Consider the following 57,671-nt stretch of genomic DNA (forward strand, 5'->3'; position numbering starts at 1 on the left):
ACAACTCGTTTTCATTTAGTAGGATTAACGTATGATGAAATGAAAGAATATATAGAGCATCATTTGAAAGTTGCAGGCGAAGAAAGACAAATATTTACGGAAGCTGCCATGAAGAATATTTATACGTACACAAAAGGAATTTTACGATTAACAAATCGTTTATGTACAGAGTGTTTATTAGATTGCGTTGCGAGAAAAGATAAGTTAGTTGACGAAGATACCGTAGAAAGAGTAATCGCTGACCAGAGATATTAAATAAACAATTTGACTTCGGAAAGGGTTAATTTAATGGAGACCAAATTAAGTACCATTACCATAAAAAGCATGAGCATGGATGACAAGATGGAACTGCTTAAACAAATAGAAAAAGAAAATGAAGAATTAAAGAAGCAAAACAAAGAGTTAATCAAAGCAATTTAAAAGCATAGAGAGCATATAGAAATGAAATTATTATTATAATTATCTCCCTCGTCTTAAAGACGGGGATTTTTTATAGCTGACAAAAAAGTGGCGGTTAAAAGAAGGAAAACGAAATGGCGGTTCCGAAGGAAGTTAGTCAACGACAGTGACGTTTCCGAAAGAACCGTCATTTAATATGGCTTCTGACACTAAATGAATATGAATTTCCATTAAATCAGTTTAATGAATTGTCTCCATTCCAACTATATAAAAACCTTGAAGAGAATAACTTTTCCCTAACCCTTTTTGATGAAAATGAAGGAGATATTGTTATTCAAGCAGAAAGAATAGAATTTAGGGATTTATGTGATAACGAAGAAGAACTTTTAAAGTATATAAAATGGGATTTAGTTGATCATGTAGATGAATGCACATATCTTGAGGAAAATGATGAGGAAGAATATCAGGATTTCAAAGATGAATTGTTAGATGCTTCGACTAAAAAAGAAATACAAAATCTGTTAAATAACTACATAGTACTAAATGAAAAATATGATATTGAAGATAAAATCGAAGATTTCATCTTCCTTATTTAATTCATTGTTAGGTGACCGTATCGCAAATAGTGGTAAAACAGAGAGTAGAAATTGTTATAAAAAAAGAGTGGATAGAAAAAATCTAGTAATTTGTTATGGTAAAAGAGCGCACTCCTTGTATGGAATGTGCTCTTTGTAATTCTGAAAACTTAATATGTACTTTCTTCAAGTCTTTTAAGTGCCTTCTCATATGCAGTGTTTCTTTCTTTTTCCTCCCAATCTAGTCTTTGTAAAATTCGCTGCCAATATATATTTCCCTCTTCAGCATACGATTTTGCAGTTTCTCTCCACAGATATGCTTCGGCCTCTTCAAGGACAATAAAATGGCGAGTATGGATTTTAAAGTGAGGCATTCCGTCTTCTTTAATTAAACTATAAATAGTAGACGGGCTTGTCCGAAAATGATTTGCTGCTTCTTTTATAGTTAGAACAGTTCTGCCATAATACCTTTCTTTGTCTTTTTTTGTGAAGTTTTTTATTTCATTTGAAAAAATAGTTAATTCTTCTCTTATTATTTTCCTAATTATTTCATCGATCATTGTAGGCTCCCCCTTTGTTTTGTGGAAGTTATCAATTTCAGACTGAACGGAATTCACATCCCAATTATTATCGGGATCAGTCCAACCAAACTTTTTATAATTATCAATTGTATCTTTTATTTCGTTTTCATCTAGAATAATTCGAGATTTAACTTTTCGGTGAGGCATTGCTCTCGAAAATGTCAACTGACGTATTACGGAAGAGCCAATGCCGGTTAATGAGGATACCTCTTTGATAGTTAAATATTTTTTGGTGCAATACTCTTTATCCTTATACAGATTATTTAACGAAGCAGATATCTCATTTTTAATGATTGTCTCCAAAAGGTACTCAAATGAATTACTACTTAACAGGCTGTCCATTAACTCTCCTCCATTATTTACGTTGCCATCTTAAATTCCCAATTTTAAGACTGTCTTTATTATTGCTATCTAAGATTACCTCAAAATTGTGCTTCTTATAAAAGTGAATGGAACCTTCCAATTCTTTTTGCGAAAATACGTTCGCATTTCTTGTACTCTATTATACAATTTATGGTACAATATAACTACAGAATTTTACATTTTTTCGAAGGAGTTTATAAATTCTTAGTCAGCCTATAACAAGTAAAATCTTTCTATTAAACATACATTTTAGATAGTTATATGATTACCAGATTTTGTCGTATAATAATAGAAAATAAAACAATTTTGGGGGTTAAAAAATGGCAGATATTCAAAAACAATTTGAAGAGTTCCATGATGCAATTAAACTAAAACGTTTTAAGGAAAATAAAGAGTTACGGGAAAAAAGAGATATCATTACAGATAAAATAAAGAATGGTGTTAAGACCAAGTTTGAAGAAAAGGAAAAAGATGCTCCTAGTCTAGAGTTCATTGACCAAGGTAGTTATGCTGTAGATCTAGGGATTGTCCCTGAAGATAAAGATTATGATATAGACGAGGGTGTAATCTTTGATCTCTATAAAGAAGATTATACAGACAGTGTCGAACTTAAAAAGATGATTAGAGATATACTTGAAAACCACACTAATACGCCACCTAAGATAAAAAACCCCTGTGTAACTATAACCTATTCATTAGATGATGAACCAGCATATCATGTCGATTTAACAGTGTATTTAAAATCAAAGTACGATAACAATTTGTATCTTGCTTGGGGCAAGGAGTTTGCTAACAAAGACAATAAATATTGGGATCTTGCTGATCCAGAAGGTCTAAACGATCATATCATAAATTCGTTTGCAGATGACGCAAAAAAACAATTTAAGAGAGTTGTTAGATACATGAAGAAGTGGAAGGATATTTGCTTCAACTCTTCAGGGAATTCGCGTCCTCCTAGTATAGGAATAACTATTGCAGCAGTCGATTTATTTTCTTATAAGCAATCTTATAACTCCTTATCAGGAAAATTTAAAGATGATGATTTGGGTGCTCTAAAAGATTTTGTAAGTAAATTAAAGAATAGATTTATATTAAAGTGGGATACCGATTTGGAGAAAAGTTTTTATACTATTGAATACAATTTACCTGTACAACCATATAGTAATGTTTTCTCTAAGATGTCAAATAACCAAATGGATTCTTTTTATCAAAAACTAAATGAATTAGAAAATGCATTGACTGAAGCAGAAGGAAAAAGTGACCCACATGAAGCATGTAAAGTTCTGAGTCCAAAATATTTTGGCGACAAATTCCCAATACCTGAATCAAAAGAGGCAAGATATAAACAAGTTGCTTTATCTAGTGCGCCTTCTTCCAACTCTGCTATAGGGTATTAATAATGAACATTGATGTTCAAGAGTTACTACAAGAAAAAGAATATTTGGAGAAGGTTATAGCAGTTGAACCATATCATTATGAACTTTTTTTTGAATTGAGAAATGGTTATCAAATTCCACTAACGATAACTTTTAGTCCATTGTTTCCAACACAATTACCAATTGTTCATATTAATGAAAAGTACCATAATATTCCTGACATCCCACACGTTATGAGTAGTGGACTTGTTTGCTTTTTGGATAAAGAGGGTGTCATATGGAGCGATGTTCCGGAAAGAACACTTGATTTTGTTTTTGATAGAGTTGAACGGGTATTAATATCAAATTCGCCGCAAATAGAATATCATAGAGAATTTAGTTATTATTTTGGAACCTTAGAAAAGACAGAACCTGTTTTTTCAGTATACACTCCTGAAGATGAACCAAAGGAAATTTCTGTTTTGGCAATGGGAGGTAAACCGTTTGCCTTTCTAACAGACGATGCGGAGTCTAGGTCTTTATTAGGTAAGTTATTAAATGCGAATATCAATTCTCGTAATCTGGTAAAAGCAAATTATATTCCATTAGACTATACCTACAAGGGCAAGGTTCCCCAATTTGATCGATTTTGGAGTAATGAAGAAATAACAAATATTATTAGAAATCATATATCTGACGATACATTATTGAAGATAGCAAAGTTTTCAATGAATAAAAAAAGGTACTTTTATTTGCTAAGAATTCCATTATTGACAGGAGACCAAACAATTATTGGGTTATGGTACGAAAAGGTAAATCATTCTCTTTCAAAAAAAGTAATTCCGCTTATAGATGAGAGCATTAGTGATGATTTTAAAGTAACACCTTTGTTTGTCTTTAGAAATGATGATACCACATTAATAGAAAGAGGCGGTGGGGTAAGGAAGCCTCTTAACGCTTTATTAGTAGGCTGTGGATCTGTGGGTAGTGATTTATTATTTATGTTAGCACGGTCTGGAATAAAACATTTTACCTTGATAGACGATGATAAAATGAAAATCGAAAACTCATATCGACATTTTCTCGGTATGAATAAATCTATTGAGAGTAAACCAAAAGTTAAACTTTTAAAAGAAGAATTTGAAAACAGGTACCCTAATGTACACATTCAAACAATTGAAAATGAAGTACTAGATACAATTGAAAATGGAGAAATAGAACTAAATGATTTTGATTTGATATTAGTAGCAATTGGCGATCCAAATATAGAAAGAAGACTAAATAAACTTATTTTAAAGTCATCAACTCCTGCAATTTTCACTTGGGTCGAAGCATATGGAATAGGTGGACATGCACTTGTAGTTAACAACGGAGGAAAAGGCTGTTATGAATGTTTAATAGATACTGAATTAAGGTTGTATTCATCTTTTGCTGGTAAGAGTGATGTACCATTTATCAAAAATATGAATGGTTGTGCAGGTTCTTTTACACCTTACGGAAGTATTGATTCTATGGAAACAGCATTGCTTGCTTCGAGGTTAGTTTTTAGATTTTTAGAGAATGATATTAAAGGAAATCCTCTTGTTTCATGGAAGGGTTCCTCAAAATTATTTGAAGAGAGTGGTTTTATGACTTCGGAGCGATATAAGCAATCAAGAGATATTTTGAATCAGGATGACTATGAATATATTAATACTAGTTGTAAAGTCTGCTCGAAACTTAAGGATGAGGCTTATAAAGATGATAAGCGCTGAATATGAAAATGTTGCAATCGAAATCGAACAACAAGTTATTCAAGTAATTAAAGGAATGCGACAAGAAGGCCCGACTGATAAGGAATCAGGAGGAATGTTAATAGGTTCGATTTTAACAAACAGTAACGATATTATAATTAAAGACTACACTTTTCCTCAAAAAGGGGACTACCAATCAAGGTATAGGTTTATACGAAGGGAAAAGAGTCATAACGCCTTATTGCAACAGAAGTGGGAGGAAAGCAATAAAACTGTAATGTATATGGGGGAATGGCATACTCATCCTGAAATAGACCCTCACTATTCACGTCAGGATCTTAGAAATTGGAAAAAATTATTAAGCAAGTCAAAAACATTTTCTGATTATTTAGTGTTTATTATTGGTGGTATAAACACTTATAAGGTTTGGGTCGGCAGCCGTGAAAATGGAGACATAGTATTAGTATATAAAGGAGCATATAATGAAAGTAATAAATTCAATTAAAGAGTTATTTACACTTATACAAAATGACCCTATCACTTCGATAATAATGCTACTTATATTAATTTTTTCTAGTATAATCTTGTACAAAAAATGGGGTTGGCTACAAATCGCATATAACTGGGTTATTAATCATGTTTTGTGCTTTATGAAAAGGGAATTCATTATGTTGGCTACGTTTACGAAGAAAGAGGCCAACTTTACTAGTGTAAAGAGAGAGTATCAAGAACAGGGATGTTTATATATAACACATAACTTTCTAAAAAAGTTTAAAGTAGATGGAAGCATTAATGATGCAGAACTTCAGAAAATACTAAAAGAGAAAAAATCCAAAATGAAGACAGCAATAAAGCGTAGTAAAAACTCTAACTCACTTATATACCTAGGGTTTCCCCATGTACCACTTGCTTTTTTAGACGGATATCACTTTAAGAGCACGGATGACGCAATTCTTTACGAATATCAAGGAGAGGACTTTGAGTGTCTTGGAAAGGGATTTTATGAACTAAAAAGAAAGTATAACACTGATATGAAAATAGTTAGTAATTATAATTCACAAATTAAGTATGACAATGAGGTTGCACTAAAAATAGAACAATCATTTTCAATAATAGATGAAGGTATAAAAAATGTATCTGGTACCTCACAAGTGATATCATTAGGTCTAGAAAATCCTGACCGCTGGAATATTACTAATTATGCTCAAATTGATTTATATCAAAAAAAGTTTTTAGAATTGCTATCAAAATTAAAAGAGAATGGTGTTAATAAGGTTCATTTATTTGCTACAACACCTGTGTCACTAGGTTTTAGTTTAGGTAGAATAATAGAGCATTATCACCCTGAAATAATAGTGTATAACTACAATAACAATGCATATGACTGGGCAATTAATTTAAGAACAGAAGAGATTATAACTTTTGATTAGAATATATTGAAAAAAAGAAGAATAATAGGGATCCTATCATTCTTCTTTTTTTACATTAATATGCATAGCCAATCGGGATTGAGATAGCAGATTTTAAAATCGAGTATAGTTATTATTACTTTTACCGTAGGGATATCACCTAAAAATCAGGGGTAAACAGCCACTGGAAATCAACATTAGGCATGAAATAGTTACCTTAACCATTAAGTTCTATTCTTGAATTTCCGCCCCAAAAAATCAAGGTTTTTACTTCATTATCTTGAAGAGTCGTCATGTATAAATTTTCATAAGATAATGGAGGAGATACACTTGCAGCAAACAAATCACTCAAGAAAACTAATGGAGAATGAAATTGTTGAATTCCATCACGAAGATTATCAATTTATTATTACACGCTTTAAAAAAATCAACTGGAAGCAGTACAAGGGGATCGCTCAATATCAGTACTTTTTATTTGTGTTCGACAAAAGGCTAGCAAAGGTTAATAAAGAGAATTCTTTACCCGAAGTTTTCAATACAGAGATTAGAGACAATGTTTTTGAAACCTTTGAAAATCTTAAGCAAAATATAGATACTATTTTGAGCGAGTATATTCTAGTTGATGATGCGATTTTCGAGTGTTTAAAACTGGTTGAAAAATTGAATCCTATTTATTTGGAAAAAGACAAGGAGTGAAATCCTTGTCTTTTTAATTACTTGAATTTCCAAATATGTCGATAAAATTTTTGTTGAAAATGCAGTAATCATCGCTTCAATAAAGAAGTAAACGGTAAAGGGAGGTGGAAATATTGCTTAAATTAAGTGTAGAAGAATTAATCGAAATTAATGATTTTTATAATGGTGCAACTAGGGTAACGATAACCTATGCAACAGGCAATACGGTTCTATTAGAACTTTATGATGGTCGAGATATAGAAGAATTCATTCTTAGTAAGAGGGATTTGATAATGATCCTTAGAAACTTTTATGTTGAGGATATTTGTGACATTGTTCATTCGGGTGTTAACGGGATTATTGATGTTAAAGTGGACAAATCAACCGAACATTACCCAGTGCAGATTTCTGTAGAAGATGGACATAAATATTACTGCAATTTGGAAGAACTTAATTATATAAAGGAGATAATTGACTACCAAAAGAGAAAAGAATGTTAAGTAAATAAGAATTTTTTCGTAGATAGGCTGAACGAACAAATGACAGAACCAGATTAAGTTTAACAAGCGTATAGTTGTTTAACAGTTAGTAAATAAAAAGGTGAAATCAATAATCCGGTTTTAAATAATTTAGTCATATAAGAAAACGTCTTGACAATTGCCATATTATAGTCGTTATTTTATTTAAAACAAGTACATATAATGATTCCCTATGTTAAAATAGGAAAAAAGATGGATTTTATTTTCGTGGAGGTTTTCTTATGGATATAGTGGCTAATCAGGAGCAATTTTTAGACGATATCACTTTATTTAAACAAGATTTAATTAATATTGTAAAACAAACAAATATTGAAAAATATAGAGAAGAATTTAAGGGGCGCTATAGTCAAGAAAGGTTTAAGGAATTTTTTAATGAAAAAGCCGCTTTACATATAGTGTTTAAGTATTTCTTGATTCGTATGGTCGAAGAATCAATGGGGAGGGTAAAAGAAAAACTTAATAAACAGGGTTTAACGAAGTGGCATGAAATCAGTAAAAACTATAGAAAAGATTACGATTTATTATACGAAATTGCTGTGAATGATGTCAAAAGAGAAAAGGATTTGGGAGCGATATTTGAGGAGACAATTTATGATAGGGAAGTATTTAGTAGTAATGGTAGAAACATACTCACAAAATACATACCAAAATTAGCGAAGTATGATTTTAGTACTTTAGATGAAAGTACAACATTAACAGTTATTGACAAATTATATAATGTCGATAAAAGAAAAGATTTGAGTGGTTTTTTTCTGCCTTCTCCTATTATTAAATTTTTATTAAGTCAAGTTGGGTTAGAGGAATAGAGGTGTTTAGAAATGATAAATAAGGATCAGTTAATCAATGATTTAAAAACTTTACATAACGAAATTGTGTTTATCTATGAAAAAATATTTGAATATAAATACAGTAACGAAAATGAATTTAAAATTATGATAAATGAAGAATATGTCAGTAATAATATATCAAAGGATGGAGATAAAAAGTCGTGGAATAAACAATTTTTTCATAGGTCTGCTTATACGTTATTAAATAAGATATTATTTATACGAATTTGCGAAGATAAAGGATTCATGTTAAACGAAGAAGATAAAGTGATGGGAGAGAAGGTTAACCCAAATATAGGACAAAAATTGTCTATGCTTGGTTTGCAAAAATGGTCAAACCTTGTTTCGAATTATACCTTGTCGGAACTTGTTAAATTTGCTTTTAAAGATATGAATAGGTCTTATAATAATATTCAGTTATACAAAGAGGATAAGTATGATTGGTTAATTCCAAAAAGTCACGAGTTAGAACATTATTTCCTAAACCATAAGAAATATGAAGAATTACCTTATGATCTATTTGAAAAAGTGCTAAAGAAAATTATTGAAACCTTAGATACCTCTAGATACGATTTTGGTAAATCATCGGATAATGTTTTAGGTGATGTTTATGAGAAATTTATGGATAGAGAGACTAGGAAAGGTCTTGGTCAATTTTATACGCCTGATTATATTATCGAATATATATTGAATAATACGGTGTCTAAGGCAAACGTTTTGGATACCCCTTTCGTAAGCGTTTTAGATCCTTCATGTGGGTCGGGTCACTTTTTAATAATGGCTTATGATATTCTTCGGAAAAAGTTTGAAGAAAGTTTGGACGATCTACCAGTGAAATATAAGGATATCAAATATTATGTTAAATATGGCGTTGATACTAAAGTAGTAGTAGGCAAAGATTATTGGACAGAAAAGTACCTTCATTATCATATATTGAAACATTGTATATTTGGTTCAGATATTGACGCCTTTGCCTTACAATTGACAACTATTAATTTACTTCTTAAAGATTTAGATAACTTTATAACTGATGAACTAAATATTATTGAATGCGATAGTCTTATCATGTGGGAAGAAGATATTGAATGGCGTACATTAAAAAAGCAAATAGAACAAAGTGGTAGTATTTTAATTGAAAATACTTATACAAATATTAAAGGTGAAAATGTAGAAGAAGTAATTGGGTGGGAACGAGCAGAGGATTTAATTAAAATTTGTGAGTTCTGGGACAGGGATTACGATTATGTAGTAGGAAACCCACCGTATGGTTCTAAGATAACAATTGATCAAAAAAAATACTATATGAGGAAATATAATGATGTCCATATGAGAACACCCGATGTGTACAATTATTTTATTTCGAGGGCAACAAAAAAGAGTGGAAACTTTTTAAGTTTTATCGTCCCTGATTCGCTACTGGCACAGTATGAGTATACAAAATGTAGAACATATCTGTTAGACAATTTTAATTTAAAAACTGTAGTTTCTTTAGGCGAAAGGGTTTTTGATGATAATTCCTACCCTACGATTATTTTCCATGTGGAAAATTCAAAGGATAGAATAAGTACTCAAATGATAGATATTAGCCATTTAGAAGGCAATTCCAATAAAGAAGAGGCACTAAGAAACAAAAATTACAGTCAGTTGAATGTAGAACAAGGAAATTTCAAAAAAATCGACGGGAATAAACTGTTATTTTTAAATAATGATTTGATTGACTTAATACTGCATGTGAAAAATGGCAAGGAACCCTTGGGTGAAATTGTCGATTATTTATCGGTTGGGGTAGCAAGTGGAAACGATAAAGCATTTGTTGTAGATAATCAAGTTATTCAAAAGGAATGTATTGATAAGGAACTAATTAAACCAGTGATTGTGGGCGGTAATGTCCAACCATATTACCATACGAATAGCGGAAAATACCTTATTTATATAAATCGGTCAACTGATATGAGCGAGAAAGAAAACACGATAAAATATCTTGAAACTTTTAAAGAACAATTAAGTTCAAGAAGAGAAGCAAGAAATAACACAATACGCTGGTTTGAATTGCATTGGCCAAGAACTAAGGATCAATTTGAAAGGAAAAAAATTATAATGGAAAAAGTACCGAAAGGAGAAAAATTATATGTTATTTGTGCAAAGGGTAAATCTTCTTTAATGGCTGCAGAGAAAATCGTTCAAAAAGGATATGATAATATCTATTCGATTGAAGGTGGGATGAGGGCATGGAGTGAACATTTGGAGCCGATTAAAGTTGGAGAATTAAATAACGGTGGGGCTCTTTATCAATTTGTACGTATTGGAAAGGGGTGTCTTTCCTATCTTATTATTTCTGATGGAAAAGGTGCATTGGTTGATACTAATCGAATGACAGATACTTACGAAGAATTTCTAACGAATCATTCTATAGAACTAACACATGTTTTTGACACCCACCTTCATGCTGATCATATTTCAGGGGGAAGGCAGTTAGCAAATAAGTTAGGAGCAGCATACTATCTCCCCCCGAAGGATGCAGGGGAAGTAGTGTTTGAATTTAACCCAATCAATGATGGGGATGAAATAACAGTTGGTAACTCAAAAGTTAAGGCAGTATACTCTCCGGGGCATACAATTGGAAGTACCTCATTTATTATTGATAATGCATATTTATTGACCGGGGACATATTGTTTGTAGATTCTATTGGGCGTCCAGATTTAGCAGGTAAAGCAGAGGACTGGGTCGGTGACTTAAGAAATACCCTGTATGGTACTTATAAAGAATTAGCAGACGATTTAGTTGTTCTTCCTGCACATTATATGGGTATAAATGAAATGAACCAAGATGGAAGTATATCTGAAAGATTAGGTGTGTTATATAAAGAAAACCATGGATTAAAAATAACAGACGAAAGTGAGTTTAGGAGAGCAGTTACAGAGAATTTACCTCCACAACCAAACGCGTATGAAGAAATAAGGCAACTTAATATGGGGAATTTAAAACGTCAAGAAGAGGAACAGGGTGAAATGGAAATAGGGCCAAATCGCTGCGCAATTCGCTAGAGGGAGTTGATTCTTAAACAAAATAAATTGGAGAATAAATCAATGGATGTTCAGTTGATAATTACACTTTTTCTAATCGGGTTTACTGGTTCTTTTATATCTGGGGTGGCTGGTATTGGTGGGTCTATAATCAATTACCCAATGTTGTTATATATTCCTCCCTTAGTTGGCGTTGGTATGTTTAGTTCACATGAAGTAACAGGAATAACTGGAGTACAGGTATTGTTCGCTACCATTGGTGGTATTTTAGCCTATAGAAAAAGTGGGTATTTACATGTGTCACTAATCATTTATATGGGAGTCAGTGTACTAATAGGAAGTTTAATTGGTGGTTTTGGTTCGAGAATGATGGAAGAGCAAGCAATCAATATCATTTATGGGATTTTAGCACTCAGTGCAGTTGCTTTAATGTTTATTCCCACTAAAGGTAGAGAGGGAAAGGATGATGAAATTCCAATTAACAAGAGTTTAGCATCCTTATTGGCTTTTATTGTCGGAGTTGGAGCAGGAATAGTTGGGGCTGGTGGAGCATTTCTTCTTGTTCCAATCATGTTGGTCATTCTAAAAATACCTTCACGTGTAACAATTGCATCTTCATTAGCAATAACTTTTATTTCATCCATTGGGGCAACTATAGGGAAGGTTGCCACGGGACAGGTCTTATTTTTTCCTGCTTTAATAATGGTAATATCAAGTTTGGTTGCTGCGCCACTTGGTGCACAAGCAGGGAAAAAAGTAAATACCAAAGTCCTTAGATGGATTTTGGCATTACTAATTGGTGGTACTTCAATTAAAATTTGGACTGACATCCTATTTTAGGAAGCGTTATTACTTTCAATATATGTCTCCAAAGATGGATGATATTCTTTTTGGTAATGACCTTCCGAGCAGTATTTAATCACAGAAGCACTAAGTATGCTTGATTTTTTAGTGTTTAACGCCTTTTTGCAATTGGGGCATTTTTCAGTCAGAAAGACTTTTAGGAACTTCATTGGTTTATCACTCCATATGTTTAATCTTGTTAATACCTATTTGATTACTGTGAGTTATAGCGTAAAAAATTTTATTTTTATGTATAATCCTTTGTAATACTTCTTGGAAAGGTATGATGATATTGGCAGGACATCGGTTTAAACCTGATAAAGCAGATAAGTTATTAGATCCTAAACGTAGAGAATTGGTTTCACCTGAACAAGTCGTAAAAGAATTAAAGGTTAAAAAGGAAAATATAATTGCTGATTTAGGGGCAGGTAATGGTTTCTTTACCATTCCATTAGCAAAGGCAACTGAACAGGAAGTTTATGCTGTTGATATTGAGGAAAAAATGTTAAACCTCTTAAGGGAAAATGCTAATTCTGAAAAAATTGGCAATATCCAATGTGTAATTAGTGATCTAGAGGATATACGGTTGAATGACGACCTTGTAAATAAGGCCCTTGTCGCCTTCGTAGTACATGAAATTCCTAATTTAAAAAAGGCTCTTGGAGAATTCAAAAGGATACTAAGACCAAACGGAACTCTACTTATTCTTGAATGGGAAGCCATTGAAATGGAAATGGGACCACCATTACATGAAAGGATCTCCTCAGGTAAAATGAAAGAAATTTTAATTGAAAATGATGTTGAGCCTTCAATTATTCATTTTAGTGAAGCAGTTTATGGAGCCTTTATCAATGTATAAGGAGGAAAAGTCATGCAATTTGATTATACTGTTGAAACTAAGAATAATATCCAAACAGCCATATCTTCATTGGAGGAAACCTTAAAAGAAGAGAAGTTTGGTGTGCTATGGGAATTTGATATTAAAGGAAAGTTACAAGAAAAGGGATTAGAATTTAATCAGGATTATAAAGTCTTAGAAGTATGCAATCCACATGAAGCCCAACGAATACTTAGTGAAAATCAGATGGTTGGGTACTTTCTACCTTGTAAAATTGTTGTTTATTCTGATCAGGGTAAAACAAAAATTGGTATGCCGAGGCCTACAGCATTAGTGAGTATGGTGAATGACGATAAGATAAAGGAACTTGCCAAGGATATCGAGCACCGTTTAATTGGGTGCATTGATAAGAGTATCGTATGAAATAAATAAGAAATGAAGGAGATGTAAAACCAGTTTATATCTCCTTTTTAATTGACAATATACTATAGAGGGTATAAAATATGACTTGTTAATTGCTCCTTGTCAAATAAGGGAGAGTGTGAGTATCTTGATGAATTTTGTTTTTATATTATTAGGTATACCTATCTTGATAGGTTTATATAATAGATACATTCCTGTTCTGCGTATGTCATATCTTGAAATAAGTGATATTAGTAAGGATAGTAGTAGGATAATAATTGATATTAGGGATTATAACGTTACCTATAAACAACCAATAAAAGAAGCAATTTACATTCCAGTTGGTTATTTAAATAGATATTATGAGGATATTCCTTATCAAACGATCCACCTAATATCGTCAAATGCTCTGGAGAAAAATATTGGAACTCGTATATTACGCAAAAAAGGATTTAAAGTAGTCAGTTATTCGTTATGCGAAGAGATATGTGATAAGAGTTACAATCGTAATAACATAGAGCAGTTTTGTTAAGGTTTAGATGTTAGGTAGAAAAATAAACATTGTCTTGTTGACAATATACCTATCGGGGTATATAATGAGTTTATCGAATCACAAACCTAGTTTCTACAATGGCTAGAAACGTTGAATAAAAGGATTTTGCTTATATTATAAAGAAATGGAGGTGACACTATGGAATATGATGTTCAGACGAAGAATCGTTTAAAAAGAATTGAAGGTCAAATAAGAGGTATCTTACGGATGATGGAAGAACGCAAAGACTGCAAGGATATCATTACTCAGTTGTCTGCTAGTAGAACAGCAATTGACCGTACAATCGGAGTTTTAGTGAGTACCAATTTGATTGAGTGTGTTAGAAAAGCAGAAGAAAATGGGGAAAATAGTGATGATTTGGTAAAAGAGGCTGTTAACATGCTTGTAAAAAGCAGATAGTAAAAAGGTTGACATCCTTTTTTATTTAGAATACCATATACCTATACGGGTATATGTAATTGGATTTAAGGAGGAATATTAATGAGAGTAGAAAAAGTGTTAGACGCAAAAGGGTTAGCGTGTCCGATGCCTATTGTTAAGACAAAGAAGGCAATAAATGAAATTGAATCAGGTCAAGTGTTAGAAGTTCATACAACAGATAAAGGTGCTAAAAGTGACTTAACGGCTTGGGCAAAATCTACTGGACATGAATTACTTGATTATAGAGAAGAGAATGATGTACTTATCTTCTTGATCAAGAAAGGCTAAATTTTTTTATACAACAAAATATACCCATTTGGGTATTTTGAGTATAAACGAGGAGGAATTACAATGTCACATAAAAAGAAAACAACGATTGTTCTATTTAGTGGGGATTATGATAAAGCGATGGCAGCCTATATTATCGCCAATGGTGCAGCCGCTTATGATCATGAGGTAACCATTTTCCATACATTCTGGGGACTAAACGCACTTAGGAAAGATCAACAAGTACCTGTAAAAAAAGGATTTTTAGAAAAAATGTTTGGTAAAATGATGCCACGTGGTGCTGATAACATGGGACTTTCTAAAATGAACTTTGCGGGAATGGGTCCAAAAATGATAAAACATGTCATGAAAAAGCACAATGCTATGCCACTTCCACAACTAATTGAAATGGCACAGGAGCAAGATGTGAAGTTAATTGCATGTACTATGACAATGGATCTCCTTGGATTACAAAAGGATGAGTTAATTGATGGACTCGATTACGCAGGAGTTGCTGCTTACATTGGTGACGCAGAGGAAGGCAATATCAATCTATTTATCTAATAGACAATTAGACTTGGAGGAGTTCGATGGATTTCTTTAGTGTAGATGTCATCATTATATCTATGGTTGTTATATTCATCATTCTACGTTTTATCCCGGTTAAGGGGGTAAAACAAATTGATACAAATGAATTAAAAGAGTTATTGAAAAATAAGGATCCTCAATTCGTTGATGTGCGTACACAAGGAGAATTTAGTCGTTACCATATTCAAGGATTTAAAAATATTCCGTTACAACAACTCTCAAAGAAGGCAAATATGTTGAATAAAAACCATGAGGTTGTTGTCATTTGCCAAAGTGGAGTGAGGAGTAAAAAGGCTAGTAAAGTGTTAAAGAAGATGGGGTTTAAGAAAATAATAAATGTAAAAGGTGGAGTAAGTACTTGGAGAGGATAAGGAGGTTTTATTAATGAAAGAATATTCTACAACACAAGTTCAGGGTTTACTTAGTGAAGGTTTAAATCTAATTGATGTTCGTGAAACCCACGAAGTTGCACAAGGTATAATTCCCGGAGCAGTAAACATTCCGCTTGGATTATTGGAATTTCGTATGAATGAATTAGAAAAACCCAAAGAATATATTATTGTGTGGCGTTCTGGTGCTCGAAGTGCCCAAGCAACAGAGTTTCTTGAAAGTCACGGTTTTAATGTGATCAACATGTCTGGTGGAATGCTAACATGGGAAGGTCCAATAGAATAAATTTTTTTAAAGAAACTAATACCCTAATGGGTAAATTAAATCAGGAGGTTGTTTTAACATGGAAATGATAAAAACTGATTTTGTTTTAGATGCAAAGGGATTAGCGTGTCCAATGCCTATTGTAAAAACTAAAAAAGCAATAAATAATCTAGAGGCTGGTCAAGTACTAGAAGTTCAAGCAACGGATAAAGGTTCAAAGGCAGATATTAAAGCATGGTCAGAAAGTTCAGGTCATCAATATTTAGGGACAGTAGAAGAGGGTGATGTGTTGAAGCATTATCTTCGTAAAGAAAGTGGAGAAGAAAAGTTAGAAAAGAAACATCCACATGTCATTAGTAACGATGAATTAGATCAAAAACTTTCATCCAAAGAGGATTTGATTGTGCTAGATGTGAGGGAGCATGCTGAATACGTGTTTAGTCACATTCCGAAGGCAAAATCGATTCCACTTGGTGAATTAGAGAATCGATTAGATGAATTAAATCCTGAAACCCCAATTTATGTAGTGTGTCGAACTGGAAATCGAAGTGATCTAGCAGCACAAAAACTTACTGACAAAGGATTTAAGAAAGTAGTAAACGTTGTACCCGGTATGAGTAATTGGGAAGGTCAAACTAAAAAAGCAATAGATTAATTGTTTAAAGGGAGGAGAAGAATGAATGAAAAACAACGTTACCGTTTATACGACTTCAACTTGTCCTTACTGTGATATGATGAAGAATTTCCTGAAGGATAACAATATTCCATTTAATGAAGTGAATGTAGAGAAAAAACCTGCTGCTGCAAATAAATTAGTGGCAGCAACAGGTCAACTGGGAGTTCCACAAACGGAAGTCAACGGCAAATGGGTGTTAGGATTTGATCCAAATACTCTCATGAGTTTACTAAATTAACTTAAAAAGAATTAGGAGGAATTTTAGATGGCAAAAAAGGTAGCAATTATTGCAAGTAATGGTGGATTGTTTGATGCGTATAAAGTATTTAACATTGCGACTGCCGCTGCGGCAACAGATCAAGAAGTGGCAATTTTCTTTACCTTTGAAGGATTGAACCTCATTCATAAGGAAGGATATAAACAACTTCCAATGCCAGAGGGAAAAGAACATTTTGCAGAAGGTTTTTCTAAAGCAAATGTTCCTTCCATTCCAGAATTGGTGAACATGGCAAAAGAAATTGGTGTTATGTTCATTGGGTGTCAAATGACAATGGATGTAATGGGATTAGAGAAAGATGCATTTATTGATGGAATTGAGGTTGGTGGAGCCGTAACGTTCCTAGAATTTGCTAAAGATGCTGATGTAACATTAACATTTTAATTAATTTATATTTTTTTAGCCAAAACTATACTATAGGGGGTATTAAAGGTGACTTTAAGAGAAATGACTTCAAGAGAAGTGACACAAAAAGTAATCAATCAAGAAGAATTATTTATTTTAGATGTTCGGAATGAAAGTGATTTTAATGATTGGAAAATTGAAGGTGCAAAGTTTAATTACTTAAATGTACCATATTTTGAGTTATTAGATGGTGTAGAAGGTATTTTAGATAAACTTCCTTCAGACAAAGACATTTTAGTTGTATGTGCAAAAGAGGGTTCATCTATCATGATTGCTGATATGCTTTCTGAAGAAGGGTTAGATGTAGCCTACTTAAAAGGTGGTATGAAGGCATGGAGCGAACACTTAGAGCCTATTAAAGTGGGGAACTTAAAAGATGGCGGAGAGATGTATCAATTTGTTCGTATTGGAAAAGGTTGTCTATCATACATGGTCGTTTCAAATGGTGAGGCAGCAATTATCGATGCAACAAGAATGATTGATATCTATACTAAGTTTGCTGAAAACATTGGTGCAACGATTACACATGTATTTGATACACATTTACATGCAGATCACATTTCAGGCGGTAGAGCAATTGCAGAAAAAATAAACGCAACCTACTGGTTGCCTCCGAAGGATGCAACAGAAGTTACATTTGAGTATCAACCGTTAGAAGGTGGCACCGATGTAACTATCGGTAATACAACAATCAATATTCATGCTTTATATTCTCCGGGCCATACCATTGGATCAACGTCTTTTGTTGTCGATGAAAAGTATTTACTTTCAGGTGATATCTTATTCATTGATTCCATTGGTAGACCAGATTTGGCTGGTAAGGCAGAAGATTGGGTAGCCGATTTAAGAGAAAGTCTTTACACACGTTATAGAGAACTATCAGAAGAACTTGTTGTTCTTCCAGCCCATTTTATGATCATTGACGAACTAAATAAAGATGGTAGTGTTTCTGGAAAATTAGGCACTCTCTTTGAACAAAACCATGGTTTAAACATTGAAGACGAGAATGAATTTAGAAAATTAGTGACGGAAAACTTACCGCCACAACCAAATGCATACCAAGAAATCCGTGAAACAAACATGGGTATAATCAGTCCAGATGTTGAAAAACAACGTGAAATGGAAATCGGACCAAACCGTTGTGCCGTTCGATAGGAGAAAATAAGAATTTATTAGGAGGATTTTAACATGAAGATAGCAAAAGTACTAGACGCAAAAGGTTTAGCATGCCCAATGCCTATTGTAAAAACAAAAAAGGCGATCAATGAACTAGAGTTAGGCGAGATTTTAGAAATTCATGCAACAGATAAAGGGGCAAAAAGTGACCTTGCTGCATGGGCGAAGTCAGGTGGTCATGAATTACTAAAAGATTCAGAAGACGGTGATGTTCTAAAGTTCTGGATTAAAAAAGGTTAAATCATAAAAGAAAAGGGAACCAACTTGGTTCCCTTTTCTATAATAGGAGGAAAAAGTATGGACTTTATGTTTATCATAACTATCTTTCTAATAGGATTTATTGGATCATATATATCAGGGATGGTGGGCATAGGTGGGTCAATCATTAAATATCCAATGTTACTATATATCCCGCCTTTATTTGGTTTAGCCGCATTTAGTGCACATGAAGTTTCAGGGATAAGTGCAATACAAGTATTCTTCGCAACTATCGGTGGAGTTTGGGCCTATCGTAAAGGTGGGTATTTAAATAAGAACCTTATTATCTACATGGGTGTTAGTATTTTAATCGGAAGTTTTATTGGAAGTTATGGTTCAAGAATGATGTCTGGAGAAATTATTAACCTCGTTTATGGTGTTTTAGCATTACTTGCAGCCATTATGATGTTCCTTCCGAAAAAGGGGAGAGATGATATACCGCCCGACCAAGTTTCATTCAATAAATGGCTTGCAGCGTTTTTTGCTCTTATTGTTGGTGTTGGAGCAGGTATTGTTGGTGCGGCAGGAGCATTTCTATTAGTTCCAATTATGTTAGTCATTTTAAAATTACCGACACGTGTGACGATAGCATCATCTTTAGCGATTACGTTCATATCTTCAATAGGGGCTACAGTTGGAAAAATCTCAACTGGACAGGTAGAATTTGTTCCTGCGTTAATCATGGTTATAGCGAGTTTAATTGCCTCTCCATTAGGTGCGAGAATGGGTCAGAAGGTAAATACAAAACTTCTGCAATGGATACTATCCTTATTGATTTTTGGTACTTCAATTAAGATTTGGGTAGATATTCTGCTCTAGGATTTTGAATAAGTAGGTTACCCTTACATTTTTCTTATAGATGGGACATGTACGTCAAATAGATATTTATTTTAGAATGCGTAACAATTGTTATTATCTATGTTAAAACAAAATAAAGTTTGCCGAATGAGAAAAAAGTCTGCCTAAGAAGAAAAAAGTTTGCACAAAGCCCCGTGAGTATATCCAGTATATGGATGTATTAACGGGGCTTTTTAATGTGGAATTGTTGCCGTATAGGTGTCCTGTAGGGATTGAGGGTCCCCTTACGGGGAGAGTAATCCTTGAATAAGTATGGTAAAAGGGATGTCCGTATGTCTCTCTAAAGATATACAGACCCGAAAGCAATTCAATGAACAAGTGCCCACACCCTGTATCGTGTAAAAAGCGCTACAAGTGGTTTCCCCCAAGAAAATAAATATATATAAATAATTAGTAATTGGTCATGTAAGAGGAATCCATCAGATACCGGGGGTTTTGGTTTGTGCAGAGTATGGGATACTACTGTATGACAGCCATGTGCTATACGGGTATATAGTAAGGAAATGGGATGTATAGGTGAACCGTAAGGTGTCCTATTGTCTCCTCTATAACTTCTGTTTATAAAGTGTCAGTCTCACTTATCCCCCACTTACAATCTGAAAATGATTTTTCAAAAAAGGGGAAGTGAGAACCAGTCTATGTATGAGTCTGATAAATAGACTATCGAATCGGGAACGTATCTACGATACCTCTTCTCATTTTTTATTTGGAGAAGGTTTGAGAATTACTTTTCACAAACAAAGGAGAAAAATCATGGATAAGGATGCATGTTGTTTATGGTATTCCTTTTAAAAAGTCTTCTTTATATGTGGGTGTCAAACCAAACTGAAGTTTGAAGTATGGGAAAAAATCTGTTTATAAAGAAAAAAGTTTATACAGAGCCCCTGAGTGTATCCCTAGTATGTATATAATCACAGGGCTTTTTTTATATAAAACTGTGGTCGTAACGAGGTTACCAGAGAGGATCAGGCTTACCCTTTTCGGGGTGGATAATCCCTGCATAAGTACAGCACAAGGGACGTTCCCCTCTCACTGAAGAGTATTGGAACCAACTCAATCAAGGGAAGCCCACGTCCAGAAGTGTATAACATGCTTCGGATAGAAGCACTCGCCCATAAAAAAATAAATAAATATATAAATAAATGATTAGGCATAGGTCGCGTGGTAAGTAGGTGAATTGTGGTGGTACAAGGGAAACCGTAAGGTATACTAATGGATTATCTGTATCTGCAAGTTTACAACTCTCTTATACATTAAATAACTGTACAAGGCAGGGGAAGAGGGAGCCAACTATGTATGAGTCTGATGTATTAGTCTAACGAATCGGGGATGTATCTACGATACCTCTTCTCGGTTCTATTTTATTTGATAAAGGTGAAAATAAACAGAAAAGCCTGTCTCCTAAATACATAACTCTACTTATTAAAACTTAGTTCCATTTTAGAAAAATGAAAAAGAGCAAGAGGGAAAAGGGATTTAGGAGGATAGTGGACATCGCAAGACCTTCTTTCAAACTCACACCTACACGGTTCGGGATACAACCTTCGTTAGTTGATTTACCCTTCAATGTATTCTTGTCTTTTTACTTTATTGGCGAGGTGCAAATAACATTACTGAAACACCCACTAAACATATACCAGCACCTATCCAATCGTATAAATCAGGTGTTCTTTTATCAATACCCCATCCCCACAATACAGAAAGAACAATAAATACTCCTCCATAGGCAGCATATACTCTACCGAATGATGGAAATGTTTGAAATGTGGCAATAACACCATATAACGCCAAGGCTATTCCTCCGAAAGCCCCCCAATAAAATGGCTTACCTTCTCTTAACCATAGCCAAATAAGATAACCTCCACCAATCTCTGCAAATCCAGCAAATATAAACAATACAATTGTGTAAATCATTTAATGCCCACCCTTGATAACTAATTAACATGGTAATATACCGTATTCCAAGGGTAGTAAAGCACTGCATTACCATAGAACAACCAGAAGGCAAGAAATCGGTTATGGTACAGGTGGCACCGCAAGGTGCTCTCATGAGGTTTAGGACACTCTCTTTGTTTGGTAATCTCTACTCTATGGTTAAGCAAACTTTTTTCTTATCTGTTTTAATTATTGAGTTCATATACGGCTGAAAAGGGGCAAATCTATGAGCAAACTTTATTCTCATGAAATAAGTTGGGTAATGCCTTTGAGGCTAGATATGGCAAGGGATGGACGTGTTTACGCGTATCTGCAAACTTTATTCTAATTTAACAACAGTGGCAAAAAGAGATAGATCGTCATCAAAAAAAATCGAAAAATGGATTAATGATGGAAGGCGAAAGGGTGAAGGTATTGACTATAAACCATGGTTAACAGTTAGAGATGTACCATCTAAAGACAACTTAAATAATAATCTTAATATTAAAATTGAGAATACTACGGCTTACTGTGGAGATTTGAAAGGGATTGTTGAAAGGAAATTCCCTACGTTTAACGGGAAGGTCAAGCAAAAAGCACCTGGAGCAATTCAAAAGGAATACCGGGAGCGTGGAGATCAGGATTATCGCTTAAATGCTACGCTGAATTTAAAGGAAAGATTGGAGTACAATCTATAATCACTCGCTTATGAATCTTGTCAATGCTAGTGGCACTTGGGCTAATAAGTCATTAGCTTACTTTGAAGCCTAGGGAAATAACATAGCAAAAGCAAAACATAGTAGTAAAGGGATTCGAAATTGGGCTTGAATTTTCTTATAATGTTCATTAAAAGGGTTGAACTAGACTGGGAGTAATGTTAGTCTAATGAATTTTGAGAATAAAGAGGCGGGGATTTTATGTATAGAATATTAATTGTGGAGGATGAAATAAGTATTACTGATACATTAAAAAATCGTCTTAAAAAATACGGATATGAGTGTCACACAATAGAAGATTTTAAAAGAGTTCTGGATGTTTTTCAAGAAACAGAACCGCATTTAGTTATCATGGATATAAACCTTCCTTGCTTTGATGGATATTACTGGTCAAGAAAAATAAGGCAGATATCCACATGTCCAATTATGATTCTGTCTGCTCGAATGAGCGAACTAGACCAGATATATGGTATTGAAAATGGTGCAGATGATTTTATCACTAAGCCTTTTGTAATGGATGTAGTATTAGCAAAAATCAATGGACAAATTCGACGTACCTATGGAGAGTATGCAAAAAACGCAGAACGACGAATATTACAAATGGGTAATACTATCTTAAATTTGGACACAGTACGTTTATCTACGCCGAGGCAGGAGGAAGTATTGACGGTAAAAGAGCTCCAGCTTTGTAATATGTTTTTTGAGGCTTTTCCAAATGTTGTCACAAGACAGCAGCTGCTTTCTGTTATATGGGATGAAGAAGGATTTGTAGAAGAAAATACACTCACAGTGAATATCAGAAGATTACGAAAAAAACTAGAAAATATCCAATCCTCCTTAGAACTAAAAACCATTCGGGGAATTGGCTACCAATTAATGGAGAAAGACAAATGAAGTTATTTATAAAGGATCATCTCAGCTTTATTCTTTTGTATCTGATAACTTTTATCTGCTTGCCTTTCATCATTGAACAATTAGATGGTTTTGAAAATCATTATTACTATTTTAGTTTTTTAGCCATCACTTTATTAATTATTCTGCTTCTTATTCGCTATCTTCGTCGTAAAAAAATGTATACACATTTAAAGAAAGAAAATTTGGAACAAGCTGGTTTTCTTGTCTATCGTCCTCATGCTCCAATAGAAAAAGCATATGCCAATCAATTAAAGGAATTTTCTTCCTTACTCTTGAAAGAGCAGGACACGTATCAAGATTTTTTACAGGAACAGCAGCTACTTATTTCACATGCGGTGCATCAGATGAAGACGCCTATTTCTGTCATGCAATTGCTTGTTCAATCGAATCAAATAAACGATGTCAAATCGTTGGAATGGCAGAAAGTAAAAGCCGAATGCGATAAAATAAACTTTTCGTTAAATCAACTATTGTCTTATAGCCGCTCTACCCAATTATTATCTGATTTGAAAATTGAAGCGATGCCACTAAAGAAAATAATACAAGAGGTTATTAATGATTTAAAAGATTACTTTATTGAGGAAGAACTATTTCCCAAGGTGACAATAGCGGAAGAAGTTATTCTTTATTCAGACCGAAAGTGGATGAAAGTAGTTGTCTTCCAACTGCTTAGTAATGCGATTAAATATGGTGAGAAGTACTCTACTGTTCATATTTATTACAGGGATGGTCAGTTATCGATTCATAACAGAGGGGAAACCATTCCAAAAAGTGAGATCAATCGCTTATTCAATTTGTTCTATACAGGTTCAAAAGGACGGAAAAGAAGTGAAGCAACAGGAATAGGTTTATACTTAGTCAAAAGAATTTTGATTACGCTAGATCATCCGTTTGAGTTAACGTCTCATCATCAAGAAACCATTTTCACCATTGAACTTTCGAAAAGTATTAGTACGGCTGCCGATTAAGGCAGCCGTTTTGAATGTGTCAATATTGTCACTTTGCCGTCATGTTTTTAAATGTTAAGGAATGGACTACTTCGGTATAGTAAAGTTAACAATGAAAAAGACAGGAGTGGTATATATGTCAGGTATAATTTTAAATGTTCAACAACTCCATAAGGAGTATGTAGGAGAGGTGAACTATAAAGCATTAAAAGGAATTGATTTTCAACTGAAACGTAATGAATTTGTCTCTGTAATGGGCCCGTCTGGAAGTGGGAAAACGACATTTTTAAATTGTATATCAACCATAGACCGTCCGACAAATGGTTCTATTACAATTAACCAAAAAAACCCATATGAACTGAATGATGAAGATCTTGCAAAGTTTCGACGTAGTGAATTGGGTTTTGTTTTTCAAGATTTTAACTTGGTTCACACATTAACCGTAGAAGAAAACATTTTATTATCATTGACACTCGATGCAGTGAATGCAAAGGAAATGACATCCCGTTTAGCGGAAGTCGTTGAGTTTTTAGGAATTGAAGAAATAATGAAGAAGAGAACCTTTGAAATTTCAGGGGGACAGAAGCAACGTGTAGCCATTGCACGAGCAGTTATTCATCAGCCTAGTCTATTATTAGCAGATGAGCCGACTGGGAATCTGGACTCTAAAGCAGCAAATAGTGTGATGACACTATTTCAATCCATTCACGAAACGTTTCAAACCTCTTTATTAATGGTCACACATGATCCGTATGTTGCCAGTTTTGCTGAGCGAGTGATTTTTATGCAAGACGGGATGCTCTACAATGAAATACAGAGGGGTGACCACAAGCAGCAGTTCTATCAAGAAATTGTAGATACACTGACATTTCTGGGCGGTGGATATCATGAGCTTTAATCATATTGTCATTCAAAATATATTACGGGATAAATGGACCTATATTTCCTATTTTCTAAGCAGCGTCTTTTCTATTTTAGTCTTTTTCTTTTTTTTGATTACTGCATTTCATCCAATGATGGATGCAATCGATCCGAATAGCTCACTTGGAATAGCCATGATTCTATGTAGTATTATTGTCTATATTTTTTCTTTTATTTTTATTATTTATTCGATGCTGGCTTTTTTAAAGAAGAAAACCAAAAGCCTTGGAGTCTTTATAATTTCTGGAGCATCGACGAAGCAAGTGCAGAAAATGGTATTCCGAGAAAATATGCTGATTGCTTTAGCTGCAATTATTACAGCCATTGTTGTTGGATTAGTCGTTTCTCCTCTGTTTTTAATGGTCGTTAAAAATGTCTTAGAGGCAGATAGCTTTGGAATGTATGTACCAGTACAGGCTATTGCAATGACATTCATTTTATTTAGTGTTTTATTTTTAATTGTTTCCAAAATAACGACACGATTTATTAAGAAAGAAGAAGCTATACAACTGTTGAAAGCAGATGTAACACAGGAAAAATTAATACTTCCAACTCCATGGAAGTTCCTTTTATCCATCTTAGTGAGTGCAGTTTTATTACTACCTTTCAAAGTAAGCCCAGGTATCATTGAAAGCTTAGGAATTGTTTATTATATTAGTTTGTTTATCAGTCTGTTAATGACGATTTATTTTGTATTAACCCAAGGAACCTGGTTTACTATTCGGAGATTGCAAAAAAGCTCTTCGTATTACAGAAAAACCAATATGTTATTTGTATCGAATTTACAGGCCAAAGGCAATTCACATGCTCATGTCATTTATTTGCTCAGTATTTTACTGCTTGCAGTATTTGTTACTACGAGTGTATTGTACAGTTCGTATTATAATGTCGAAGAAAATACAGAAGCTGTATATCCGTATAGCTTTCAATATATTTCACTTCCAGATAATCCTATAGAAAAAGAACAGCAAGATATTGAATTTATGGAGACAACTCTTGAGCAAACAGTGGGAGATTTCGATGCGTATCAATCTGCGTTCAAAACAGACGAAGACCGCAGGATTGGCTTCATGTCGAATACTAATTTCAATGCACTTGGTACACACCAAGCGATAACACTTAACGATAATGAATATTATGTTGTGGCAGGAAATGAGGGAATAATTCCAAATACGGATGCCATTCAGGATTATGTGGATGACCCTCTTCAGTACGTAGGATTAGAAGAACGAATGATTCTTATAACAGGCTTTCGGGCAGTATATTATGTTATACCAGATGCGATTTATGAAGCAATCAATTATCCAGAATATCATGTGTTTGCTTATGAATTGGAGGACTGGACAGAGAAACGGGATGTAGCAGAAAAAATAGAATCACAAATCATGACAGAACCAGGTGAGCGTTACGTCGCATCGAAAATTTCATTATATGCTGTCGAGTTATTTGTAAAGAGGATCTTGTTCTTTATTGGTTTTATGCTTAGTCTGCTTTTTTTAAGTGCAGCCATGAGTATTCTTTATTTTTACTTGCAAACCTCTTTAGCGGGAGAAAAAGAAAAATATTTCGGCATTCGCAAAATCGGGCTATCTATGAAAGAAATTAGTGTTATTGTGACAAGAGAATTATCAATATTGATTTTTGTCCCTTTTACAATTGCTACGATTTTATTATTTATCGTGTTATTCAGTATTCGTGATGCACTTTCACCAGCATTTTTTCAGATGACTACCGTTGGTGTAGGAATTATTTTGATGTTGTTTACTCTGAGCTTTTTTATTATACGTAAAACATATTTTAAAAAATTGGTAGAGTAAGTGAGAGAACACATTAATCTGGATTTCGAAAGTCTGAGCAAGAAAATTATTCTATTCATTACAATTTAGCCGATGAGCGATTTCGGTATGAGATAAATTTCATCCACCTTTTTACGTATTACTAATCAATCGAGTATCTAAATGACCAGACTATTTATTTTGGCGATATGCTAGCTATTGGTGGTGTTAACTTTGAAAGTATTAGTATAAATAACAAACTGAAGAACAAGAATATTTGGTGGAATGGGAGAGAAAATCTCAAGATCAAAAATTTTACTATCTAAATACGCTTCTGTTCGAAGTTTCCTTTTCATGGATTATTGGTGCCCTATTCTTTGGTATTGAAGGGTTACATCCACATATTGTAGCGGTACAGGGCAGAGGTTGGGAGTATGTATCGGTTATCGGTGAAATTACTACGGTGTATGGATATAAGCTGGTTAATCTAGTTATGATGGCCACCTTTGCGTTTATGATATCGAGTATTTTCCGTAATAGTGCACTTGAGGTAGGAATAGCTGTATCTTTAATGATGGCTGGGAATTCCATTGTTTTATGGAGCACACATCGGCTAAATATATTGGGTATTCGGAAAATAGTGTGGAAAGAGGGTTACAAGGAACCCTCTTCCATTGCCTTAGTCAGTGTGGAAAAGTCAGCAGCCAACTGTTGCATAATAAAAACTTTAACTTTTGGGGTTAACCACCAAACCTTGATTTCATACGGTTGTATTTTTGTGGTTTGTCTAAAATCAATTAGTTTTCAAGTTATGTGTACAGGATTTGCAACAATCTTTTCGTCGGATGATCTTCCGGCGTCTCAGTTTTAGCGAAAAAAGCTATGAGGATGCTTTTTTTAGTGCCAATAATAACCTGAATAAATCTACTAAACAGACTTATAAATCATAACTACTATGCTGGATTTAAACGTTTGTGTCTCTACAAGACTCAAATTTTTCGTATCTAAATTTTCTTTAAATAGACGTTTCCCACCACCCACAACAACTGGATGAATCATGAGTCTATATTCATCGATGAGGTCATGCTGCATCAATAAATTGACTAATTGACCACTGCCATGAGAAAAAAGAGCGGAAAAACGGGTTATTTTGAGGAAGAACTAAGTTCCCTTGCTTTTTGGCATAGAAGAGGGGGTAAAGCCTTGGGGGAGAAAGGGGCGAGGAGGGTTTGGGGCATTGGAGGATTGAGACGAGGGTGTTTGAAGGAACGTTTATTTTCAATAGGGACAAATGATTTAAAAAACAATCAGATATAAGATCTAAGGCTCGAAACACACAAATTAATTAACCGTTTCACATAAAGTAAAATAATTATTAGAATAAATGAAACAATGATTGCAAAAGGAATACTTAAAGGAACTGGGAGATCAATTCCAGGCCAAATGCCCATTCTTATTTGCTCAAAACCGAATGTTCGAAGTATCCCTGCAAGCATGGAAATGATCGTACTAACAATTAATCCTACGTACAGTATGGAAAGGACAGGGATTGTTAGTAAATAAAAAAAGGGGAAAATAACCTTTTTAATGTTCATTATTTTTCACTCCTTACGATATGCTGAACTTTCGCATTTGGAGATATTGTATAATGTTCCTTATAATAAAGTGTTTGGATATTGCAATTTTCCCCTATTACCACTGTATCCCCTTCAACAATTTCTGCGTCTGTATAGGAAATTTGCAGTCTTCTACCTTTTATATATTTGCAGATTAGTTTTTTTCTTAATAAAGAAATAGTTATCCTTTCCTTCTCTATATAGGCCTCATCAGCGATAAGCCGTTCAATAAAACTTTCACCTGATAATTTTAACTGAAATTGGTTTGTATGTATTTCCTTTGCTTGAACAATGCCAGTTAAATCAACTTTTTCCGATTGGAAAATATCTTCTACTGTTAGTCTACCTGAACCATTAATCTTTATTGTTTGTCCTTTTTTTATTTTTAGATTACCTGCATTTACAATTTCTTTAATATCGAAATATTTTTTTAAAACACAAGACCCTGAGCTTTTTAAAACATCTGCTACGACATCATAATGAAAAGAGCTATATCCATGGGTTGAAATTTTTTTAGTGCGTATATCCTGATGGAAAGCAACAGAGCCACGAATTCTTAATAAATCATATGTTGTTGACAAATCTTTAATAGTGCCACTTGTAAGGGTTATGCTACGCAACTTCTGATTTTGTTCGTTTTTCATTCTTTAACACCACCATGTTTTAATTAATACATATTTTAGTTATTAAAATATATATTAATTAAAACATGATAACTGTGATTTTGGCAAGAATAAAAAAATCATGTTGTAATATTAAATTTGGTACGATTTATTACTATTAAAAAGTGTAAGAAAGCAATTGAAGCAAGATATTCTTCTTGTATAGTAAAATAAGGATTTCACCATCGTGAAATCCTTAGAAAATTTTATTCATTATCTTATTGATATCCGTTAAAACCTCTGCTATATTATTTATTGTTTCTTGTGGAAACTTCAAAAATATTTCATGAACCTTATCCTCACCGATATTAGTTAAAACCATTTTTACTACTCGACGATCTTCACTCTCTCTTATCCGTTGTACTAAATTTAATTTTTCTAGTTTATCACACATTGATGTAACAGCTCCGGGAGTAACATTAAAAAAATCAGCAATTTCAGTTGCTTTCATTCCACCATTAATTTCTAGCTGGAGAAGAAGAATAAGCTGATTTTGGGAGAGTGATTCTCCTTCAGTAAGTAAATTTACAAACTTCTTAGACTTTAGTTGTATTTCAAGCAGTTCACTCATAATAAATTTAATTTTGTCCATTTGATTGTTTTCCGACATATTATCACAGCCTATATTATTTATTAGTTAAAATATATAGTAAGTATATAATTAATTCTGCTGACTGCCAACAATTTCTTACTTTTATTGATATGGTAATATAAAAGTAGATATTTTGGACATTATAAAAATACTATGAGAGATATTAGCACCATAGATTTTTTCTTAAATTATAAACAGGTGTTTATTTTGGTGCGAAACATTTCTGGCTAAAAATGTAGTCATATATTTTTGGTAAATTTTAAGTTGTTTCTGTGTAATATTTTGAAAGACTAATGCATCTTCTTAGTTTATCTCTTGTGAAAAACCGGTCGGAAAATACCGAAGTATCTCCCCGCTAAAATCCGCTTCCCCATGCTAAAAAGATCTTCCCTCCTGCTTTATAATTGGTTTCCGAACAGTAAGAAGACGGGAAAAAGCGGGCTCAATATTTATGAAACTCAATGGCTTTTCAATATATATCAAACGTTTGTTCAACTAAAAATCAACAAAAAATTTGGGGCTGAGTCCAAATAGGGATTCAGTCTTTTTCCTTTCTTCCAATATCCCCCCAATCCTTTACCAATAATGGATTCAAGAGGTGTTCAATCCCATTATCTCACTGTAACTTATTTCTTCCCAACGTAACTTTGTTCTTCCCTGATGGAACTAAGTTGGTATCCTAACAGTAAAGGAGCGGGAAGGTCAGTGGGATAGCTCAATATGTATTCAATCGCTTTTCAATCCCTTTTTTAATCAAATATCAATAAAAACTCAGGACGGATCCAACCGGATTACGTCCCTTTTTCTTTTTTTCAAAAATTGGGGGTCCCTCCAAACTCTAGCCATTACTGGATTCAGTAAGTGTCCAATCCCTTTCAAGTTGCCTTTCTCACCATATTATCGTCAAAGCAAGGTTTTTCAAAACTTATGGGACCAGCACGACATATGTTCATTCGATAAATGACGAACAAAGTCAAACGAATCATTTCCGTATTCATTCTACTTCCAAGATCTCCATTGGTGTATGTATGTACCTGTCTTTTAATTTATTGTTAACAGCAAATCTAAGCGTTTCCTCCGATACTGGCCATTTAACGAGAATGGAATAAAAGTCAGCGCTCGCCTTGCATATTAGGGCAGGATTGTTAAAAAAAGTGTTAATGAAATCTTTGAGAAAAAATAGAGTTTCAGCCCCTAGTCTGAAGAATTTGGGTTCAAATAATAATATAATTTTACCATTGTTAACAATTTATTCTAAAGGATGGTTTATTATAAAAATGAAAAAAGCATTAAAAAGTCCATTGATCAGTTTTGTTGGTTTAACTTATGTGATTTTTTTCCTTCTCTTTATGGCAATCGGTATAAGTATGGTTTTAGGTGCACCTATGAGCATAACAAACATTTTGCAAATCATCTCTGCATGGTCATCAACCTTTGCATTTGTTATTTTATTTAAAAAGATCTACCCAGGATTAAGGTTAAAGGATTTTGTAAAAGAGCAATTTGCTCCAAAAATTAGGTTTTCAGTTCTTAGCACCGTTTTAATTATTCAAGTTATAATCATCGTTGTGACTATATTTCTTCTATCAAATACAAACGATACTCAAAGCTTAGCATTATCATATACAGGTCTTGGACTATTGCTTTTGGCATTCTTAGATAGTTTAGTGAGGGGACCTTTAGGCGAAGAATTAGGTTGGAGAGGATATGCTTTAAACGAACTTCAAAAGAAGTACTCTCCTTTGAAATCAGCCCTAATAGTAGGTGTATTATGGGGATTTTGGCATACTCCACTATGGTTTGCCTCGGGCTATACCGGAGTAAATTTAATCAAGTATATTGTGCTTTTTATGATTGGAATAATATCTTTTTCGATTATTGTGACGTTGTTCTACAACTTAAATAAGAACCTATTGATACCAATTATTACTCACCAACTATTTAATTTTTCTCTGGTGTTGTTTAAAGGTGATTTATTAGACATTTTGGTATATGTTATGCTTTCTTATTTTGTTGTTGCAATTCTATTAATTGTTATAAATCCTAGGGAAATTCTATACAAAAAAAATATCCACTAGATGTGTAGTTTACTGAAGTCTAGATATTAAATTTTGCAAACCTGACTGAAAACCCTTTGTCCAGGGCGGCGAACTGTCCAGTCAGGGCTTATCTTGAAGGTTAAGAAAGTATAAAATATCAATCTCTCGATTGCTGTCTAGCTTCAGCGCAGAGCGCTACATCACGAGCTTCCATACGGATGTGGTGACTTCGGCGTTCCCTCAGGACCCGGGGGTTTTAGCCGAAGGTCAGATCTAGCGAGTTGTCTCGACGGATATAACCACAGAGCAATGCTAGAAGAGGAAGAGGCAGCGCTTGCTCCTGCGGTTACTCGTCGCAGAAAAACAGTGCTCCTGCGGTTACTCGTCGCAGAAAAACAGTGCTCCTGCGGTTACTCGTCGCAGACTATGTGCTCCTTCCTCTGCAAGATTAAGCGAAGAAGAGACTGCGTCGGCGCAGGTCCTAGAGAATTCGGTGAAGAGTCGCCCGTTGCTCCTGCGATTACTCGTCGCAGAAAAACAGCGCTCCTGCGGTTACGCGTCGCAGACTATGTGCTCCTTCCTCTGCAAGATTAAGCGAAGAAGAGACTGCGTCGGCGCAGGTCCTAGAGAATTCGGTGAAGAGTCGCCCGTTGCTCCTGCGATTACTCGTCGCAGAAAAACAGTGCTCCTGCGGGTAGTCGGCGCTCGGAATGATATGCTCCTGCGGTTACTCGGCGCACGAAAAGATATGCTCCTGCGGTTACTCGTCGCAGACTATGTGCTTCTTCCTCTACAAGATTAATCGAAGAAGAGAATGCGTCGAAGCAGCTCGTAGAGAATTCGACGAAGAGTCGCTCGTTGCTCCTGCGGTTACTCGTCGCAGGTAAAGAGTGTCGCCGATAGGCGAGCGCCTTGCGCTTTTCTTGTTGTCTCGGAAACTTAAGGTCAATCCTATCGTTTGAAGAGAGATTAAGAAGAGTAGCAGAAACATAGTTCACGCTTTAATGGTAAGTAAATTTTTAATAACTCATTGACATACCGACGGTCGGTATGTATAATAAAAACCGACATCAGGTTTATTTAAATACAGGAGATGATGATTTTGCTGAAACATATCCGCTTTACTTCGAATCTTTGCAACTTATTGTCGATCACCGAACAACTCATTCACGAAAAGGGGTGTAAAAAAACAACGTTACAAGACATTATCCAGCGTTCCGGGCTTTCTAAAGGGGCGATTTATCATTACGTTCGAAGTAAGGATGAATTGTTCGGGCTGATTCTACAAATAAAAATGGAAAAAATCAATGACGAATTTCTCAAGGAGAAAGAGAATGAAACTGGATTGGAGGGCCCGTTACATGCGATTTCCAATGGAATGAAATACGTAACCGATGAAGCAGACGTTACGAACAACATATTTATTTACTTGCTGGGTCGAAAAGAAGAACCTGCCATTGCGGACATATTGTCCCATATATACGAACATTCAATCCAACTATCTGTCTCATGGATTGAAGCCGGACAACGAGCGGGAGTTATTGCAGATACTTTGGATGCGAATCAAACGGCAATGATGTTCATGACATTCTCGTACGGTTTGCGTGTCCGGGCCATGATCGACCCTTCAAGCATGTCCGATGCAAGCCAAGAGTTTCATGAATTAATGCGCAATACACTGCGTAAATCATAATGGTGGCATAAAACATTCATGAACGGATCGATTGATGGGTGGTCTATGTAAGTACTCCTATTTGTTTTTACTAAATCATTCACGAAAGGTGGCGTTTATATGAGTGAGGAAACACGAAGGCATGCGGGTTGGTTAATCATTATTTTACCGACAGTGATATATGGAGGCACAAGCTTGTTATCCCTGTTGATCGACCCAGGTTCCAGTTATCATGAAAGCCCGTTCCGCCGCGATTTGTGGAGGGCGGGACATGCACATGCAGGGATACTCTTGATTCTTTCCTTGCTTGCGTATCTATATGTGGATAGGGCAAGGTTATCAGCAGGCATGAAACGATTTGTCCGTTCCGCCATTCCGTTGTCTGCCATATTTATTCCCGCAGCCTTCTTTTTATCAGTATTACCACCGGATGCAAACGAACCAAATGCATTCATTTATTTGGCGTATGTGGGTGCTTTTAGCTTAGTTGCGGGGCTTCTCGTTTTAGGTATAGGTTTAGTTCGAAGGCCGCGTTCAATAGAATAGTCTGATCATTTGTTTAGCATAGAGGGAGGGAAATACATGGATCTTCAATCTTCGGTTGTTCTCCTAAAGAGGGAAAATAGACAGATACAAAAGTTAGCCCAAGCAATGAGTGAAGCTTTTTATCATGAACCAAATTTCAGATATATAATACATGATGATGAGAAAAGGTTAACAAATTTGCAGTGGTTTAATATGTTTACTTTGCGTTTGGGTATGAAGTATGGGGAAGTTTATAGCACAGATCAGGCAACTGGTGGAGCTGTCTGGATCAAACCTGGAAATAACATTGGATTTGTGGGTGCCATTCAAGAGGGCTTACTGATGATGCCCTTTAAATTTGGTTGGCAGAGTTTCAGACGGTCTATGCAACTCAATCAGGAATTAGAGCAAATTCGCAAAGAATCGTTTCCCTCCACTCATTGGTACCTAACCGCACTTGCCGTACATCCATCCATGCAAGGAAAAGGGATAGGTGGAGCGTTGATTAAGCCAGTGTTGAAAATGGCCGATAAAAGTAAAACCTCATGCTATGCGGAAACATTCAAAGCAGTTAATATATCTTTTTACGAAAAACTTGGTTTTCAAGTATGGGAAGAAGGTCAAATCCACCGTAATGGCCCAAAGTTTTGGGTGCTGGTGAGAAAACCACTTTGAACAAAAAGTACTTGAACCTCACAATGTGTAAGGTTCAAAACTATAATCGCCGGCAGCAAATATACGAAGCATAGGAGCAACATATCAAGCTTCAAGAAGAGCTTTGCCAAAGGCTGAACTCCATGGAAAAATCTATTCGCTTGCCAGAAAATGTCACGCTGGAAGAATTCCTTAAAACGATTGAGGTGATTATTGCGTCCGAACATTACAATTTTACTTCCGAACAAAACGAACCTTTCCCTTTATAAAAATACTCCCCTAAGATAAACAGGTTTTTATTTTTTATCTGTCTACCTAATAGGGAGCATATCATCTTTTTTCAAAGTGGACTCTTTTTATTTCTCTATAGGTATGTGTTTATAGTGTGATTTTGATCAATCTTTATGTTTTTCGGAGACGTTTAGCATCCTGAAAGCTTATGAACTTCTTGCTTTCCACGTCCCAGAGTCGGAAGCGAATCGATTTCAAACTGGATAGGATGGTAATGGTGGTCACATTGTGTAATATAGGCGTATTATTATGAACCTTTTCCAAGTTATAGTTAGGAATACGAGGCTTTAAATGGTGAATGTGATGAAACCCTATATTACCTGTTAGCCATTGAAGTACTTTGGGCAATTTATAGTAGGAACTGCCATCAATAGCTGCTTGCACAAAGCTCCAATCTGTATCGTTTTCAAAGAAACTATCTTCAAACTGATGCTGTACATAGAATAACCATATTCCCACAGTAGCTGAAATATAAAATATCGGGAGATGCACCATAAGAAATGCTTGCCAACCGATAAGCCACAGAAGTCCTCCCACTATAGCAAAGAGGGCTATATTTGTAATATAAGTATTCAGACGTTCTTTGCGCTTGGCTGCTTTTCTATTCATTCTATTTTGAAACAACATAATATAGAAGGGACCGATGACAAACATGACAAAAGGATTGCGGTATATCCGGTAGCTTAGTCGCTTCCAGAAAGAGGCTGCCAAGTACTCATCCACGGTAAGCATCCATATATCACCTGTTCCTCTTTTATCTAAGTTCCCACTGGTGGCATGATGAATTGAGTGACTATGTTTCCATTTATAATAGGGGTGGAACGTTAAAATTCCTGTTATGGTACCAAATAGCTCATTAATCCAACGACGCTTGAAGTATGATTCGTGACAACAATCATGAAAAAGAATAAAAATACGTACCGTAAATCCTGCTGCCAACAGGGATAAAGCAAATGTTAGCAAATATGATATCGTGAGACTCTGATAAGCGAGAAACCACAGTAAAAAGAAAGGGATGATCGAATTCATAATTTGGCCTACGCTTTTTTTAATATCTGGTTTTTCATAGGGAGCGATTTCTTTTTTTAACTTACTTACTACAGAATTACTCATATTTTCCCCCTCGATTCTTGAAGTGATCCTTCAAGAAATTTATTTAAGGATTTGAATGCTTTGTTTTTTTAGGTAAAAGAAGTACATGCTTAATGGCCACCACAAAATGAGAAATATAGGGTATATTGCCCAAATCGTGTTCGGTGTGGATACCACATTTACTGTGATAAAAAAGATAATCGTTATGATACTGCAAAGAGCTGAAAGTCCAAAATAATCTTTTTTTCTAGTAAAATATAAGACGAGCGGCCACCACAATACGACAAAAGCAGGGTATATAGCCCATGGGTATTCGGGTGCAAGCAATATATTTAAGACTGCGTAATAGAGAATGATGCTGCCACTAGTAACTACTGCAAAAGTTAATGTCTTGGTTTTTTTCCCATAAGCGACTGCAATGGGCCATAATATCGCTGGAAGCGTAACGTACAGAAACCAGGGATGATTGGGTGAGTGCATATAATTGAGCGTGATTATAAAAACCATAAACATGAAACTGCAAAATATGGCATTCAGCAAATAATATTTCGTTTTTATAAAAATCAAGCTAAATAACCAAACTAAAAGTATAAAGGTTGGATAAATAAACCATAAATATTGAGGGCTAGTAAGTAAGTTTACGGTAATTAAAAACAGTATACTCATCAGGCTACCCATTGCGGCAAAACCAAGCTGATACTTGTTCATGAATAATCCCTCCTTATTTGGTTCGTAACCAATAGTAAAGCATCGATAGCGGCCACCATAATACGACAAAAGTTGGATATACAAACCAAATCACATCAGGTGTGTAATAGAAATTCATAAAGACAACGAGCGCGATAAAAAGAAAAGATCCCCATATCGAGAAACCTAAATTTAATTTGGATTGGTTCTTTTTTTGGGGATTGTTTACGCCTAGCTCACTTTTTATGTCCTCAATATCTCCAAACTCAATAATGGCTTTATTAATGGCATCCTCTTCCTCCTTGCCTTGCTCCATTAAGTCAGTTATTTTTTCTTCTAGATTTCCCTTAATTTCCTCTTTGATGATCTCTCTTCTCTCACTTTTAGGCACATCCTTAAATAATTCATCTACATGATGCTTGATATTTTTCAATCTAATCCCTCCATGAACATGTCAATGATTTCTTTGGTTTCTTGCCATTCTTTGTAAGTTTCTTGTAGGAAAGCCTTGCCTAACATGGTGATTCTGTAGTACTTCCTCTTACTACCGTGTGTTATATCTCCTGAATACGATTCTATTAATTCTTTGCGTTCTAATCTTTGGAATGCGGCATATAGTGTGGCTTCTTTTACCTGAAACCGATTTTGTGTTCGTTTGCTGATCTCTTTGGATATCTCATAGCCATATTGGTCCTTCTCAAAAATCAATCGTAATATAATTGAGTCCAAATGCCCGCGAAGTATATCGCTTCTAATAATCCTCCACCCCCTTCAACATACTACTCCAGCAATTTGTTCTATTTGATAGAGTAATTGTATAACACATTACTCTAGCTGTCAAAGTAGTTTTATTAACTTTGATTGGGAATGGGAGAATTTTGAGATATTTGCATGCGTGACTTGTTCCACTGTGTCATTCGAAATAATAATTAACATACAATTATGTATAATTGATGCTTGGCATAAAGAGCTAAGTGAAAGGAATTTCTATTGGTTTCGTATGAGTTAGGTATTGGTTCTAATTAGCTTAACGAATGTTATTATTGTTTTGAAATTGATATCATTAAGGGAGGTTATTTTGTTGGAACAAGTTGTTGATAATCGCTGTGCTATCTTTTTTCTTAGCAGTTGGTATTTTATTTGTAAATATACTTAAGAGTGGAATTAAAGAAGGTTCAGCGATAATCCTAAGCTTTTCTAATGCCGTAAAGTTTCTTCTGGACACAAAAAACCCCCCAAAGGTAAACAGATTGGATCCAAAGGGGTAAAACGGTACAACTTTGTATTAATTTTGTTCCAAACCAGATAAAATCTGTCTGTTTGGATACATCTTGAATATTTAACCATCTGAAGCAGGAGTTAACCCACCCTTCCGTTAACTGAATAATTCATTTATTTGACCAATATATATACACAATTTAGGCTTGCTCAGCAACCAAAATTCATAAAAAAAGTCTTAAAAGAAAAACTCCATGCAACTCATTGTAACGCGATATGAATGACTCTATTCCTAGTTAATTTGCTAGCACGATAAATATTACAAAGGAAAGTGCATAAATTCCCATTAAACCAAGCGACACTTTAGCTAACCTTGTTATAATTGAAAACTTGAATGTAAGTACTATCAAAAAATGGAGGCTCTTGTATGAAGAGTCCGGTGTTGCTGGTCTTGAACCGATAAAAAATCATAAATCTTACTCAACGGAACTGAAACAGGCTGCCGTTCGTGACTATCTTTCCGGCGGAATTTCACAAAGTGAAGTTACAAGAAAATATGGGACCTCAACCAGAAACGTTCTCATGGGTTGGTTCGAGCTTTATAATGGTCATAAAGCGCTAAAGATGGCAGGAAAGGATTGAGTGCTCTGTGACCAAGGGAAAGAAGGTTTGTCTCGAGGAAAAGATGGAAATCGTCAAAGTGGCAAACCTTTCGAAAGACAGGGACAGGAATCCATGGGGGAGCCAGACTCAACTATGACACCGGACGTATAAGAGGGATTTGAGAGGAGGTGTCCAGGGGTGGCAGTATCTGAAAAGAGGGATCAAATTTGGGACAAAGAATGCGAGGAATTGATTAAAAAAGTGATGGATATAGGTTTGACAGCAGAAGAAGTGAAATCATTCTTTGCACAGAAACTACAGAAGAATAGAGAAGATAAGGAATAGCTCCAGACTTTATTATGGGGATGATATTACTCTAGATCAATTCCGATTCTTAGATTTCCACAAACAAATTTGTTTACAGTTTATTGATTTATTTGTGGCATCTTATGTTAATTCACCTCATCCTCCCAACAATAAAGATAAATTAGCTGATTACATTGTAGATTCTTTATAGATTGCAGGTCTCAAATTATGCCGGAAATGTGAATGAAGATAAGGAAACAAAGCCATAGGCGTGATTCTGCCGTTGTATTTACGTTCAACTGAAAATCCTCAACATAGGAACCTCCTCGCATGACGTAAAGAGGTTTCTCAGCTCCTATCCTTTTTCTTATTTCGGCAAATTCACGTATAAAGGACATAGAACCAGAAAAAAGGACGGCCATTTGTTTATATGACCGTCTGTTTTACCCGATTTAATATTTACTCTTTTGAATGTAGAACAAACAAACATAAAACTAAAGAGGAAGTAAATTAAATTATCATCTTCATTAAAGAACGGGTATAAAATTAGTGAGAGTGAAAAACCAAGTAATCCAAAAGTTAACAAACCAACAAGAGTATTATCCTTGAGTGCTCCTAACAACTTATATAAACCTTCTCCAATTAAGCAACCAAAATACGCTATTGGAATAATGAACATAGAATGTATTATAGCAGCAACTGCAATCATTTCTAAAGCAGATAAAGATAAAATATCCCTGATTGCAAACAGTATCATTATAATAATATTTAAACTAAGGGCAAAAATAATCGTTCGAATTGAAGATTTGAAATGTGACATATTATCACCTTAAAACCTATTTTCATAAACTAAATAATGTATACACCATAGTATGAATACCTATGGTACATTTTTAATTAAAATGATGCAGACCAATGATGTGTAGTTCCAGGCGCGGGTAATAAATTTGAAAATCCTTCATTGTCCCTTGTATGGACAATGAAATTCATAGCGCTCTCCGGTATATATATCATAACTTCATGGGCAGGTGCTTTATCGTGATACCCATTTATTGAACCTGAACCATTACTGTTAAAGATCGCTCTATAGTTATATCCAATGGATGGAGCAATTCCATATGGAATACCGATAACATGCCTGAAATTCCAATATGCGTTACTTCCATCAATCTCTGGTCTTAAAATATCTGCTTCATAGTCTGTCTGCGTTCGAGTTTCAACATAGTCCCCACTACTGTCATAACGTAGTGTTGGTTGAACATGAACACCAGAATCACCTCGCACAAATGGGTCAAACCGAACATTTTGATTTGTAAAATCAGCCATAACATTTGTTCTAGTCCGGTAACTGTCTGAGAATGGGTCAAAATCGGCGCTTCCTTCACTAGTTTCTCTACAGTATCTTACCTAATTCCCCGTTTTTGTTCCATATTTGGGCTATATTAGGCACTCGGCAGTCTGGGATAAATGTGGTATATTGCACTGCATACCTGTTTATTACAGAGAAGCTGGTAGTGTGGAGAATAGCGGTTCGAACGCGCTAATCTCCATTGATTGACACAACGTCGATTTAATCAACGAGTGAACTGAATATAGTAGTGCTTGGAGAGAGCACCAAATATATGAAACGGCGGAAAGGCCGTTTTTAATTCGATCAATCATTCTCATTCGATGTTAATCCGTAGAAAAATAATTGAAGTAGTTGATCCATTTCTTCATCATTCTCACGTTTGCCATGAACGCTTATGTGTTCACTGATTTCATAAAAAAATAGTTTGAAGTGTTTTAATAAGACTTTATCCGAAAAACCTTTTGCAATATACCCTTCTGTTTTTCCTATGTAAACCAGTCTATGAAAAAAGGATTCTAACTTCTCTTCCACACCACGAAGAAAAAAATGAACAGGTTCAGGATCGTGACTCTGACTCATATTAGCCAACAGTCTGAGGTTATGAGCCTCCAGTGTCATGATGTCTTTTATCTTGTCATTGAAAGATTTACCCGATTGAAGGATGACATCATATTCATGTATTTTTGAATCTACCCAATCATGAAGCATGGAATGGTAAAGTTGTTCCTTCGTTCCAAAGTAGTTATAGATCGTAGCGGGAGACACACGGGCTTTAGCGGCGATCTCATTGACACTGATCTTGTCAAATCCATATTGGCTAACCAAATCAAGTGAAGCAGAAAAGATCTGCTTCATTTTTTTTTCCTTTCTTTTTTCAAATCCATCCATACGATACCACCTCATATTCAGTTTATCTCAAGTTTTAGAGTATTTCAATTCACATGCTATAAAACTATTGTATATATTGTTATATAGTTTTATACTTATTATGTATAAATACTACATAATTCCATTGTGGGAGGGTAATAAATGAGAGACATAGAAATTCCGGCTTTTTTTCATGAGGTTTTTGGAGAAAGACAAAGTGTTCTGCACATCATCGTGATCTTACTCTTCGGAGCGATGTTATCTTCAGTATTGTTTTATTTGTATCCAAACATGTATATCGACCTTGCACTATGGCGTAGTGTGCTAGCGTTTATTTTAGTGTTTGATATATTTTCAGGGTGTATCGCCAATTTCACACAATCTACAAATGAATACTACGCAAATAGAAAAACGAAACGTATCGTCTTCATATCTATTCATGTTCACATATTGCTCGTTGCAGTGCTGCTTCATATACCTATTATTTCAGTTTTGATGGTTTGGTTGTATACGATTATTTGTGCATTTATCATTCAATCCATCGAAGGTAGAAATCAAGTTTTTGTGTCTGGTTTGTTATTGTCGCTAGGGGTAGCATGGATGCCAATGCTTGAAATGGAAACTTTTATGCTGATTGTCAGCATGCTTTTTATGGTCAAAGTATTGTTCAGCTTTAGTGTCAACCATTATAGAACTATACGGAAGTAGGAGGCGTTATTGATGAGCAGAGATGACCATATTAGAAGGTTAAATAGGTCGGATAAACGAAGTTTTGTTCATCTCATGGTAAAATCATTTGAAAAAGATCCATTATTCATTGCTTTATTTAAAGATGGTGAGGTAGATCAAAAATTCGAGGAGCGTGCTTGCGCGTTTATTTCCTTTCTTTTTGATAAAAGCTTTTACTTGTCAGAAGAAATATGGGGCATCTATGATCAAGATAAGCTCATAGGCGCGTACATCATCGAGATGCCTTATATGAAAGGAACTCAAAAGATTTTTGATGGACTTAAGCTAGTCGGTAGGGTCATTCAACTTCTAAAAAATCTATCGTTGAAGACAATCATCAAGCTGAATCGTTATATGAAGGTATCCAGAAGCAATGTTCCGAAGCTGCCCTTGTATTATCTCATTATGATTGGCGTAACGCCATCCAAACAAGGATATGGTGTTGGCGGTCAGTTAATGCAGCATATCATGAAACAAGTTCGTGAAGATCATCGTTCTTTTGGGATTGCATTAGATACTGAAAATAAAAAGAATATTAGCTATTATAAGCGGTTTGGATTTTGTCTATATAGTGAAACACAATTTGACGACATCACCATTTACGGTATGATGAGAAAATAAACGATCATGAGTACGTGGGGGGATTTATTTGGAATTTAATACGGAAAGATTAACAATCAGGCCGTTTAAGAGTAATGACTTACATGATGTATTTAACATTTACAATAATGATGATACGTAAACAGAAGCAATGTTCCGAAGTATTTTAGAAGGGTTTTAAAGCCTTTTAACGAAGTATTAAAATACTAATCTACGAGTGGAGGCTATTGAAATGTTAAAACTGTTTCAATATAACTGGCAGGTTCGTGATGATTGGTTTACATGGTGCGATGATATAGCGGATGAAGAATTATTAAAGAAACGGATTGGAGGGTTCGGCAGTATCCTACATACCATGTTTCATATTGTGGATGTGGAATACATGTGGATTTTAGCCTTGCAAGGCGAATCGGTGCCAGTGGAGCCATCGTTTGAGGATTATACCAGTTTACAAAAATTGAAAGAACTTTCAAAGCAATGTCGCAGTAAAGTGGAGCCATTTTTAATATCTTGGACAAACGAAATGGAATCACGTGTGCTCTCAGAATCTGATTTCAATGGGGAACCTGTTAGTCTTAGACAAGAAGGGTACAGGCGTTGCGTCACTTCCAGCCAACATGGGGAGATTATGCGTCATGTCATGGTTCACGAAATACACCATATCGGTCAGTTATCTGTATGGGCACGTGAAATAGGAAAAGAGCCTGTTTCTGCGAACCTCAGGGGAAGAGGGCTTTTTGACAATTAAAACTAATAATAGATTACCAGAAATAGCGCGATGTTGAACAACATAGTTAGAGAATGATCAAATTTTTTTTTGAAAATCATACTTTAATGTACTGATAAAGAATCCATTCTTATTAAAGATTTTAGAAATGGATTCTTTTTATTTACAATAAAAAACACCGGTTTGTTAGGTATTTTTGATCAATTTATACTTCAAAACAAAAGCCTAAGATTTAACGTAAAGTCGTGATATTTTACTCCTTTTTGATATGATAATCTAAAGGGGGGATTTATTTGGAATTTAATACGGAAAGATTAACAATTAGGCCGTTTAAGAGTAATGACTTACATGATGTATTTAACATTTACAATAATGATGATACTTGTAAATATCTCTTGCATGATAAGTGGACACATGAAAATATGCAGGAAGAATTTAATAAGAAACTAAAAAATAGTGCACTCACAAAAGAAACAATGTTAAGTTTGGCGGTAGTAAACCGTTCTAACGTAATTGGTGATTTATCTGTATGGTATACAGACATGAAAGATACTGTAGAAATTGGCTATAGTTTTTCGAATGAAGCTTCAGGGAAGGGGTATGCAACAGAAGCCGTGAGTAATTTAGTCCAAAAGTTATTTGATGAACTTGATGTACATCGTATACAAGCGAACCTTGATGCAAGAAATAAAGCATCACAAAAGTTATGCGAGCGTATAGGTATGAGAAAAGAAGCTCATTTCATTCAGGATTTTTGGAATAAAGAGGAATGGACAGATAGCATTGTATATGGAATGTTACGTACAGATTTAATATGATCCTTTAAATCTAGTGGGTAATAAATATCTACCACTTAGTTTTGGAAATAATAAGGTCTCATTAGTTAATAATGGTCTATTTTGATAAAATCTATCAAATATCCTGTCCGCTGGAGTAAGAGAAAAATCAAAAATTAAAATGTTTTCAAGTCTATCGGGAGACGCTGATTTAGGAATCGAAATAGCACCTAGTTAATAATGCCAACGTAAAATCACTTGAGAAACCGATTTGTTATCGTTTTTCGCAATTTGCTGAAACACGTTATTTTGTAATACGTCATTCGCTCGAACTAAAGGGCTCCAGGAAGAATCATTTAATAAGACACCATTTACCAGTTTATCTAAATTACAGGACCATCTTTCCAGTGTGAATTTCAATGATTTTGGTATACTAGAAGAAAGCGACAAAGGAAAGAAGATTATTCACTTTAAAAAGGGAGTGTTCATTATGGTCGGAGTAGAGTTTGATATGGTTGTGAAAGATAGCTTAAAAGCATTAGAATTATACGAACGTATATTTGATATTGAGCGTGTGGAAGTTTCAGACTTTCCTCAGGGTGAAAATGAAGTTGTTTTTACTCTTTACGGCGTACATTTTCATATGTTGGATGAAAACCCAAAATTCCATTTAATTGCACCAACACATGACGACCCCAAAACGAATTGGGTGAATGTTACTGTCCCAAATATTAAAGAAGCCTATGCCAAGGCGATGGATTTAGGTTGTACGGAAGTGCAACCGGTGACTGAACTTACTGATTACGGATTGTCGAATGCCATATTCATGGATCCATTTGGTTATGTATGGATGCTTCATCAAGTACACAAAGAAGTGAGTCATGAAGAACGTATACGACTTTGGGAAGAAAAAAGGGATCAGTAAAAGGTTGGTGGGATTGGTGAAATCTAGAATCGGTATGGTAGGATTAGGAGGTATCGCTCAGAAAGCATACTTACCTCTTCTTTCAAAAGAAACAGATTGGACATTTATAGGAGCTTTTTCACCTAGTAGAGCAAAGAGAAAGGCAATCTGCAATCAGTATCGTATACAAGATTATGATAGCGTGTCAGCATTGGCTCAAGAGTGTGATGCCGTTTTTGTACATAGCTCTACTGAATCACATTATGAAGTCGTTTCACAACTACTTAACAATGGGGTAGATGTCTATGTCGATAAACCATTAGCAGCATCTGTCTCGGAAGCAGAAAAGCTAGTCGAATTAAGTGAGAAACTAGGAAGAAAGCTCATGGTTGGATTTAATCGTCGTTTTGCTCCTATGTATGTGAAAGCAAAGGAAAAAGCTAAAAATATTGCATGGGTACGCATTGAAAAGCATAGAACGGACAGTGTCGGCCCCCATTCTCATAAGTTTACGATGTTAGATGATTATCTTCATTTAGTCGATACAGCACGTTGGCTCGCTGACGGAGATCTCAGTGTGCTGCATGGGATGATGCAAACAAACGATAACAATCAACTTTTATATGTACACCACCATTATGAATCCACCCAACATGTATCTTTCACTACAGCTATGCATCGAAAAGCAGGGACGAATATAGAGCAAATAGAACTCGTTACAGATGGAGAAATGATCCGTGTGAAAAACATGAATACGACCGAAATCGAAAAAGAAAATGTAATCACTACGACATTGTCTTCTTCATGGGATACAACTTTAAAACAACGTGGCTTTGAAGATGCTATACATCATTTCATTTATTGTATTCAAAATGATACGAAGCCCCTTGTTGACGGGCTAGAAGGGTTAAAATCTCAACTACTTGTTGAGCAGTTATCAAAACAAAAAATTAGTTCTATGAGTTAATAGCTTTTTGCCAGTTTTGTTCCCGAACAGTTTAAACGGTTGTTTCATGTATATGTACACGGAGGGTATCCGCAAAATGGAAAACAATCCGATGAAAAAAGCGCCAGGCCAAACTGGAACGGGACGCCGAAGCACAAAGACAAGCAGAACTACGACGTAAAGAACTCGAAGAACGTTCTCGTCAGATGGCTGAACAAGAACGGCAGCGACAAGCGGAATACACAAACTTCGGTGGGCAGTACAAGACGATTTTCAAAGAATCGTTCCCGAGTTTATTGAGTACCTATTTAACAACCCGGCATATCATGACGTCCACTCGAGTGCACAGACGAAAGCGTCGTTATTTACGACATCATGCGCCAGGTTGAACATCCAAACTCTGTCACAAAAGAGACAGCGAAAGATCCGCAGAAGGTTTTGGATCTTGATCGCTATATCTTAGATACGTAAACCTTAGGGTTTGGGAAAAAAATCAATATTCTAACGAGGTTGCGTAATCAAGCTATTCGTAATTTAAACCGCAGTGATTTCGGTTGTGAAATCACTGCGGTTTTTTTGATTATATTATCGCTGTTTTTTGGGCATCATCAAACAAAAAAATACACCCGCGAGAACAGCAGGTGTACATACATCATTTACAATTATCAAGGTAATATAAGTGTCCCTATATACCAAAGTATTATGATGTGTAGAGGGTAAAATATGTAGAATAAATACTTTAAACCGATCCCCTTTTTACCATTGTATAACAGAAAAAGAGGTAAAGCGAAAATCATCATCCATTGATAGTCAAAAAAACCAAACAAAAGTGGCAGTATTCCATCGGGTCTCCACCCCCATCTTCGAACCAGGTAAAAAAGTGCGAGACAATAAAAACTATAACCCGTCGCAACTTTCCATCTATTATCGTTCGCAAAATAAAAGAAAAGACCTAGTAGAATCATGAGAGGGCCACCCTCAACTGCAAGAACGTTTCCAGAAATTTGGCCTGTGAAAATGTTTAATGGATTTGATAACGGCAGTGAACTAAATAAGAAAAGAGAAATAAATTGCCAAGCAAAGAATAATAGAAGAAATTTTATTTTCTTATTTTCCAGCAACATAATTAGAAGGGTTATTAAAAATAAAGTAGAGAAGAAGTTCAGCTCAAGATACGGGCCACTCAAATCTGTATAGTGAACACGTAAGTTTATAAATAGATTTATAAAGCCCATTCCGACTGCAGCTACGCCTAAACGTACCAAATACTTTGTCCTGTTAGACGTGTTTTTAAAACCGATAACTACGCAATAAATAAAAACTGGTGCTGCAATCCTCCCTACCCACCCCATCCATTCTGGTGTCCCCGATATGAATAATCCATAATGGTCAATAAACATGGCTATCAGTGCAATAATTTTTAGCAGAGTGCTTGTCATGAATTTTCTCCTTTAATGTAAATGTTCGACATAAAGACAAACGCCAAAGAAAAACTTTGGCGTTTGAAAAATAGTATTATACTACTCTATGTTTTTATTTTATCGTATGTGTCCTGTAACTTCACTAGGAGCATGAAATCTTAAGTAATAGTCACCTGAACTATCCAACCCGCTTGGGAACGCAATATGAGTTGAAGTAGGACTTACATTATATCTTGCAACCCTAGAATCTACCCAATTACTTCTAGATTTCATAAGATCTACCGTCAAAGTGTCGCTCCGAAAATTTTTAATTTCTAGCCTTTTCAGAGACTTCACAGCTCCGGTCAGTTGTCTTCTAATTTGTCATCGCGTTTATCAAACCCGTAATCATGCGGATACTTATTAATGACTTTGTAAGCTTTTAGTCAAACTTATTTCAAATCTCCATATGAAAATAATTATGTTTCTTCAAATAAAATAGTTGCACGACAATTAAAGTGTGTATATAATGTATATACAGTATATATACATTATGTGAGGTTGATGTTACATAATAATGTATGGTGACCTTGCAATTGCTACTCGGATTCAAGCAGTGCAGGATCTTCATTGAATAAAAAATATAGAAGAGGGATTGGCATGAAAATCATTATTTCCAACAGTTCAAAGGAGCCAATTTATGAACAAATTACGAATCAAATAAAATCGTCTATTTTAGCAGGGGAATTAAAAGAGGGGACAGCAATTCCTTCTATGCGCAAGCTCGCAAAGGATTTACAAATTAGTGTTATTACGACGAAGCGTGCCTACGAGGAACTGGAGAAAGCCGGATTTATCTACTCTATTGTCGGAAAAGGATCGTTTGTCGCAGAACAAAATTTAGAGGTCATGAGAGAGAAGAAGCAGAAGGTCATCGAGGAGCAGTTGAGTGCAGTCATTACGAATAGTAAAGAAATTGGACTGTCACTTGATGAATTACAGCAATTATTGAAGATTTTATATGAGGAGTGAAACGAATGGAAAATGTAGTTGAATTAAAAAATGTAACGAAAAAATTCAAAGATTTTTCCGTTAATAATATTGATTTACATGTGAAGAAAGGTTTTGTCACAGGGTTCATTGGAGCAAATGGAGCGGGTAAATCGACAACAATAAAAATGATGATGAATCTATTAAAACCTGACGCTGGGGAGGTAAAGCTTTTCGGCTTGGATTACGCAACGCATGAGAAGGCGATCAAGGAGCGCATTGGGTTTGTGTACGATGGCAATGTATTTTTTGAAGGGCTGAACTTAAAAGATATCAAGCGCATCGTTGCACCCGCTTACAAACATTGGGATGATCAACTATTTTATAAATATATTGAGCAATTCGAATTACCGCTTAATAAAGCGATGAAAACTTTCTCAAAAGGGATGCAAATGAAGGCGTCATTGGCGATAGCACTATCACATCATGCAGAGCTGATCATTATGGATGAGCCAACAGCAGGATTAGACCCTATTTTTAGACGGGAGCTTCTCGATCTTTTACAGGAATTAATGGTTGATGGTAATCGTTCGATTTTTTTCTCTACGCATATTACGACAGATTTAGATCGTATTGCAGATTATATCGCTTTCATACAGAGAGGGGAATTAGTGTTTAATCAATCCATTCACGACGTAGCTGAAAACTATGCGCTCGTTAAAGGAGGAATGGATCTTCTCGATCGAGACACGGAAAAGGATTTTGTTCATATTCATCGCGCAGCAACAGGTTTTGAGGCATTAACAGATAATATTGAAGCAGTGAAAAATACTTTTGGAAATACAGTTGTCATTGAACGCGCTTCTCTAGAAGATATTATGTATTACTTAAAAGGGGGCAAACAGCATGTTTAATTTGATTAGGCGTGATGTCATAATACAGAAAAGACAGCTATTAATCTTTATTCCTTTTATCTTATTTTTTATCATTATGGGCGCTCATCCAGCTTTGACTTTTCTCGTTGCTAGTATTTTTATTCCCTTTAACACATATGGTTATGATGAAAAAGTAGAGACAAACATTTTATTAAATTCCTTACCATATACACGTACGGAAATTATTGCATCACGCTATCTTGGTGCTATCGTTTATATGGTTTTAGCGATTGGCGTGACTAGTGTAGCGTTATTTGCTTTCAATAAACCTTTTTCATTTACTGACATAGCGATTGGCAGTGGCTTATTTTTACTATTTGCTGCACTTACCTTTCCATTATTTTATATTTTTAAACAAGGCTATATTACAACCGTTGTAATCATTAGTTTTATCCTATTAACTTGGATGGCAGGGCCTGTTGTATCGTTTATTAATGAAAACTTAACAGCGATAACTGCTTTTATCGTTAACTTATCCATCCCAGTTTTATATATGGGGGCGACCATTATTATTATGTTCGTCTATGCTCTTTCTTGGGGGATTACCAATATCATTTACAAGCGAAAAGCGTTCTAAGTTGTTTTTTGATCAAACTTTATTTCAGATCAGCATTTACAAAAAAGATGTTGCTTTACAAAATAGGCATTTACCTGAAAAAGAGCCATTCATTTTCGAGTGGCTCTTTTGTCTTTCCACGATACTTTTCCATTCTATTTAGTGCACCCAAAACTCAACAATTCAAATGGATGATCGCTTCAGTATATCGGTTACTCTGGCAAAGGACTCCTTGCCATATCCTTGGTCAATTGCTCTCTGCGCCCATGCTTTGGCCGAATGGAGAACACTCGCATCAATCCTATGAGATTCTGAAACTTCAATAATGTGATTCATAGAGGCGACGTTTGAAATCAGGCTAGAATCGTCCTGACTATATTTTTCCTCATCTACTTCCTGAGCCAGACCAACCAAAATATTTGGCAGAATATCGACGATGCCTTGAGCAAAAGGAGCAAACTCACGTGCAGATATGTTTTCTTTCCCGGCTATGGCTAGACTGTGTACGTACCCACTCATGGAAGTCCAGAAAAAATCAAGTAATGCCACATCGAACGCTGCTGCGCGACCGTAATCGGAGCCAAGATAAGCCGGTGTTCCGCCTAAGTTTTTTAAGGTCTGCTCATGATCCGTAAACACTTCTTCAGGACCGCTGTACAAGACTACTGCCTCATCGGTTCCGATCGTTGGTGTCGGGCTCATAATAGCCCCGTCCAAATAAGTCGCTCCTTGTTCTTGTACCCATTCGGACATGCTTCGTGCTCTTTCTGGAGAGTCTGCGGTTAAATTCACCACCGTTTTCCCACTCAACTTATCAGCAGCAGAATGAAGGATTTGTTCAGCAGCGTCATAATTCAACACACAAATAATGACCAACGGACTTGCTGATATGGCCTTTGCAGCTGTGTTTGCAACGGCAGCTCCTTGTCTTTTAAGGGAATCGGCTTTTTTAATCGTACGGTTCCATACGTTGGTATCGTACCCCTTTTTCATAAAAGCACTAGCCAACGCTTGCCCCATCGGTCCCAATCCAATCACTGTTACTTTATTGTTCATTGCATTTCTTCTCCTTTCATTTTGGAAATTTCTCTAATCACATTGTAAACAATGACACTAGTGTTAGAGTCAATGGTAAATTCACACGTTGCAAATTACCACTTTAGATAACCATTAACAACACCCAAATAATTAGACTAGTGTAGAAAAAATGAATTGAACAGCTGATTAACGAACTGTTGAGTGAACTTAGTATTCGTTTAGAGTAACATCATAATTAAAAATATTAGTAATAATTTGACTATTCTTACCAAATATCTTACTATAAACATAACAAAAAGTCGGAAGGGTGAAAAAAGGCGCATGATCATATAATCCTAACTTTAGAAGAAAACGATATCTTGACCTTGGGTTCAATTTCAACATCGTATTGGAATGGACTTCGTTATCGATCGTTTTTCTGAGATAGGATTAGTGTGATGTGCTTATTAGACTGAAAAAGAAAGTTGTAATCCAACTATTCTCTTTAAGTCTTTATTTGGTGCTACATGCCCCTGTCTCGGTTAAACGAGGTTAGGGGGCTATTTTTGTTTTTGTGAACGAAGTTTAAATAGTGAAAGGGGATCAAACACAACGGATGAAAGAAGTTAATAAAAAATTTAAACACTATAAGTGCATGAGTTCTTAATATTAGAAAAGGAGGATTTTGATGTTTAGAGAAATAAAAAAATTAGAATTGTCTAACGGTGAAACATTAGCATATAGGGAGAGTGGTCAGGGGAACGATGCGATAATCTTAATACATGGAAATATGGCTTCTTCCCAACATTGGGATATACTCGTGGAACATATCAATCCAAATTTCAAGGTCTATGCGATCGATTTACGGGGTTACGGTGAGTCAACCTATCATCATCCAATAAATGATATCGATGACTTCTCACAAGATTTGAAGTTGCTTGTTGATAATCTTGAGCTCAGTTCTTTTCACCTAATTGGTTGGTCGAATGGTGGAGGAGTTGCAATGCAATTTGCTGCCAAATATCCAGAACATGTAAAGAAAATGATTTTACTTTCCTCTATGTCTACTCGTGGATATCCTCTGTTTAAGAAAGATGAAAACGGAAACATAATAGAAAGATTAGAAACGAAAGAACAAATAGCAGCTGATCAAGTATTACAAAGTCTACTTAATGCACAAAAAAGAAAGGATAAAGCATTTTTTAAATTGGCCCTAAATCAATTGTTATACAAAGATAAACAACCGAATGGACAGCGCTATGATAAGTATTTAGAAGAGATTCTTAAACAACGGAATATGATAGATGTAGCTTATGTAGCAAATAAATTCAACATAAGTGAAAGTTCAAATGGTTTGACTAAAGGTACCGGAGAAATTCGAAAAATTGAGTGTCCTGTACTTGTATTATGGGGAAGGTATGACCTTATGACTTCTGAAGAGATGACACAAGAAATCGTTGAAGACTTTAAGAATCATGGTAAACAAGTTGACTGTGAATATCTAGAAACAGGTCATTCCCCTTTTACAGATGATAAAGATACATTACTTTATTCAATACAGAATTTTTTAAATGCTGAAATGATAAAATAGGATTCTCTCCATTATGTAAAAACTTTAATGGTTGTTGGGCGTTGGGGTGTATGATACTGAGTGTGTTTTTATGCGAAGATGAACGTATTTTTTACCCATATTCAACTATGTACGTAGCATTGATATCCTTTTTTACTTTAAATATCTTGATTTAACACTGATAGGTCGCTGGGGACGTATTAAACTATCTCTTCATCAGGAACTTTAAACTCGCATTGATGTCCAGTTTAAAAGATAAGTGGAATAATGGAGAGCAAGTATGACTCGCCTCTTACAAGAGGTGGGTCTTTTTGTTTTAATCCAAATAATAATTAGTGGATATGCTTTTAAATGGATTTCTTTATTGACCCTCACACAGTGTCATACTTTACTATTGAATCAGACCCAGGAAGAAAAGAGGTGGTGATGTGCGTATTAGTGAACTTTCCGTAAAGACCGGGGTTAGCATCCGCTCCCTTCGTTATTATGAAGAAAAAGGGTTAATCACTCCGCAACGTCTTAACAATAGATACCGACATTACGATGGATCAGATGTAGACAGAGTGAAAAATATACAGCTATTTCTAGATCTTGGACTCAGTACAGATGAAATTCATCCTATCTTGGACTGTACTTCAATGATAGCAAACTCTTCTAAATGTGCTCCAGAAGCGATCTCATTATATGAAGGTAAACTTAGAGAGACAAAAAGACAAATCAAACAGTTAAGAGAAGTTGAGTTCAAGTTGGAAAAACTCCTAGTCTTTTGGAGGAGAAAAGAAATTCAAAGTGGAGCCGAGAAATAGTTTGAAGTTCATTGAATAATAATTTAAAAGGGAGTGTATATCTTGAAAAGAGACAAAGTATTTTCACATCAACATTCTATAGATGCGTTATTTCAACCATTCTCGATAAAGAACCTTTCGCTTCCAAACCGTACTGTTATGGCTCCGATGACACGAGGATTTTCTCCTGGTGGAGTCCCGAATGACAAAGTCGCTGCATATTATCGGCGACGGGCAGAAAACGGTGTTGGCTTGATTATTACGGAAGGAACCGGTATTAATCATCCTGCGAGCATTGATGATCCAGATGTTCCGATTTTTTATGGAAAGGAAGCACTGGAAGGTTGGGGAAAAGTTGTTAATGAAGTGCACGAAGCCGGTGGTAAAATTATTCCACAACTCTGGCATGTTGGAATGATCCGAGAAATTGGTGCACAACCGAATAAGGATTCGTTGCCAGTCGGTCCTTCTGGCCTAAGTGTAGCTGGAGAAAAATTAACGGAACCTCTCACGGAAGAGGAAATTCACCTACTCATTCAAGCATACGCAGATGCCGCATATAATGCGAAGCAAATTGGTTTTGACGGTATCGAAATTCATGGTGCACATGAGTACTTAATTGACCAATTTTTCTGGGAGCGTACAAATAAACGAACCGATTGTTACGGAGGCAGTTTAAAAGAGCGTACTCGCTTTGCAGCGGAAGTTGTAAAAGAATGTCGGAAAGTTGTGGGAGCAGATTTCCCGATCTTTTTCCGTTTTTCACAATGGAAAATGAGTGATTATCGTGCTAAGTTAGCAGAAAATCCAAAAGAGCTTGCTGATTTCTTAAAGCCTTTGCAAGAATCCGGTGTTGATGTATTCCATTGCTCTACTCGCCGCTTTTGGGAAGCAGAATTTGCAGACTCCGATTTGAATTTAGCTGGTTGGACAAAATACTTAACCGGTCTGCCTTCAATTACTGTTGGTTCAGTTGGCTTAGAAGATGATTTTACTAGTTTTGACAGTTCAAATACAACTAGCATCCAAAGATTGCTTGAACGACTAGAGAAAGGTGAGTTTGATTTAGTAGCGATAGGGCGACCTTTGATTTCAGATCCAGCATGGGTGGCTAAAATACAACAAGGAGATTATGAAGATATTAATCCGTTTAGTAAAGAGGCGTTAAACACTTTATATTAAATACCCTCGAGAATAACCAACTATCAATCTATTCGTTTTAATAGGAGAAGCGTCAAGAAAATGTAGATTTAAGAAGTTAAGGAAATCCGATCATAATAAATCTCTAATTTTTTCGCTTGTAATATCAAAATTTTGATTTTAGAAAACTTTATATCATAGTTACGATAATGTCAATTTGAATCTGATTTGTAAAAAATTGTACAGTTTTACTCCTTTGGATTTAGTTATCTAAAGGGGTATTTTCATGTTAAAAAAATAAAATCAGTTAGTAAATTCGAATATACCGAATGAAATTCCAACCGAATCGGCGAAAGTTGCTGCTTTACCTATATGAGGAACATCCTTGATAGCGGAAAATTGTTGAGCCCCAAGTGCTTTTGCAAGTTTGATCTTGTGCTCAATGGATTTTACTCTATAATATACCCTCCATTCGGGTGATGACTTTTGTGAAGAAGCTGCAGTCATTTTCCCTATAATTTGTTCCCCGCATTGAATATACAGGCTTCGAGTGAAATCCTTTTCGGTGGTTATAAAAGTCCAACCGAAAATTTGGGCATAAAAAGCTACGGATTTGTTTAAATCGGGTGTGATTAACTCAAACCAACTAGGGACACCTTCCTTGCTGCGATCCGTATTCATGGCTTGAAATGTACCGGGCTCCAACAAGGAAAAGACTGCCCCTCCAGGGTCCTGAATGACAGATATACGCATGAGGTTTTCCAAATCAAAAGGTTCGATAAGTACCTGTCCGCCGAACTTCTCACAGCTCTTCGTAATGTCATCGATAGAATAGACTGCAATATAAACACTCATGTGCGGAGGTGTCTCTAAAGGTAATGGAGTCTGGTTTAAATCCGTTAATCCCCCTAGTATTTCACTATCCTTTTGTATGATCGTATAGATTTTATTTGGCCATTTTTCATTATGATATTTCCAACCAAAAAGTTTGTTGTAAAACGATTTCGTTGCTTTCATATCGGGTGTTTTAATATCCAACCAACAAACCCTCTCCTACTCTACGAATGTTTTCCATTTTTAATCGATTCCTCCTTATCAAATTTGATTCATCGTGTTGCATAAGATGATCAATTTTCCTTGTTTGAAATTGATCAGATTCACACTACAACATAAAAAAGCGCGCACTCTCCCTAAGGAGTGTGCGCGCCCAAAAAGTGCGCTACTTTTTCATTTTCAATTCACTTAGACTCATATTATTATGAAATGTATGAAAAATCAATCCTCTTAAATCAATAGCTTAAAAATCATCAGTATGATTTTGATGGATTGTTTGTTAAGGTCTTTTGTTAATTTTTCCTCTGCTATGTCTTTATGTCCTTTGTTTAATAACTCTTTGAGAGAAGCGGATAGTTAGCTGAGTTTTTCTGAAAATGATACAATGAGTGGAAATGAAGGATTTACCAATTTAAGGAGGGAATGAAATGTTTACATCAGTAAATGATTTTTTAAACGAATGGAAACAAGAAGCAGCTGTTACACAAAAAGTGCTGGATGCGTTGACGGATGAATCGTTGAATCAGGAAGTTACCCCAGGATTATACACCATTGGAAGTTTGGCTTGGCACATTACTGGATCAACCTACTACTTTCCTTCACAGGTTGGAGTGAAATTTGAAGTTCCGGACCTTAAAAAAGAAGCACCGAGGTCAGCTGCTGAAATTAGCGAGACGTACAAAACAATAAGTGAGCGGTTAACACAAGCATTTTCTGATCAGGTTTCAGATGAAAAAATGAACAAAATGGTGAATTTATTTGGAATGGACATGCCAATTCAAGCTGTTTTTCGTTTGCTCATTCAACATCAGGCTCATCATCGCGGACAATTGACTGTCCTTATGAGACAAGCTGACTTGAAAGTTCCTGGTGTGTATGGTCCTAGCAAAGAAGAATGGGAAGCAATGAATTCTCAGGAATAATATTGTCATGATGCAAAAGCCGGCCCCTGCCGGTTTTTTGTATATATCAGAACTCACTTCATTTCCGAACAAATTTTCCAGACTGACCCCGCTTTTATATGGTGGATTTTTTTACGATAAGCTAAGAATAACAGTAAACAACTATTGTTTTAAACCGCCGCATTTTTCTACGGAAGAAGAATGCGGCTATTTATCTTCAAAAGGTAAGGACTTTATTTTCACAAAACCATTACAAGGGTAGACTGACGATAAAGCTCGTGCCTTCATTTGGTGTGCTTTCAACTGTGATGGTGCCGCCATGTGAACGTACATATTCTTTAGCAATGGCCAAGCCAAGTCCTGTCCCACCGCTGTCGCGGCCTCTGGCTTGATCGGTACGATAAAACCGATTAAATAAATGGGGCAGGTGCTCCGGTTCTATGCCAACCCCTGTATCTCGAATCGTCACCACAATCATATCCTCATTGCTAACTTTTTTTTCTTTCATGATCGCCACATCAACCGACCCTCCTACAGGTGTGAAATGAATCGCATTAATGAACAAGTTAAGGAACACTTGTGTCATTCGATTGGGGTCTATGTTCAACTCTGTGTTGTCGACTTGACTAGAAACCGTTATGTCAATACCTTTCTCGTCTGCTTTAGGTTGGAGTTTGTCGATCAACTCATGCAGCAAGTCTCCCAGATCAATCGGCATTCGTTTCATTGGTAATTTCTTCGCTTCGGCAAGTGAGAGTAAACGCAAGTCCTCGACTAGACGTGTCAATCGAATCAACTCATCTTGCAAAGGAAGTAGCGACTCAGGCTGGATCGCCTCTCCACGTTGCTGAATGTAATCCAATTTTCCACTTAGGATGGTTAAGGGTGTACGCAGTTCATGTGCGACATCGGCAGTCATTTGCCGTCTTGTATCTTCAGCGTTTTTCAGTTGTTCAGACATTTCGTTGAATGATTTTGTTACTGTGGCATACTCGTCTTGAGATACGATAGGAGCTTGAACACCATAGTCTCCCTTCGCTAATCTTTCAATAGGTGGAATCATGAGTTTGAGGGGCGTGGTCAGCCGCTTGGACAACCAATAAGCAACCATAAGGGAAATCAACACGAAAAATAACGAAGCAAAAAATAACAAAGCCATGACTGAACTGCTGATGCCCTGTTGTACAATGGACATACTAGCCACATCCGAATCATAGTAATACATTGTTGCAATAGTCTGCTCCCCATCGGTTATTTGATGATGAATGCCCAATTTTGTAACTATGTCGTTTTCGGTATTTCCTTCCGCGAATAACGTTTGTTGATGTCGATCTATTAAGAGGATGTTCATTTCCCGGTGATTATGCTGAACAGCATCTTCCACTTGTAAATGATTTACACCATCCCATGCATGTCCGTTTTGAATGTAATAGTCCGAAAACAAATCAGCCAAAGCCTCTGTCTCCTCCGTGCGATCTACTTCTAGCATCGTATCAATAATGGGCACCACAACAAATTGAGTTAGTAAAATAAACATCAGCCCCATTGCCACAATAAATGAGCTCATGGCTAAAAATAATTTG

The 57,671-nt window shown here is 35.5% G+C and carries 67 protein-coding genes and 4 pseudogenes (2 of these 71 running past the window's edge); 52 read left to right on the plus strand and 19 right to left on the minus strand.

What is annotated here, in order from left to right; all coding sequences use genetic code 11:
- Window positions 1-255, plus strand: the end of a protein-coding gene (locus CD001_RS04245) for an ExeA family protein (RefSeq protein WP_096186330.1). Its footprint begins 546 nt before the window's first position; only the last 255 of its 801 coding nucleotides appear in the window; its start codon lies beyond the left edge, outside the window; it ends in the stop codon at window positions 253-255.
- 392 nt (window positions 256-647) lie between these two features.
- Window positions 648-995: a hypothetical protein gene (locus CD001_RS04250; protein WP_096186331.1), complete on the plus strand. Its 348-nt coding sequence runs from the start codon at window positions 648-650 to the stop codon at window positions 993-995.
- Between the two features lie 149 nt (window positions 996-1,144).
- On the opposite strand, the gene CD001_RS04255 is transcribed toward CD001_RS04250, so the two are convergent.
- Window positions 1,145-1,897 (minus strand): helix-turn-helix domain-containing protein, encoded by a 753-nt coding sequence (locus CD001_RS04255; RefSeq protein ID WP_096186332.1) that lies wholly within the window; start codon window positions 1,895-1,897, stop codon window positions 1,145-1,147.
- A gap of 341 nt (window positions 1,898-2,238) precedes the next feature.
- Between CD001_RS04255 and CD001_RS04260 the strand changes: the two genes are divergently transcribed.
- From CD001_RS04260 to CD001_RS04370, 24 genes and pseudogenes are all read left to right on the plus strand, one after another.
- On the plus strand, window positions 2,239-3,315 hold the full coding sequence (locus CD001_RS04260; RefSeq protein WP_096186333.1) for a cyclic GMP-AMP synthase DncV-like nucleotidyltransferase: 1,077 nt from the start codon (window positions 2,239-2,241) through the stop codon (window positions 3,313-3,315).
- Between the two features lie 2 nt (window positions 3,316-3,317).
- The gene (locus CD001_RS04265; RefSeq protein ID WP_096186334.1) at window positions 3,318-5,027 is read left to right on the plus strand and encodes a ThiF family adenylyltransferase; all 1,710 of its coding nucleotides are present in this window, start codon (window positions 3,318-3,320) and stop codon (window positions 5,025-5,027) included.
- Window positions 5,014-5,511, plus strand: a complete 498-nt coding sequence (locus CD001_RS04270) for a Mov34/MPN/PAD-1 family protein (RefSeq protein ID WP_179298596.1) — start codon at window positions 5,014-5,016, stop codon at window positions 5,509-5,511. Before CD001_RS04265 ends, CD001_RS04270 begins: the two co-directional genes overlap by 14 nt.
- Window positions 5,489-6,436 carry an SAVED domain-containing protein gene (locus CD001_RS04275; protein ID WP_096186336.1) on the plus strand — a complete coding sequence of 316 codons (948 nt, stop codon included), beginning with the start codon at window positions 5,489-5,491 and terminating at the stop codon, window positions 6,434-6,436. Before CD001_RS04270 ends, CD001_RS04275 begins: the two co-directional genes overlap by 23 nt.
- 309 nt (window positions 6,437-6,745) lie before the next feature.
- On the plus strand, window positions 6,746-7,111 hold the full coding sequence (locus CD001_RS04280) for a hypothetical protein (protein WP_096186337.1): 366 nt from the start codon (window positions 6,746-6,748) through the stop codon (window positions 7,109-7,111).
- 113 nt (window positions 7,112-7,224) lie between these two features.
- Window positions 7,225-7,590 (plus strand): hypothetical protein, encoded by a 366-nt coding sequence (locus CD001_RS04285; RefSeq protein ID WP_096186338.1) that lies wholly within the window; start codon window positions 7,225-7,227, stop codon window positions 7,588-7,590.
- Between the two features lie 260 nt (window positions 7,591-7,850).
- Window positions 7,851-8,435 (plus strand): hypothetical protein, encoded by a 585-nt coding sequence (locus CD001_RS04290; protein ID WP_096186339.1) that lies wholly within the window; start codon window positions 7,851-7,853, stop codon window positions 8,433-8,435.
- 411 nt (window positions 8,436-8,846) lie between these two features.
- Window positions 8,847-10,094, plus strand: a pseudogene (locus CD001_RS26775) (HsdM family class I SAM-dependent methyltransferase); the annotation flags it as partial.
- Window positions 10,095-10,526: 432 nt separating this feature from the next.
- A pseudogene (locus tag CD001_RS26780) lies at window positions 10,527-11,501 on the plus strand (MBL fold metallo-hydrolase); the annotation flags it as partial.
- Window positions 11,502-11,543: 42 nt separating this feature from the next.
- Window positions 11,544-12,320, plus strand: coding sequence for a sulfite exporter TauE/SafE family protein (locus CD001_RS04300; protein ID WP_096186341.1), 777 nt, complete (start codon window positions 11,544-11,546; stop codon window positions 12,318-12,320).
- 295 nt (window positions 12,321-12,615) lie between these two features.
- Entirely contained in the window at window positions 12,616-13,182 is a 567-nt protein-coding gene (locus CD001_RS04305) for a class I SAM-dependent methyltransferase (RefSeq protein ID WP_096190483.1), read from the plus strand.
- Between the two features lie 12 nt (window positions 13,183-13,194).
- A complete protein-coding gene (locus CD001_RS04310) occupies window positions 13,195-13,584 on the plus strand; it encodes a DUF302 domain-containing protein (RefSeq protein ID WP_096186342.1) in 390 nt (129 codons plus the stop codon).
- Window positions 13,585-13,711: 127 nt separating this feature from the next.
- The gene (locus tag CD001_RS04315; protein ID WP_096186343.1) at window positions 13,712-14,095 is read left to right on the plus strand and encodes a rhodanese-like domain-containing protein; all 384 of its coding nucleotides are present in this window, start codon (window positions 13,712-13,714) and stop codon (window positions 14,093-14,095) included.
- Between the two features lie 159 nt (window positions 14,096-14,254).
- A complete protein-coding gene (locus CD001_RS04320; protein WP_096186344.1) occupies window positions 14,255-14,515 on the plus strand; it encodes a metal-sensitive transcriptional regulator in 261 nt (86 codons plus the stop codon).
- 81 nt (window positions 14,516-14,596) lie between these two features.
- Window positions 14,597-14,824 (plus strand): sulfurtransferase TusA family protein, encoded by a 228-nt coding sequence (locus tag CD001_RS04325; RefSeq protein WP_096186345.1) that lies wholly within the window; start codon window positions 14,597-14,599, stop codon window positions 14,822-14,824.
- A 63-nt stretch (window positions 14,825-14,887) separates the two neighbouring features.
- On the plus strand, window positions 14,888-15,367 hold the full coding sequence (locus tag CD001_RS04330; RefSeq protein WP_096186346.1) for a DsrE/DsrF/DrsH-like family protein: 480 nt from the start codon (window positions 14,888-14,890) through the stop codon (window positions 15,365-15,367).
- Between the two features lie 26 nt (window positions 15,368-15,393).
- Complete coding sequence (locus tag CD001_RS04335; protein ID WP_096186347.1) at window positions 15,394-15,762, plus strand: rhodanese-like domain-containing protein; 369 nt, start codon at window positions 15,394-15,396, stop codon at window positions 15,760-15,762.
- Between the two features lie 13 nt (window positions 15,763-15,775).
- Window positions 15,776-16,066, plus strand: a complete 291-nt coding sequence (locus CD001_RS04340; RefSeq protein ID WP_096186348.1) for a rhodanese-like domain-containing protein — start codon at window positions 15,776-15,778, stop codon at window positions 16,064-16,066.
- Between the two features lie 58 nt (window positions 16,067-16,124).
- Window positions 16,125-16,700 (plus strand): sulfurtransferase TusA family protein, encoded by a 576-nt coding sequence (locus CD001_RS04345; protein WP_096186349.1) that lies wholly within the window; start codon window positions 16,125-16,127, stop codon window positions 16,698-16,700.
- Window positions 16,701-16,725: 25 nt separating this feature from the next.
- Window positions 16,726-16,959 carry a glutaredoxin family protein gene (locus CD001_RS04350; RefSeq protein ID WP_096186350.1) on the plus strand — a complete coding sequence of 78 codons (234 nt, stop codon included), beginning with the start codon at window positions 16,726-16,728 and terminating at the stop codon, window positions 16,957-16,959.
- 27 nt (window positions 16,960-16,986) lie between these two features.
- Window positions 16,987-17,382: a DsrE/DsrF/DrsH-like family protein gene (locus tag CD001_RS04355; RefSeq protein ID WP_096186351.1), complete on the plus strand. Its 396-nt coding sequence runs from the start codon at window positions 16,987-16,989 to the stop codon at window positions 17,380-17,382.
- 63 nt (window positions 17,383-17,445) lie between these two features.
- The gene (locus CD001_RS04360; protein WP_407081135.1) at window positions 17,446-18,558 is read left to right on the plus strand and encodes an MBL fold metallo-hydrolase; all 1,113 of its coding nucleotides are present in this window, start codon (window positions 17,446-17,448) and stop codon (window positions 18,556-18,558) included.
- Between the two features lie 33 nt (window positions 18,559-18,591).
- Window positions 18,592-18,819 (plus strand): sulfurtransferase TusA family protein, encoded by a 228-nt coding sequence (locus tag CD001_RS04365; RefSeq protein WP_096186353.1) that lies wholly within the window; start codon window positions 18,592-18,594, stop codon window positions 18,817-18,819.
- A 57-nt stretch (window positions 18,820-18,876) separates the two neighbouring features.
- Window positions 18,877-19,656, plus strand: coding sequence for a sulfite exporter TauE/SafE family protein (locus tag CD001_RS04370; RefSeq protein WP_096186354.1), 780 nt, complete (start codon window positions 18,877-18,879; stop codon window positions 19,654-19,656).
- Window positions 19,657-21,282: 1,626 nt separating this feature from the next.
- Here CD001_RS04370 and CD001_RS04375 read toward each other — a convergent pair.
- The gene (locus CD001_RS04375; RefSeq protein WP_096186321.1) at window positions 21,283-21,609 is read right to left on the minus strand and encodes a YnfA family protein; all 327 of its coding nucleotides are present in this window, start codon (window positions 21,607-21,609) and stop codon (window positions 21,283-21,285) included.
- 473 nt (window positions 21,610-22,082) lie between these two features.
- On the opposite strand from CD001_RS04375, the pseudogene CD001_RS27225 reads away from it, so the two are divergent.
- The 6 genes and pseudogenes from CD001_RS27225 to CD001_RS04405 form a co-directional block, all read left to right on the plus strand.
- Window positions 22,083-22,286, plus strand: a pseudogene (locus tag CD001_RS27225) (Mu transposase C-terminal domain-containing protein); the annotation flags it as partial.
- A 240-nt stretch (window positions 22,287-22,526) separates the two neighbouring features.
- Window positions 22,527-23,219, plus strand: coding sequence for a response regulator transcription factor (locus tag CD001_RS04385; RefSeq protein WP_096186355.1), 693 nt, complete (start codon window positions 22,527-22,529; stop codon window positions 23,217-23,219).
- A complete protein-coding gene (locus tag CD001_RS04390) occupies window positions 23,216-24,208 on the plus strand; it encodes a sensor histidine kinase (protein WP_096186356.1) in 993 nt (330 codons plus the stop codon). The genes CD001_RS04385 and CD001_RS04390 overlap by 4 nt, the downstream gene beginning before the upstream one ends.
- 115 nt (window positions 24,209-24,323) lie before the next feature.
- On the plus strand, window positions 24,324-25,085 hold the full coding sequence (locus CD001_RS04395) for an ABC transporter ATP-binding protein (protein ID WP_096186357.1): 762 nt from the start codon (window positions 24,324-24,326) through the stop codon (window positions 25,083-25,085).
- A complete protein-coding gene (locus CD001_RS04400; RefSeq protein WP_096186358.1) occupies window positions 25,075-26,925 on the plus strand; it encodes an FtsX-like permease family protein in 1,851 nt (616 codons plus the stop codon). Before CD001_RS04395 ends, CD001_RS04400 begins: the two co-directional genes overlap by 11 nt.
- A gap of 235 nt (window positions 26,926-27,160) precedes the next feature.
- A complete protein-coding gene (locus CD001_RS04405; protein ID WP_096186359.1) occupies window positions 27,161-27,754 on the plus strand; it encodes a hypothetical protein in 594 nt (197 codons plus the stop codon).
- Window positions 27,755-27,810: 56 nt separating this feature from the next.
- Here the strand turns inward: CD001_RS04405 and CD001_RS04410 are convergent, their stop codons facing one another.
- The 4 genes from CD001_RS04410 to CD001_RS04425 form a co-directional block, all read right to left on the minus strand.
- A complete protein-coding gene (locus CD001_RS04410; RefSeq protein WP_257009962.1) occupies window positions 27,811-28,032 on the minus strand; it encodes a dihydrofolate reductase family protein in 222 nt (73 codons plus the stop codon).
- A 158-nt stretch (window positions 28,033-28,190) separates the two neighbouring features.
- Window positions 28,191-28,478: a hypothetical protein gene (locus tag CD001_RS04415; protein WP_096186361.1), complete on the minus strand. Its 288-nt coding sequence runs from the start codon at window positions 28,476-28,478 to the stop codon at window positions 28,191-28,193.
- Complete coding sequence (locus tag CD001_RS04420; RefSeq protein WP_096186362.1) at window positions 28,478-29,143, minus strand: hypothetical protein; 666 nt, start codon at window positions 29,141-29,143, stop codon at window positions 28,478-28,480. Before CD001_RS04420 ends, CD001_RS04415 begins: the two co-directional genes overlap by 1 nt.
- Before the next feature lie 214 nt (window positions 29,144-29,357).
- Window positions 29,358-29,771: a MarR family winged helix-turn-helix transcriptional regulator gene (locus tag CD001_RS04425; RefSeq protein WP_096186363.1), complete on the minus strand. Its 414-nt coding sequence runs from the start codon at window positions 29,769-29,771 to the stop codon at window positions 29,358-29,360.
- A 1,259-nt stretch (window positions 29,772-31,030) separates the two neighbouring features.
- Between CD001_RS04425 and CD001_RS04430 the strand changes: the two genes are divergently transcribed.
- From CD001_RS04430 to CD001_RS04450, 5 genes are all read left to right on the plus strand, one after another.
- Window positions 31,031-31,831 carry a CPBP family intramembrane glutamic endopeptidase gene (locus tag CD001_RS04430; RefSeq protein ID WP_407081136.1) on the plus strand — a complete coding sequence of 267 codons (801 nt, stop codon included), beginning with the start codon at window positions 31,031-31,033 and terminating at the stop codon, window positions 31,829-31,831.
- Between the two features lie 295 nt (window positions 31,832-32,126).
- Window positions 32,127-32,594 (plus strand): hypothetical protein, encoded by a 468-nt coding sequence (locus CD001_RS04435; RefSeq protein WP_096186364.1) that lies wholly within the window; start codon window positions 32,127-32,129, stop codon window positions 32,592-32,594.
- Window positions 32,595-32,894: 300 nt separating this feature from the next.
- Window positions 32,895-33,485, plus strand: coding sequence for a TetR/AcrR family transcriptional regulator (locus CD001_RS04440; protein WP_257009701.1), 591 nt, complete (start codon window positions 32,895-32,897; stop codon window positions 33,483-33,485).
- Window positions 33,486-33,584: 99 nt separating this feature from the next.
- On the plus strand, window positions 33,585-34,010 hold the full coding sequence (locus CD001_RS04445) for a hypothetical protein (RefSeq protein ID WP_096186366.1): 426 nt from the start codon (window positions 33,585-33,587) through the stop codon (window positions 34,008-34,010).
- A gap of 36 nt (window positions 34,011-34,046) precedes the next feature.
- A complete protein-coding gene (locus CD001_RS04450; RefSeq protein ID WP_096186367.1) occupies window positions 34,047-34,664 on the plus strand; it encodes a GNAT family N-acetyltransferase in 618 nt (205 codons plus the stop codon).
- 381 nt (window positions 34,665-35,045) lie between these two features.
- Here the strand turns inward: CD001_RS04450 and CD001_RS04455 are convergent, their stop codons facing one another.
- The 5 genes from CD001_RS04455 to CD001_RS26255 all read right to left on the minus strand — a co-directional run bounded on the left by CD001_RS04455 (window position 35,046) and on the right by CD001_RS26255 (window position 37,938).
- Window positions 35,046-36,047 (minus strand): fatty acid desaturase, encoded by a 1,002-nt coding sequence (locus CD001_RS04455; protein WP_096186368.1) that lies wholly within the window; start codon window positions 36,045-36,047, stop codon window positions 35,046-35,048.
- A gap of 39 nt (window positions 36,048-36,086) precedes the next feature.
- Window positions 36,087-36,734 (minus strand): 2TM domain-containing protein, encoded by a 648-nt coding sequence (locus tag CD001_RS04460; RefSeq protein WP_096186369.1) that lies wholly within the window; start codon window positions 36,732-36,734, stop codon window positions 36,087-36,089.
- 13 nt (window positions 36,735-36,747) lie between these two features.
- The gene (locus CD001_RS04465; RefSeq protein ID WP_096186370.1) at window positions 36,748-37,146 is read right to left on the minus strand and encodes a permease prefix domain 1-containing protein; all 399 of its coding nucleotides are present in this window, start codon (window positions 37,144-37,146) and stop codon (window positions 36,748-36,750) included.
- Entirely contained in the window at window positions 37,143-37,472 is a 330-nt protein-coding gene (locus CD001_RS04470; RefSeq protein ID WP_096186371.1) for a PadR family transcriptional regulator, read from the minus strand. The genes CD001_RS04465 and CD001_RS04470 overlap by 4 nt, the downstream gene beginning before the upstream one ends.
- Window positions 37,473-37,776: 304 nt before the next feature.
- On the minus strand, window positions 37,777-37,938 hold the full coding sequence (locus CD001_RS26255; protein WP_179298597.1) for a hypothetical protein: 162 nt from the start codon (window positions 37,936-37,938) through the stop codon (window positions 37,777-37,779).
- A 416-nt stretch (window positions 37,939-38,354) separates the two neighbouring features.
- Between CD001_RS26255 and CD001_RS04475 the strand changes: the two genes are divergently transcribed.
- Window positions 38,355-38,573 (plus strand): transposase, encoded by a 219-nt coding sequence (locus tag CD001_RS04475; RefSeq protein ID WP_096186372.1) that lies wholly within the window; start codon window positions 38,355-38,357, stop codon window positions 38,571-38,573.
- Window positions 38,574-38,732: 159 nt separating this feature from the next.
- The gene (locus CD001_RS26260; RefSeq protein ID WP_179298598.1) at window positions 38,733-38,879 is read left to right on the plus strand and encodes a hypothetical protein; all 147 of its coding nucleotides are present in this window, start codon (window positions 38,733-38,735) and stop codon (window positions 38,877-38,879) included.
- 328 nt (window positions 38,880-39,207) lie between these two features.
- On the opposite strand, the gene CD001_RS26670 is transcribed toward CD001_RS26260, so the two are convergent.
- The 3 genes from CD001_RS26670 to CD001_RS04490 all read right to left on the minus strand — a co-directional run bounded on the left by CD001_RS26670 (window position 39,208) and on the right by CD001_RS04490 (window position 41,079).
- Window positions 39,208-39,660, minus strand: a complete 453-nt coding sequence (locus tag CD001_RS26670) for a hypothetical protein (RefSeq protein ID WP_096186373.1) — start codon at window positions 39,658-39,660, stop codon at window positions 39,208-39,210.
- Between the two features lie 77 nt (window positions 39,661-39,737).
- Window positions 39,738-40,166 (minus strand): hypothetical protein, encoded by a 429-nt coding sequence (locus tag CD001_RS04485; protein WP_096186374.1) that lies wholly within the window; start codon window positions 40,164-40,166, stop codon window positions 39,738-39,740.
- A 328-nt stretch (window positions 40,167-40,494) separates the two neighbouring features.
- Window positions 40,495-41,079, minus strand: a complete 585-nt coding sequence (locus tag CD001_RS04490) for a TetR/AcrR family transcriptional regulator (protein WP_179298599.1) — start codon at window positions 41,077-41,079, stop codon at window positions 40,495-40,497.
- A gap of 141 nt (window positions 41,080-41,220) precedes the next feature.
- Between CD001_RS04490 and CD001_RS04495 the strand changes: the two genes are divergently transcribed.
- From CD001_RS04495 to CD001_RS04510, 4 genes are all read left to right on the plus strand, one after another.
- Window positions 41,221-41,766, plus strand: coding sequence for a hypothetical protein (locus tag CD001_RS04495; RefSeq protein ID WP_096186376.1), 546 nt, complete (start codon window positions 41,221-41,223; stop codon window positions 41,764-41,766).
- A gap of 12 nt (window positions 41,767-41,778) precedes the next feature.
- Window positions 41,779-42,408 (plus strand): GNAT family N-acetyltransferase, encoded by a 630-nt coding sequence (locus tag CD001_RS04500; protein WP_096186377.1) that lies wholly within the window; start codon window positions 41,779-41,781, stop codon window positions 42,406-42,408.
- A 211-nt stretch (window positions 42,409-42,619) separates the two neighbouring features.
- Window positions 42,620-43,135, plus strand: a complete 516-nt coding sequence (locus CD001_RS04505) for a DinB family protein (protein ID WP_096186378.1) — start codon at window positions 42,620-42,622, stop codon at window positions 43,133-43,135.
- 272 nt (window positions 43,136-43,407) lie between these two features.
- Window positions 43,408-43,932, plus strand: coding sequence for a GNAT family N-acetyltransferase (locus tag CD001_RS04510; RefSeq protein WP_096186379.1), 525 nt, complete (start codon window positions 43,408-43,410; stop codon window positions 43,930-43,932).
- Window positions 43,933-44,049: 117 nt separating this feature from the next.
- On the opposite strand, the pseudogene CD001_RS26790 reads toward CD001_RS04510, so the two are convergent.
- Window positions 44,050-44,238: pseudogene (locus CD001_RS26790) on the minus strand (aldo/keto reductase); the annotation flags it as partial.
- A 142-nt stretch (window positions 44,239-44,380) separates the two neighbouring features.
- Here CD001_RS26790 and CD001_RS04520 point away from each other — a divergent pair.
- Window positions 44,381-44,815, plus strand: coding sequence for a VOC family protein (locus tag CD001_RS04520; RefSeq protein WP_096186380.1), 435 nt, complete (start codon window positions 44,381-44,383; stop codon window positions 44,813-44,815).
- A 13-nt stretch (window positions 44,816-44,828) separates the two neighbouring features.
- Window positions 44,829-45,761, plus strand: a complete 933-nt coding sequence (locus CD001_RS04525; protein ID WP_096186381.1) for a Gfo/Idh/MocA family protein — start codon at window positions 44,829-44,831, stop codon at window positions 45,759-45,761.
- 644 nt (window positions 45,762-46,405) lie between these two features.
- Here CD001_RS04525 and CD001_RS04530 read toward each other — a convergent pair.
- Window positions 46,406-47,179, minus strand: coding sequence for a TraX family protein (locus CD001_RS04530; protein WP_096186382.1), 774 nt, complete (start codon window positions 47,177-47,179; stop codon window positions 46,406-46,408).
- 621 nt (window positions 47,180-47,800) lie between these two features.
- Here CD001_RS04530 and CD001_RS04535 point away from each other — a divergent pair.
- Genes CD001_RS04535 through CD001_RS04545 form a run of 3 tightly spaced genes read left to right on the plus strand, consistent with a single transcriptional unit; the run spans window position 47,801 to window position 49,642 of the window.
- A complete protein-coding gene (locus tag CD001_RS04535) occupies window positions 47,801-48,172 on the plus strand; it encodes a GntR family transcriptional regulator (RefSeq protein WP_096186383.1) in 372 nt (123 codons plus the stop codon).
- A 5-nt stretch (window positions 48,173-48,177) separates the two neighbouring features.
- Window positions 48,178-49,044, plus strand: coding sequence for an ABC transporter ATP-binding protein (locus tag CD001_RS04540; protein ID WP_096186384.1), 867 nt, complete (start codon window positions 48,178-48,180; stop codon window positions 49,042-49,044).
- A complete protein-coding gene (locus tag CD001_RS04545; RefSeq protein WP_096186385.1) occupies window positions 49,037-49,642 on the plus strand; it encodes an ABC-2 transporter permease in 606 nt (201 codons plus the stop codon). The genes CD001_RS04540 and CD001_RS04545 overlap by 8 nt, the downstream gene beginning before the upstream one ends.
- A 162-nt stretch (window positions 49,643-49,804) precedes the next feature.
- Here CD001_RS04545 and CD001_RS04550 read toward each other — a convergent pair whose 3' ends face one another.
- The gene (locus CD001_RS04550; RefSeq protein WP_096186386.1) at window positions 49,805-50,677 is read right to left on the minus strand and encodes an NAD(P)-dependent oxidoreductase; all 873 of its coding nucleotides are present in this window, start codon (window positions 50,675-50,677) and stop codon (window positions 49,805-49,807) included.
- A 649-nt stretch (window positions 50,678-51,326) separates the two neighbouring features.
- On the opposite strand from CD001_RS04550, the gene phaZ reads away from it, so the two are divergent.
- The 3 genes from phaZ (at window position 51,327) to CD001_RS04565 (ending at window position 54,175) form a co-directional block, all read left to right on the plus strand.
- The gene (gene phaZ / locus CD001_RS04555; protein ID WP_096186387.1) at window positions 51,327-52,229 is read left to right on the plus strand and encodes an intracellular short-chain-length polyhydroxyalkanoate depolymerase; all 903 of its coding nucleotides are present in this window, start codon (window positions 51,327-51,329) and stop codon (window positions 52,227-52,229) included.
- Between the two features lie 407 nt (window positions 52,230-52,636).
- Window positions 52,637-53,014, plus strand: coding sequence for a MerR family transcriptional regulator (locus CD001_RS04560; RefSeq protein ID WP_179298600.1), 378 nt, complete (start codon window positions 52,637-52,639; stop codon window positions 53,012-53,014).
- 42 nt (window positions 53,015-53,056) lie between these two features.
- Complete coding sequence (locus tag CD001_RS04565) at window positions 53,057-54,175, plus strand: NADH:flavin oxidoreductase (protein ID WP_096186389.1); 1,119 nt, start codon at window positions 53,057-53,059, stop codon at window positions 54,173-54,175.
- A 261-nt stretch (window positions 54,176-54,436) separates the two neighbouring features.
- Here CD001_RS04565 and CD001_RS04570 read toward each other — a convergent pair whose 3' ends face one another.
- Window positions 54,437-55,171: a VOC family protein gene (locus CD001_RS04570; RefSeq protein WP_096186390.1), complete on the minus strand. Its 735-nt coding sequence runs from the start codon at window positions 55,169-55,171 to the stop codon at window positions 54,437-54,439.
- A gap of 443 nt (window positions 55,172-55,614) precedes the next feature.
- On the opposite strand from CD001_RS04570, the gene CD001_RS04575 reads away from it, so the two are divergent.
- Window positions 55,615-56,109, plus strand: coding sequence for a DinB family protein (locus CD001_RS04575; RefSeq protein ID WP_096186391.1), 495 nt, complete (start codon window positions 55,615-55,617; stop codon window positions 56,107-56,109).
- A gap of 229 nt (window positions 56,110-56,338) precedes the next feature.
- Here the strand turns inward: CD001_RS04575 and CD001_RS04585 are convergent, their stop codons facing one another.
- Window positions 56,339-57,671, minus strand: the 3' portion of a protein-coding gene (locus CD001_RS04585) for a sensor histidine kinase (protein WP_096186393.1). It continues 14 nt past the right edge of the window; only the last 1,333 of its 1,347 coding nucleotides appear in the window; its start codon lies off the right edge, out of view; its stop codon occupies window positions 56,339-56,341.

Origin of the sequence: Evansella halocellulosilytica, from assembly GCF_002335745.1 — a bacterium.
GTDB lineage: Bacteria > Bacillota > Bacilli > Bacillales > Salisediminibacteriaceae > Bacillus_CA > Bacillus_CA halocellulosilytica.

Bases quoted from the DNA above. Each gene is read 5' to 3' on its own strand.
- CD001_RS04255 (WP_096186332.1), bottom strand. From the start codon at position 1,897: ATGGACAGCCTGTTAAGTAGTAATTCATTTGAGTACCTTTTGGAGACA.
- CD001_RS04260 (WP_096186333.1), top strand. From the start codon at position 2,239: ATGGCAGATATTCAAAAACAATTTGAAGAGTTCCATGATGCAATTAAA.
- CD001_RS04265 (WP_096186334.1), top strand. From the start codon at position 3,318: ATGAACATTGATGTTCAAGAGTTACTACAAGAAAAAGAATATTTGGAG.
- CD001_RS04270 (WP_179298596.1), top strand. From the start codon at position 5,014: ATGATAAGCGCTGAATATGAAAATGTTGCAATCGAAATCGAACAACAA.
- CD001_RS04275 (WP_096186336.1), top strand. From the start codon at position 5,489: ATGAAAGTAATAAATTCAATTAAAGAGTTATTTACACTTATACAAAAT.
- CD001_RS04290 (WP_096186339.1), top strand. From the start codon at position 7,851: ATGGATATAGTGGCTAATCAGGAGCAATTTTTAGACGATATCACTTTA.
- CD001_RS04300 (WP_096186341.1), top strand. From the start codon at position 11,544: ATGGATGTTCAGTTGATAATTACACTTTTTCTAATCGGGTTTACTGGT.
- CD001_RS04310 (WP_096186342.1), top strand. From the start codon at position 13,195: ATGCAATTTGATTATACTGTTGAAACTAAGAATAATATCCAAACAGCC.
- CD001_RS04320 (WP_096186344.1), top strand. From the start codon at position 14,255: ATGGAATATGATGTTCAGACGAAGAATCGTTTAAAAAGAATTGAAGGT.
- CD001_RS04325 (WP_096186345.1), top strand. From the start codon at position 14,597: ATGAGAGTAGAAAAAGTGTTAGACGCAAAAGGGTTAGCGTGTCCGATG.
- CD001_RS04330 (WP_096186346.1), top strand. From the start codon at position 14,888: ATGTCACATAAAAAGAAAACAACGATTGTTCTATTTAGTGGGGATTAT.
- CD001_RS04335 (WP_096186347.1), top strand. From the start codon at position 15,394: ATGGATTTCTTTAGTGTAGATGTCATCATTATATCTATGGTTGTTATA.
- CD001_RS04340 (WP_096186348.1), top strand. From the start codon at position 15,776: ATGAAAGAATATTCTACAACACAAGTTCAGGGTTTACTTAGTGAAGGT.
- CD001_RS04345 (WP_096186349.1), top strand. From the start codon at position 16,125: ATGGAAATGATAAAAACTGATTTTGTTTTAGATGCAAAGGGATTAGCG.
- CD001_RS04350 (WP_096186350.1), top strand. From the start codon at position 16,726: ATGAAAAACAACGTTACCGTTTATACGACTTCAACTTGTCCTTACTGT.
- CD001_RS04355 (WP_096186351.1), top strand. From the start codon at position 16,987: ATGGCAAAAAAGGTAGCAATTATTGCAAGTAATGGTGGATTGTTTGAT.
- CD001_RS04360 (WP_407081135.1), top strand. From the start codon at position 17,446: ATGACTTCAAGAGAAGTGACACAAAAAGTAATCAATCAAGAAGAATTA.
- CD001_RS04365 (WP_096186353.1), top strand. From the start codon at position 18,592: ATGAAGATAGCAAAAGTACTAGACGCAAAAGGTTTAGCATGCCCAATG.
- CD001_RS04370 (WP_096186354.1), top strand. From the start codon at position 18,877: ATGGACTTTATGTTTATCATAACTATCTTTCTAATAGGATTTATTGGA.
- CD001_RS04375 (WP_096186321.1), bottom strand. From the start codon at position 21,609: ATGATTTACACAATTGTATTGTTTATATTTGCTGGATTTGCAGAGATT.
- CD001_RS04385 (WP_096186355.1), top strand. From the start codon at position 22,527: ATGTATAGAATATTAATTGTGGAGGATGAAATAAGTATTACTGATACA.
- CD001_RS04390 (WP_096186356.1), top strand. From the start codon at position 23,216: ATGAAGTTATTTATAAAGGATCATCTCAGCTTTATTCTTTTGTATCTG.
- CD001_RS04395 (WP_096186357.1), top strand. From the start codon at position 24,324: ATGTCAGGTATAATTTTAAATGTTCAACAACTCCATAAGGAGTATGTA.
- CD001_RS04400 (WP_096186358.1), top strand. From the start codon at position 25,075: ATGAGCTTTAATCATATTGTCATTCAAAATATATTACGGGATAAATGG.
- CD001_RS04415 (WP_096186361.1), bottom strand. From the start codon at position 28,478: ATGAACATTAAAAAGGTTATTTTCCCCTTTTTTTATTTACTAACAATC.
- CD001_RS04420 (WP_096186362.1), bottom strand. From the start codon at position 29,143: ATGAAAAACGAACAAAATCAGAAGTTGCGTAGCATAACCCTTACAAGT.
- CD001_RS04425 (WP_096186363.1), bottom strand. From the start codon at position 29,771: ATGTCGGAAAACAATCAAATGGACAAAATTAAATTTATTATGAGTGAA.
- CD001_RS04430 (WP_407081136.1), top strand. From the start codon at position 31,031: ATGAAAAAAGCATTAAAAAGTCCATTGATCAGTTTTGTTGGTTTAACT.
- CD001_RS04445 (WP_096186366.1), top strand. From the start codon at position 33,585: ATGAGTGAGGAAACACGAAGGCATGCGGGTTGGTTAATCATTATTTTA.
- CD001_RS04450 (WP_096186367.1), top strand. From the start codon at position 34,047: ATGGATCTTCAATCTTCGGTTGTTCTCCTAAAGAGGGAAAATAGACAG.
- CD001_RS04455 (WP_096186368.1), bottom strand. From the start codon at position 36,047: ATGAGTAATTCTGTAGTAAGTAAGTTAAAAAAAGAAATCGCTCCCTAT.
- CD001_RS04460 (WP_096186369.1), bottom strand. From the start codon at position 36,734: ATGAACAAGTATCAGCTTGGTTTTGCCGCAATGGGTAGCCTGATGAGT.
- CD001_RS26670 (WP_096186373.1), bottom strand. From the start codon at position 39,660: ATGTCACATTTCAAATCTTCAATTCGAACGATTATTTTTGCCCTTAGT.
- CD001_RS04485 (WP_096186374.1), bottom strand. From the start codon at position 40,166: ATGGCTGATTTTACAAATCAAAATGTTCGGTTTGACCCATTTGTGCGA.
- CD001_RS04490 (WP_179298599.1), bottom strand. From the start codon at position 41,079: ATGGATGGATTTGAAAAAAGAAAGGAAAAAAAAATGAAGCAGATCTTT.
- CD001_RS04495 (WP_096186376.1), top strand. From the start codon at position 41,221: ATGAGAGACATAGAAATTCCGGCTTTTTTTCATGAGGTTTTTGGAGAA.
- CD001_RS04500 (WP_096186377.1), top strand. From the start codon at position 41,779: ATGAGCAGAGATGACCATATTAGAAGGTTAAATAGGTCGGATAAACGA.
- CD001_RS04505 (WP_096186378.1), top strand. From the start codon at position 42,620: ATGTTAAAACTGTTTCAATATAACTGGCAGGTTCGTGATGATTGGTTT.
- CD001_RS04520 (WP_096186380.1), top strand. From the start codon at position 44,381: ATGGTCGGAGTAGAGTTTGATATGGTTGTGAAAGATAGCTTAAAAGCA.
- CD001_RS04530 (WP_096186382.1), bottom strand. From the start codon at position 47,179: ATGACAAGCACTCTGCTAAAAATTATTGCACTGATAGCCATGTTTATT.
- CD001_RS04535 (WP_096186383.1), top strand. From the start codon at position 47,801: ATGAAAATCATTATTTCCAACAGTTCAAAGGAGCCAATTTATGAACAA.
- CD001_RS04540 (WP_096186384.1), top strand. From the start codon at position 48,178: ATGGAAAATGTAGTTGAATTAAAAAATGTAACGAAAAAATTCAAAGAT.
- CD001_RS04545 (WP_096186385.1), top strand. From the start codon at position 49,037: ATGTTTAATTTGATTAGGCGTGATGTCATAATACAGAAAAGACAGCTA.
- CD001_RS04550 (WP_096186386.1), bottom strand. From the start codon at position 50,677: ATGAACAATAAAGTAACAGTGATTGGATTGGGACCGATGGGGCAAGCG.
- phaZ (WP_096186387.1), top strand. From the start codon at position 51,327: ATGTTTAGAGAAATAAAAAAATTAGAATTGTCTAACGGTGAAACATTA.
- CD001_RS04575 (WP_096186391.1), top strand. From the start codon at position 55,615: ATGTTTACATCAGTAAATGATTTTTTAAACGAATGGAAACAAGAAGCA.